Source organism: Catellatospora sp. NPDC049133, from assembly GCF_040648455.1.
GTDB lineage: Bacteria > Actinomycetota > Actinomycetes > Mycobacteriales > Micromonosporaceae > Catellatospora > Catellatospora aurea.
The window spans coordinates 1-54,369 of sequence record NZ_JBEZDT010000042.1; the positions used below are offsets into that span (position 1 = coordinate 1).

A 54,369-nucleotide genomic window follows, 5' to 3' on the forward strand; every position below is an offset into this window, starting at 1 on the left:
CCTTCCGTAAGTTCTCCCCGGGCGGCAACCCCCTCGGGGAGTACTGGGTCGGTCTGCGCTACGTCGAGATGTTCCTCAACGACCCGACGTTCTGGCGCCGACCGGATCGGCCGGTCGGCGATCATCCCCGGTTCGCGCCACTGAGGCTCGCAGCACGGGCGCGCCAGCGCGACCCGGTTCGAGGTGGGCGACTTTCCCGCGAGCTTAGACTTGGCGGGTGCCGATCATCCTGTCCCTGCTGGAAACGGTGCGCTGGGACGGCGAGCCGGTGCTGGGCGAGCGACCGCAGGCGCTTCTCGCCGCGCTCGCCGCCGCCGGTCGGACGGTCGGCTCAAGCCGGCTCGTCGACCTCATCTGGGACGAGGACGTCCCCGCCAACCCGCTCAAGGCGCTGCAGGTGCTGGTCTCGCGGACCCGGACGGCACACGGGCCGGACTCGGTGGTCCGCGACGGCGACGGCTACCGCCTGGGCATCGACCGGGCGCAGGTGGACAGCCAACTGCTCGCCGACCGGCTCGCCGCGGCCCGGTCGGTGTTCGAGTCCGACCCGGCCCGCGCGGCCGGCCTGGCCGCCGAAGCCGTCGCGCTCGGCCCCGTCGCCGCCGGAGACGGGCACGGCCCGCTCGCCTCCTTGCGGTACGAGGCCGAACGCGACCTCGACCAGGCCCGGCTGCTGTCGGCCCGGGCCAAGGTCCGGCTCGGTGAGTACGCCGACGCGCTGCCGACCCTGACCGAGGCGTGGGCCGCCCATCCGGCCGATGAAGGCCTGCTCGCGGATCTGCTGCGCGGCGAGGCGGCGGTACGCGGCGCCGGTGCCGCGCTGAGCCGGTACGAGACCTACCGCGCCGACCTGCGTGACCGGATCGGCGCCGACCCCGGCCCGGACCTGCGCCGGGTCCACCGTGAGCTGCTCGTCCAGGACAGCCCGGTCCGGGCGGGCCTGCGTTACGAGGCGACCGCGCTGCTCGGCCGCGCGGGCGACATCCGCCGGCTGCAGGCGCTGCTGGCCGCGTACCGGGTGGTGTCCATCGTCGGGCCGGGCGGACTGGGCAAGACCAGGCTGGCGCACGTGCTCGGCCGCGAGCACCCGGCCCCGGTGGTGCACTTCGTCGAACTCGTCGGCGTCACCGCACCCGACGACCTCGTCGGCGAGATCGGGTCGGCGCTGGGCGTACGGGACTCCGTCAGTGGCCGGCGCACCCTCACCCCGGAGCAGCGGGCCGACGTCCGCGCCCGCATCGCGGGTTACCTCGACCAGGCCCCGAGCCTGCTGATCCTCGACAACTGCGAGCACATCGTCGCCGCTGTCGCCGACTTCGTCGCCTACCTCACCGCCACCACCCGGGAACCGCGGGTGCTCACCACCACGCGGGCCCCGCTGGCCATCGCCGCCGAACACGTCTACCCGCTGGCTGAACTGGACACCGCCGACGCGGCCGAAATGTTCCGGCAGCGGGCCACCGCCTCGCGCCCGGACGTGCGCCTCGACGGCGCCGACGCGGTGGTGGCCGAGATCGTCGAGCGGCTTGACGGGCTACCGCTCGCGATCGAACTGGCGGCCGCGAAGGTACGCGTGATGTCCGTCGCCGACATCGCCCGCCGCCTGGAGAACCGGTTCGCGCTGCTGCGCGGCGGGGACCGCAGCGCACCCGACCGGCACCAGACCCTGCTGGCCGTCATCGACTGGTCCTGGAACCTGCTCGCCGAACGCGAGCGCCGGGCCCTGCGCTGGCTGTCGGTGTTCCACGACGGGTTCACCCTCGACGCGGCGGAGGCGATGCTCGGCGACGACGCGCTCGCCGCGGTCCAGGACCTGGCCGACCAGTCCCTGCTGACCGTCGTGGAGACCGGCCCCGGTGGGGTGCGCTACCGGATGCTGGAGACCGTGCGCGAGTTCGGCCGGATGCAGCTGGTCGACGCCGGCGAGGACGGCGCGGCCGAGCAGGCCCAGCGCGCCTGGGCGGTCGCCTTCTCCGCCCGGCACGCCCGCGCCCTGTTCAGCCCGAGGCAGTTCGACGTCGTCGACGAGACCCGCCCCGAGGAGACCAACCTCTCCGACGTGCTGCGCCGGACCTTCGCCACCCCCGACCCGGCGGCTGCGGTGCAGATCCTCGCCGCGCTGGCTGGATACTGGATCATCCTGGGCGAGCACCCCCGGCTGCTGGTCCTGATCGAAGCCGCCGCGAACGTGGTCGACGGCTGGACACCCCCGCCGGACCTCGCCGACGCCACCCGGATGGCGATCGCGATGACCCTCAACGGTTCGCTGGTCGCCAACTCGCCGCACTCCGACCGGCTGCGCGACACCCTGCGGGCGCTCGGGCCGGGCACGCGGGACCCGTGGATCTCCGCCATGGTCACCATGCTGAGCGACATCGACCCGCATTCGCCCGAAGGCTTCCTCCAGCAGCTGCGGGCGCACGCCGCGTCCGCCGACCGCGAGATCGCCGCGCTGGCGCTGCCGTGGCTGAGCCAGGCCCTGGAGAACATGGGCGACCCGGACGCGGCCATGGACGCCGCCGAACGCGGGCTGCTGCTCGCCGACGACACGATCGGCCCCTGGTCGCAGGCGATCATGCACACCATGGCGGCGCAGCTCGCGATGCAGCTCGGCCGGGCGAAGGACGCCGCGGTCCACGCCCACGCCGCGCTGCCGGTGCTGGACCGGCTCGGCGCCCGCGACGACGCCATCCAGCTGCGCTCGCTGCTCGCCCTGGTCATGATCTCCGACGGTGCCATCGACGACGCCGCCGCCCAGCTCGCCGACCTCGACGACGCGACCGAGGCCGAGGGGGCCCTGGCGGGCCGGCTCGCCTTCGATCTCGGCAAGGCCGAGCTGGCGCTGGCCCGCGGCGACGTCGAGGCCGGGCTGGCGGGCTACCGTGCGGCCGGCGTGCGAGTGCGGGAACTGCGGATCCCGGCCGTCGCACCGACCGGGCTGGAGCCGTGGGTGCTCGTGGCCGAGGCGACGAGTCTGGCCGCGCACGCGTACTACGCCCCGCCCGGCGACCCGATCGGCGCGGCGCAGTTCTCCCGGGCCGCCGAGCAGGCGTTGCAGGTGCTCGACCCGGACCATCCCTACCTGGACTATCCGGTCTGCGGGCTGGTGCTGCTGGCGCTCGGCGCGTGGGGTCTGCTCCGGGAGGCCCTGCCGGTCCCGGACGCGGTGCGGCTGATCGCGCTGGCGGACCGGTTCGCGTACAACCGGAGCATGCCCACGCTGGCCTGGGAGCGGATCTCCGTCCAGGCCGAGTCGCGGGCGCCCGGACTGCTGGCCGAGCTGGCCGCCGAGTTCGGCGACCGGCGCGGCCCCGACCTGCTCGACGAGGCACGGAGCCTGGTCGCGCGGATCGGGGCCTGAGCGCTAGAGGTGGCGCTTGTAGCTGCGTACCGACAGCGGCGCGAAGATCGCGATGACTGCCGCGCAGGCCACGAGAGCCCATCCGACGTGCGCGGTGACCTGGCCGTCGTTGGCCAGGTCGCGGGTGGCGGTGACCACGTACGAGACCGGGTTGACCTTCACGAACGCGGCGAGCCAGCCGGGCAGGGTCTCGACCGGGACCAGCGCGTTGGACATGAACGTCAGCGGGAACATGATCATCATGGAGATGCCCTGGACGCTCTGCGCGCTGCGGGCCAGCGTGCCGACCCAGGTGAACACCCAGGCAAGCGACCAGCCGGCGATCATCGTGAGCACGATCGCCAGCACCACGCCGACCGTGCCGCCGCCGGGGCGGTAGCCCATCGCGATACCGGTGAGGAAGGTCAGCGTCGAGGCGATCGCGTACCGCAGCAGGTCGGCGATCATGGGACCGGCCAGCGGCGCGATCCGGGCCATCGGCAGCGACTTGAACCGGTCGAACACCCCCTTCTCCATGTCCTCGCGCAGCTGAACGCCGGTGGCCATGCAGGCCGTCAGCGCGGTCTGCGCCAGGATGCCGGGGATCACCAGCGGCAGGTAGGCCTCCACGCTGCCGGACAGGCCGCCACCCAGCAGGTACGCGAACATCGCCGTGAACAGCAGCGGCTGGATGGTGACGTCGAAGAACTGCTCCGGGTTGCGGCGCATCTTCTTCGTCGCCCGCCACGCCATCGACATCGTCTGGCCGACCGTCTCCCGCAGGCTGTTGTGCGAGGTCGTACGCGCGGCGATGTCATCGGGCGTCAGGCGTCGCGGCATCGCCGCCACGGGCTTGGTCATCTGCAGGGTCATCGGGCCACCTCGAGCTGAAGCTTGTCCGCGGACGCGGACGGGTCGGAGCCGTCGCCGGTGTCGTGTCCGGTGAGAGCCAGGAACACCTCGTCGAGGGTCGGCGCGTCGACGCTCACCGAGGTGATGCCGATGCCCGCCTCGCGCAGGCGGATGAGCACGTCGGCGGCCCGGTCCGCGGCGTCGAGCGCCACGTTCATCCGCCCCGACTCCGGGCTGAGCACCGGGTCCTCGCCCAGCAGCCGCCGCACGACGTCCGCGGCGGCAGGCTGGTCGGCGGGGTCGGTCAGCCGCAGCCGCAGGGTCGAGTTGCCCACGGACGCCTTCAGCTCGTCGGGGGTGCCCTCGGCGACCTTGCGGCCCCGGTCGATGACCGCGATCCGGTCGGCGAGCTGGTCGGCCTCGTCCAGGTACTGCGTGGTCAGCAGGACCGTGCAGCCCCCGGCGACCAGTTCGCGGATGGTGTCCCACATCTGTCCCCGGGTACGCGGGTCCAGGCCGGTGGTCGGCTCGTCCAGGAAGATCAGCGGCGGCCGGGTGATCAGGCTGGCGGCCAGGTCGAGTCGCCGCCGCATACCACCGCTGAACTGGGAGATCGGCTTGTTCGCCGCCTCCTGCAGGCCGAACTGCTCCAGCAGCTGAGCGGCGGTGGTGCGGGCCGTGCGGCTGGACACCCCCTGCAGGCGGCCGAACAGCCACAGGTTCTCGTTGGCGGTCAGGTTCTCGTCCACCGACGCGTACTGCCCGGTGACGCCGAGCAGCTGCCTGGTGCGGTGCGGATCGCGGCGCACGTCCACGCCGAAGATCTCCGCCCGGCCGCCGTCGATGGGCAGCAGCGTGGCCAGCATCTTGAGCATGGTGGTCTTGCCGGCGCCGTTGGGGCCCAGCACGCCGTAGATCTCACCCTGGTCGACGTGCAGGTCGACCCCGTCGACGGCGCGGAAGTCACCGAACGACTTCACCAGGCCCTCCGCGTGTACCGCGGGAATGTGCTTCATCATCGCTCCCTCGCGACCGGCGTCGGCCGGTCAGGAGACAGCATCAGCCGCGCCGGTTCCACCACGCCTTCGCCGCGGTTTCACGCCCGCACCGGTCGGTTTCGCCGCCGCCCGCACCGCTGGTCAGGGCAGGTGGACCGGTGGCGAGACGGGGGCCGGCGCCGCCCGTCGTCGGCGATCCGGACGGCGACGGGCCCCGCGTGGAATGGCCGCGAGGGCTACCCTCAGCCGATGACGCGACATCTGCTGGTGCCGGGCCGCGGCGTCCCCCTTCCGGAGCACTGGCAGCGGCGCTGGGCCGACGCGCACCCCGAATACCGGTGGGCGCCCTACCCGCCGGGGCCGCCGTTCACGCTGGATGAGCGGGTGGCGGCGCTGCACGAGGCGGTCACGGCCGACGACGAGCCCGTGGTGCTGATCGCGCACAGCGCCGGATGCATCACCACGGTGGTGTGGGCCGCCCGCCACGTAGGCCCGGTGCGCGCCGCACTGCTGGTCACACCGCCCTACCTCGACCCCGAATGGAGACCGGGCCCGGGCGAGACGAACGACTTCGTGTCCGTGGCGGTTCCCCGCGAGCGGCTGCCGTTCCGCACGGTCCTGGTGGCCAGCCGCACCGACCCGTACACGACGTTCCCGCAGTTCGAGCGGTACGCCGCCGACTGGGGCGCGGAGCTGTACGACGCGGGTGACGTCGGCCACGTCGAGACGGCCAGCGGCCACGGCCCCTGGCCGGACGGCGAGCGGCTGGTCGCCGCCCTCGGCTGAGGTTGCCCGGCATGGCGGCCCGCCGACCGGCTCGTGCCGACGGGGGAGAACGTCAGGCCGGTTCTGAGGGACCGTCGGCGGCTGCCCGGGTCGAGGTCTCGGCCGCGAACTCGGCCGCCCGGTCGGTGACCAGGTCCGGGCTGTGCACCTGCAGGTCGTGCCCCGCGTCGGCGACGACCTCGGCGCGAGCGGCCGGCATCAGCGCCTCGATGCGCGACGCCACCTGGGCAGCGTCGTACATCTGGCTGCGCTCGCCGAGCAGGGCCAGGGTGGGGACGGTGATCTGGCGCAGCTCGTCGTCGGTCAGCGGGGGCGGGACGGGCAGCCGCCGCCGGAAGCCGGTCGAGGCCAGCGCCAGTCCCATGAGGTCGTCGTCGAGCAGGGTGGCGTTGCGCAGCCAGCGTGCAGCGCGGCGGCGCAGCGGTCGGGGCGTGAGCCCGGCCAGCCCGCCCAGGACCACCCAGAGGATGAACCGTTTGGTGATCCGGCCGAACCCCGCCGGGTCCAGCAGCGTGATCGAGGCGGCCCGGCCCGGCGCGTGCAGCTCGTGCTGCAGGGCGACCCAGCCGCCGTACGAGCATCCGACGAGGTGCGCGCGCTCGACGTCCAGGCCGGCGAGCACCTCGTCGAGCCAGCGGGCCAGGTCGCGGCCGCCCGTGACGGGCGTGTCCTGCGTGGAGCAGCCGGGCTCGCCGACCGGGTCGATCGCGATGACCGGGCGTGCCTGGCCCCAGCGCGCCACATGCCGGTGCCATCCCAGCGCGTTGCCGCCCGCACCCGGGAGCAGCACGAACGGGACACCGTCGGGCCGTCCGGCGCGGTAGACGCGGGTGGTGCCGAACGAGGTGGGCACGTCGAGGCGACGGTGATCGGCGGGCCAGACCGTGTCGAAGACGCGCCCGTAGGCCGCGAGGAACCTGGCACGCGCCTTGTCCCCGGTGAACGCGCTGAGCCGTGCCTCGGTCATGGGTGTCTCCGATCGCCGCTTTTTGTGATACGACCGTATCATCAACGGGGTGTTGCATGATAGGCCGACGTGATCGACCTGACACGACCGTGCGACCGGATGGAGCGCCGTGCCCAAGCGCGTGGACCACGACCTGCGCCGCCGACAGATCGGCGAGGCCCTGCTGCGCATCGCGAGCACCCGGGGCCTGCAGGCGGCGAGCATGCGCGAGGTGGCCACCGAGGCGGGCGTATCGCTGCGCCTGGTCCAGTACTACTTCCACACCAAGCAGGAACTGCTCCTCGGCGCGCTCGCCTACCTCGGCGAGCAGCTCTCCGCCCGGGTGGAGGCGCACATCCGCGCCCTGGGCATGCCACCCACCCCGCGCAGCCTCGTCTACGGCACCCTCACCGCCATCCTGCCGACCGACGACGAGAGCCGCCGGCTGACCAGGACCTACGCCGCGTACTACACCCTGGTGCTGGCCGAGCCCGCGCTCGCCACCGAACACGGCGCGACCTATCCCGACCTGCTCGAACGATTCCTCGCCGGGCACCTGCGCACCGCCCAGCAGGCAGGCCAGGTCGATCCCGGCCTCGACGCCCCGACGGCCGCCGCCGGGCTGCTGGCGCTGACCAACGGCCTCGGCTCCAGCGTGCTCGGCGGTCAGCGCGACGGTGACGCCGCGCTCGCGATCCTCACGTACCACCTAGACCGCCTGTTCGGCGGGCCCGCTTGAGATGGGCTACGTGTACTTGCCTGCCGGACGCTGGTGCCCACCGGGGACCTCGGAGCCGTCGCGGAAGGAGACCGTGGCGTACCACGAGGTGGCCCAGACGGTGATGCAGTCCGGCTCATGGGCGACCTCGAACGGCTGGCGCGTCCAGTGCCCGTACGACGTGACCGTGAACGTCTCGCCCGGCTGCAGCCAGTAGTCCTGCCCGGACGGTTCCAGGAACAGCTCCAGCAGCGTCTTGCCGGTGTTGTGCACCAGCATCGAGATCGGGTTCCCCAAGGCCGCGATGCCCTCGGGACTGTACTCGGCGACCTTGGGCATGTTAGTCAGCAACGGTTCCATGATCTGGTCGATCGTCAGACGCTCGCCGGTGTCGCCGTTCTCGCTCATGGCGGCCATTCTGCCGCTGAGTGCGCAGTTGCGATGACCCGCTCGGCGGGCACGCGGTCCGGGACCGCAGGCATCGGCCCTCGGCCAGGTCGTGGCGGTGTTCGGTAACGTGGCCGCGTGACGATCATCTTCGTGCCGTACCACCTCGACGAACGACTGCCCGATCACGACTTCCCGCTGCCGTCCGGCCACGCCGTCCGGACGGTGGAGGAGCAACTGCCCGACGGGGACGTCTGGGCGCGCCTCGGCCACCTCTACGAGCCGGTGGCCTGGCAGGTCGCCCACTGCGCGCAGACGGGCGAGACCCCGGTGGTGGTGTCCGGGGACTGCACCGTGTCGCTGGGCACCATGGCGGGCCTGCAGCAGGCGGGCGTGGACGCAGGCATCGTCTGGTTCGACGCGCACGGCGACGTGCAGACCCTGGAGACGACCGCGTCGGGTTACGTCGGCGGCATGCCGCTGCGTTTGCTCGTCGGCTACCGGCCTGAGCTGATCTCGCAGCGGCTCGGGCTGCGACCGCTGGCCGAGGACCGGGCGCTGCTCGTCGACGCCCGCGACCTGGACCCGCCGGAGGCCGACTACCTCGCCACCGCGGCCGTACGCCGCTGCGCCGTCGAAGGGCTCGACGCCGCGACGCTGCCGCCCGGCCCGCTGGTCCTGCACCTCGACCTCGACGTCATCGACTCCGCGGAGCTGCCGGACCTGCGCTTCCCGGTGCCCGGCGGCCCCACTGCCGACGCGGTGCTCGCTGCGGCGCGCCGAGTGCTCGACACCGGCCGGGTGGCCGCGATCGACATCGCCTGCACCTGGTACCCCGGCCGCCCCGACCCGGACGGCGTCCGGACCCGACTGCTGGCGGCGCTGATCGACGGCGTGCGGTAGCCATCGCGGGCCCGGCTCAGCTCTCGGTGAGCGCCGTGGGGGCGGGTGCCGGGTCCGCCTCGGGGTGCCTGCGATGCCACGGCGTGACGACGACGATGCCCACGCAGGCGGCGAGGCCGACCCCGATCACGGTCACGGCGAGCGGGTTGGTGACCTGGTTGGCCAGCGGATACATCAGATCGGCGGCGAGCAGCACGCTGTCGGTGTCCGGATCCGGCACCATGCTCAGCACGTTGTCGACCGTGTTGGCAAGGCAGGCGTAGAGGGCCGGCACGGCGAAGAGCAGGAACAGCATCCGGTCACCGCGCGGGATCCGCGCGTGGCGGTGGGCCAGCCACGTCACCGTCGGCCAGGCCAGGATCAGCCCCAGGGCGAAGCCGGCGACGGCACCGGTGGGCACACCGTTCGGCTCGATGGGGTAGAAGTCCACGGTCACCGCCTCCTGTTGCACGCTCGCACGGCTGTCTGCCATCCGCAGCAGCAGGCCGTCGCGGGTGGCCCAGAACACGCCGCACCCACAGACCGCCGGCCTGGTGATGACGCCGGTCTGCCACCCTTCGGCCCGCAGACGTCGGAGGGCGTCGTCCAGGACGCCACGGGTCGCGTCGACCTGCTCGTAGAGGCGGTTGTGGCCCGACGGCACGGGCCGCACCCCGGGCAGATCCTCGGCCCCGAGTGTCTGGAACCGTCCGGTCGCCTTGTGGCTGTACGCGATGTCGAGCAGGCCGCCGTCGCCGTGATCGACCCGGGCGGGCGGCTGGCCGACGAGCGCGTCGGCGAGCGCGGAGACTCGCGGACCGTTGATCGCGGCCGGAGTCGCCGACGAGGAGTCCCAGGCGACGTAAGCGCCGACCCCGCCGAGCACGACCGCGGTCCACAGCGCCGCCACGCCCGCGGCGATCCTGCCGGCCGTGCCCGGGGGCACCAGGCGGAACCGGAGTCCGGACAGGATCAGGTGGGCCGCCTCGCCGAGGGTGGCCCGGACCTGTCCGGGCTTGGCTGCGTCCAGCAGCGTGGTGAGGATCTCCAGTCCGCGCTCGTCGCGGTAGAACCGGGGGTAGGCGAGCAGCAGGCGGCGGTAGGAGCGTTCGAGTTCGGACTGCTCAGGCATGCCGCACCCCGACGACGAATCCGAACGCCTCCCGCAGCCGCGCGGCGGCGACGGTCGCATCCGACCGCATCCGCTCGACCGCGGCCTCCAGCGCCGCACGGCCGTCGTCGGACAGCACGTAGTAGCGGCGCAGACGTCCGGCCACGGCCTCCTCGCGCTCCACGGCGATCAGCCCGGCCGCGGCGAGACGGTCCAGGGCGGCGTAGAGCGTGCCCGCCTTGAGCGTGACCCGCCCGCCGGACAGCTGCTCGACGGCCTGCATGACGCCGTATCCGTGCAATGGGGACCGGACCAGCGCGGTCAGGATGAAGAACGTCGGTTCCTGCATCGTCATGCCAGCAATATAGACGGCCTGTATATACAGTCAATCTGTATAAGGCATCTATGGCGATGCCGGGACGCGGCGGTTCGGCACGGTGCGCGGCAGGTCGGCGCGGTCGGGTTCGGGCAGCCAGTCCCCGGCCGGGTCGAACCGGATCGTGTGCGGACCCGGCAGCAGGGCCAGCAGCCGGGGGAGCAGCGGATGCGCGTTGTCCGCACGCCACACCACCGACCAGGGCAGATACGGCGTCGGCCGCAGCGGGACGCGTACGACGTCGGCGGGCAGCTGCCACCACGCGCCCAGCGGCGTGACCCGGTGCGGATGCCGCCGCAACTCGGCGATCGTGTGCTCGACCCCGAGGTTGAGCGCGGTCCCCGTGATCGGCACGTCCAGCGCCGCGGCGTACGCGCGCAGCAGCCCGGTCAGTTCCGGCGGCCGGTCCTCGAACGGGATCCACAGCCCGTGCCCGCGCAGCTCGGCTGCCCCGACCACGGTGGCGTCGGCGAGCGGATGCCCGGCGAGCACCCCGACCGCGATCGGCTCCAGGCACACCAGCCGCCGCCGCACCCCGTCAGGCCACGGCCGGCCGAGGTCGTGCGCCCGGCCCCAGGCCACGTCGAGGTCGCCGCTCGCGACGGCGTCCAGCGCCGAACCGAGGCTGCGCCGCATGCTCAGCTCCAGCAGCAGGTCCGGGTACGCCGACACCAGCTCGCCGAGCAGGCTCAGCGGCCGGTGCACCGGCCCCCACACGTCCACCTTCAGCGGCAGCTGCTCGCCGCGCACCGACCGGGCCGCCGCAGCGCCCAGCGCCAGCAGCTCCCGGGCGTACGGCAGGAACCTCGTCCCGGCCGCGGTCAGCTCGACCGGCCCGCGCCCGCGCGTGAACAGGGCCGCACCGAGCGTCTCCTCCAGCCGGCGGACACGTTTGGACAGCGCCTGCTGGGTGAGGTAGAGCGCGGCGGCGGCCCGTCCGAAGTGCAGCTCGTCGGCGGCGCGCACGAACGCCCGCACCTGAGCGAGATCGAGATCCACGGGGCACAGCCTGGCCCGACAACCAACGGTTGTCCAATCGGTCGGCATGGTTGTTCGACGCCGCCCACTCGGGCGGGCTTGACTGGTCGGCATGACGCTCAGAGGAAACGCGGCCGGAGTGCCGTACATCGCCCTGCCGCCCGCCGACCCGACCCCCGACACCCCGCTGGTCGTGGCCTGGCACCTGCTCGACCCGCCGCGCAGCGAGATCGCCATGGCCGCGGCCCTGCCGCTGTCCGGACTGAACGCCTGGCGGGTGTACCTGGGCCTGCCGATGACCGGCGACCGGATGCTGCCCGGCGGCCCCGACGAGCTGATGAAGCTCGTCATGGAGGACGCGGTGCTGAACCTGTTCGAGCCGCTGACCCGGCAGGCGGTGGCGGAGTTCCCGCCCGCGCTGGCCGAGTTGCGCTCGCTGCTGGACACGCGCGGTCCGCTCAGCCTGCTGGGCGGCTCCATCGGCTCGATGACGGCCCTGCGGCTGCTGACCGAGACGGCCGTGGAGGTGGACCGGGTGGCGCTGGTCAGCCCCGCGGTCCAGTTGTCGGCGCTGGTGGACGCGAACTCCCGGATGTTCGGCATGCCCTACCGATGGACCGACGAGAGCCGTGCCGCGGCCGACCGGCTCGACTTCGTCGCCCGCGCCGCGGAGATCGAGCGCCCGGTGCTGATGGTGGTCGGCGACGAGGACGACCGGGACGGCTTCCGCGACCCGGCGCAGCGGTTGTGGGCGGCACTTCCGGAAGGCTCGTCGCTGGTCGCGATCCCCGGCATGGGCCACGCCCTGGCCGAGGAGCCCGGCATCGAGGCCGCCCCGCAGACCGCGCACGCCGCCCAGGTCGACGCCATCGTCACGGACTGGCTGTCCCGCTAGCTCGTCGGGGCCGACGGGAACGGGTGGACATTGGCGGCGTGGCCGGAGTCCGGTGCTCACCACCGGCGCGGCCGCGCCGCCTCGTTCAGCGCGGCAGACGTGGTGTCGAAGCACCCGGGTAGTCCACTGACGCTCATGGTTGCCGAGCATCATCCGTGAAATCGATTTCGTCAACCTCGGTGAGCCTGGGCAGGGGTGGGATCGGCGGGTCCGCCCACAGATACCGGCCTACCGGATGCGGCCGCCGGTAGAACAGCCGCAGCCGCCCGGCGATCCGGAGGGTCTCCTCGTCCGCCGGCGGCCCGCTGCGGACGGAGTCGATCGCGTCGGCGAGCGCGTCCAGTTCCTGGGGCGTGAACTCGATCCGGTCGAAGCCGCCCAGGGTCAGCGAGACCCGCTGACCCGTCGCGTCGTCGTGGGCGACCAGTGACACCTGTTCGTCAGCCGGATAATCGATCTTGCCGACGACCGTCGCCGCGGCGAGGTCCACCGAGCGGGTGCGCACAGCCCCGCGCACGGTCAGCACTGAGCCCTGCAGCCATGTGCCGCCACGCAGGATCGCCACCAGGCCGTAGAGTCCCAGGCAGGCCATTGCCAGGTACTGCGCGGCATCGAACCAGGCCTCGCCGATGTTCACGGTCGGCGCCGCGGCGACGTACTTGGCGTACCGCCACAGGAGAGCCACACCGCCCACCAGCAGAGCCCACCAGAAAAGTACCGTCCCCCGGTGCCGCTGCCGCGTCCACGGGCCCAGCGGCGTCCGCGTCGGTTCAGGCGTGTCCATCGCCGCAGCGTAAGTGCAGCAGACAAGGCAGCGGCGGCGTCACTTCGCCGGTGGCAGGGCGCTCTCCACCCACTGCAGCAGGGGTCCCGGCGGGATCGCGCCGAGCTGCCGCGCCGTCACCTCGCCGCCCTTGAGCATGAGCAGCAGCGGAATCGACTGGGCCCGGTAGCGCATTGCCGTCTCCGGCGAGTCGTCCACATTGACCTTGACGACCTTCAGCCGTCCCGCGTACTCCAGTGCGGCCCGCTCCACGCCGGGCGCGACCATGCGGCACGGCCCGCACCACGGCGCCCACAGGTCCAGCAGCACCGGCAGCGACGACTGCACCACCACGGCGTCGAAGTCGTCGTCGGTGGCGTCGGTCAGCCACGGCAGCATGCCGCGGCAGCTGCCGCACCGGGCCAGTCCCGCCGCGGCGGCCCGCAGCCGGTTGCGCTTGCCGCAGTGCGGGCAGGTGACCAGGTCGGCCCTGGTGTCCTGCTGCGGTGCCTGTGCCATCGTCAAACTCCCGTTCCCGCGCCCGCCTCCGCCATCTGCGGAGCCGGTGCCGCGTCGAAGGTTACCGCCAATTCGCCGTCGCGCACCCCCACGTGGATCACGGCGTCCTCGCGGAGGTCACCGGCGATGATCGCACGCCCGATCCGGGTCTCGACTTCGTGGGCGATGTACCGGCGCAGCGGCCGCGCCCCGTACACCGGGTCGAAGCCGTGTTCGGCGATGAGTTTGCGGGCCTCCTCAGTCAGGTCCAGGGTGATCCGGCGCTCGCCGAGCCGCTGGCGCAGGTCCTCGAACTGCAGGTCGACGATCTTCTCGATCTGCGGCAGCGTCAGCCGGTGGAACAGCACGATGTCGTCGACCCGGTTGAGGAACTCGGGCCGGAAGTGCCCGCGCAGCTCGCCGAGCACCTTCGCGCGGGCCTGCTCGGAGATGTCCGCATCGGACCCTTCGAGCAGGTACTCCGCGCCGATGTTGGAGGTCATGATGATGACGGTGTTGCGGAAGTCGACGGTGCGGCCCTGCGAGTCGGTGATCCGGCCGTCGTCGAGGACCTGCAGCAGGGTGTTGAACACGTCGGTGTGCGCCTTCTCGATCTCGTCGAACAGCACCACCGAGTACGGCTTGCGCCGCACCGCCTCGGTGAGCTGCCCGCCCTCCTCGTAGCCGACGTACCCGGGCGGCGCGCCGACCAGCCGGCTGACGGTGTGCCGTTCCTGGTACTCGCTCATGTCCAGGCGCACGATGTTGTCCTCGGAGTCGAACAGCGCCGCCGCCAGGGTCTTGGCCAGCTCGGTCTTGCCGACGCCGGTGGGGCCCAGGAAGATGAACGACCCGATCGGGCGGCGCGGGTCCTTGATGCCGGAGCGGGCACGGATGATCGCGTCGGCGACGACCTGCACGGCCTCGTCCTGGCCGATGACGCGCTCGTGCAGGATCTCGTCGAGGCGCAGCAGCTTCTGCCGCTCGCCCTCCTGCAGCCGCGACACCGGGATGCCGGTCCACGCGGACACGATCTCGGCGATCTCGTCCTCGGTCACGGTCTCGCGCAGCAGGCCGGGCTGGCCCTGCTGCCGGTCGGCGAGCTTCTGCTCCTCGGCTTCGAGGCGCCGTTCGAGGTCGGCGATGCGCCCGTAGCGCAGCTCGGCGGCCCGGTTGAGGTCGTAGGCGCGTTCGGCCTCCTCGACCTCGTGCCGCAGCCGTTCCAGTTCCTCGCGCACGTCCTGGACGCGGCGGATGGCCTGGCGTTCGCTCTCCCACTGGGCGTGCTTGGCGTCGGCTTCGGCGCGCAGGTCGGCCAGCTCGCGTCGGAGCTGGTCGAGCCGCGCCAGGCCGGCCGGGTCGGTCTCCTTGGCCAGGGCCGCCTCCTCGATCTCCAGGCGCATGACCCGGCGGGTGATCTCGTCGAGCTCCGCGGGCATCGAGTCGATCTCGGTACGCAGCCGCGCGCACGCCTCGTCCACCAGGTCGATCGCCTTGTCCGGCAGGAATCGGTCGGTGATGTACCGGTGCGACAGCGTCGCCGCCGCGACCAGCGCTGAGTCCTGGATCTTCACGCCGTGGAACACCTCCAGGCGCTCGCGCAGCCCGCGCAGGATCGAGATGGTGTCCTCGACCGACGGCTCGTCCACCAGCACCTGCTGGAAGCGCCGGGCCAGCGCGGCGTCCTTCTCGATGTGCTTGCGGTACTCGTCGACGGTCGTCGCGCCGATCATGTGCAGCTCGCCGCGGGCCAGCATCGGCTTGAGCATGTTGCCCGCGTCCATCGCGCCCTCCGCACCGCCGCCCGCCCCGACGACGGTGTGCAGCTCGTCGACGAACAGCAGGATGCGGCCCTCGGCCGCGCGGACCTCGTTGAGCACGGCCTTGAGCCGCTCCTCGAACTCGCCCCGGTACTTGGCCCCGGCGATCAGCGCGCCCATGTCCAGGGCGAACACGGTCTTGTCGCGCAGCCCCTCGGGCACGTCGCCGCGCACGATGCGCTGCGCCAGGCCCTCCACGATCGCGGTCTTGCCGACACCCGGGTCGCCGATCAGCACCGGGTTGTTCTTCGTCTTGCGGGACAGGATCTGGATCACGCGGCGGATCTCGGCGTCGCGGCCGATGACCGGGTCCAGGCGGTTCGCGCGGGCGTCGGCGACCAGGTCCTGCCCGTACTTCTCCAGCGCCTCGTAGGTGACCTCCGGCATCGCCGAGGTGACCCGCTGGTTGCCGCGGATCTGGGTCAGCGCCGCCAGGAACGCCTCCCGGGTGACGCCGTTCTCCTTGAGCCGCCGCCCCGCGGCCGTCGCCGAACCCTCGTCGGCCAGCGCCAGCAGCAGGTGCTCGGTGGACACGTACTCGTCCTTGAGCCGCTTGGCCTCCCGCTCGGCGGTGTCGAGCAGCCGGGACAGCCGCTGGGTGACGAACACCTGGCCGGGCTGCGCGCCCGGCCCGCTGACCTTCGGCCGCCGCTGCAGGTCCTGCTCGACCTCGCCGCGCAACCGCGCCGGGTCCGCGCCGGTCTGGGTGATCAGCCGCGGCACGATCCCGTCGGGCTGGTCCAGCAGCGCCAGCAGCAGGTGCTCGCCGTCCACCTCGGTCTGGCCCAGCCGCAGCGCGATGGTCTGCGCGTCATGCAGCGCCTCCTGCGACTTCTGCGTCAGCTTGTTCATGTCCACGGCGCTCGCTCCTTCGCAGTGCGGTCTGCAGCTCGTCGACGCGGTCGAGCAGGTCCATGACCAGGCCGATCGCGGTGTAGTTCAGGGACAGGTCGGCGTGCAGCCGCTGCACCCGCGCCACCCGGTGCAGCTCGGTGGGCCGGAACCACAGGCCGCCGGCCGCGTCACGGTCGGCGTCGACCAGGCCCAGCGCGACATACCGCTGCACCAGCACCGGGTGCAGGCCGGCCTGGCGGGCGAACCGGTCCAGGCTGAGCCGGGTCGGGACGGCGAGCGCGTACACCTTCACCGGGAGCTCCTCGGGTCGAACGTGGACGCCTCGGCGAGCTGCTCGTACAGCTCGCGTTCGCGGTCGCTCAGGCTGCGCGGCACGACGATGCGCACCTCGGCGTACAGGTCGCCGTGCTCACCGCGGTGGTGCGGCATGCCCTGCCCGCGCAGGCGCAGCCGCTTGCCGCTGGACGTGCCCGGCGGCACCGTCACCTTGGTCTCCCCGCCCGGTGTCACCAGCGGCACGGTCGCGCCGAGCGCCGCCTCGGACGGGCTCACCGGCAGCGCCACGTGGATGTGGCGGCCGTCGACCCGGTAGCGGTGGTGCGGCTCCAGGCGCACCACCAGGTACAGGTCACCGGCCGGGGCGTTGCCGCGGCCCTGCCCGCCCTGCCCGGCCAGCCGGATGCGCTGGCCGTCGGTGACCCCGGCCGGTATGTTCACGTCGTAGCTGCGCGGCCCCTGCGCGCCGGACAGTGTGATGGTGCGCTTGCCGCCCTGGTAGGCCTCCTCGACGGACAGGGGCAGCTCGGCCTCCTGGTCCGCGCCCGGGATCGGGCCCGCGCCCCGGCCCGCGCGCCCGCCGCCGCGGAACATGCCGCCGAGCAGGTCCTCCAGGTCGACGTCGCCGCCCTCGTACGACCACGAGAACGGCTCACCGCCGTCCCCGCTCCGGAACCCGCCGCCCGGGAAGCCGCCCCCGGGGAAACCGCCCCGGCCCGCGCCGCGGCCCCGGAAACCTCCCGCGCCCGCGCCGGCCATCTCCTCGTACCCCTCGGGGACCTTGCGGAAGTCCTCGCCGAAGCGGTCGTAGCGGGCGCGCTGCTTCGGGTCGTGCAGCACGTGGTACGCCTCGTTGATCTCCTTGAACTTCTCCTCGGCGTCCGGGTCCTTGTTGACGTCCGGGTGGTACTTGCGGGCCAGCTTGCGAAACGCCTGCTGGATCTCGTCCGCGGACGCGCCGCGGGCGACACCGAGCACGTCGTAGAAGTCACGGGCCACGGCTCACCCCTGGGTGTTGCCGGCGACGACGACCGTGGCCGGGCGCAGCTGCCGGTCCACCTGGCCGTAGCCGGGCCGGATCACCTGCAGCACGGTCCCGTCGGGCTCGCCGGTGTTCGGGACGACGCTGACCGCCTCGTGCCACACCGGGTCGAACGGCACGCCGGTGTCCTCCCGGCGCGGGAAGCCGAGCGTGGACAGCGTGTTCACCGCCTGGTCACGGACCGCCCGGACGCCGTCGACGACCGCGGCCGGGTCGCTGTCGGCGTGCGCCAGGGCCAGGTCCAGGTTGTCGACGACGGGCAGGAACACCGCGGCGGTGCGGGCCCGCTCGGCCTCGCGCTCGGCGGCGAGCTGGCGCTCGTACCGTTTGCGCATGTTGTCGAGGTCGGCCAGCGCCCGCCGCAACCGGCCCTCCAGTTCTGCGGCCGTCGGCCCGGCGGCAGGCGCCTCGACGTCCGGGGCCTCGGCGGACGGCTCCCCGGCGTGGCCGTCGTGCACCGCGAACTCGTCGGGTTCCACGGCCACCGGGCCCGGCGGGTCGAGGCCGTGCCGGGGCACGTGCTCGTGCACAGCCTCTGCCTCCGGTTCGGTGTCGGCCTGCGGGCCGGTGCCGCTGTGCGGGTGGTGTGCCATCGCGGCGCTCAGCTCGGCGAGAACTCGGCGTCGATGACGTCGTCGTCGCCCTGGCCCTGGCCGGTGCGTGCGCCCGCGGCCGGGCCGGCCGGTCCGCCCTGTCCGGCGTCGCCGCCGGGCGGCGGCCCGCTGGGCCGGGCCATCAGGCCCTGCGCGAGCTGCTGCAGGTCGCCGATCAGCGAACGCAGCCGGTCGATCGGCGCCTCTTCCTTGATGGCCTGGCGGGCGTCACCGACCAGCAGCTCCGCGCGGGCCTTCTCGTGCGCGGGCGCGGACTCGCCCAGCTCACCCAGGCGCTGCTCGACCTGGTACGTCAGCGATTCGAGCTCGTTGCGGGTGTCGATGATCTGGCGGGTGCGGGTGTCCTCGTCGCGGTGGGCCTCGGCGTCGGCGACCATGCGCTCGACGTCGGAACGGTCGAGGTTGCCGCTGTCGGTGATGGTGATGGCCTGCTCGGCGTTGGTCTCCTTGTCCTTGGCGGACACGTTGAGGATGCCGTTGGCGTCGACGTCGAAGGTGACGTCGATCTGCGGCACGTTGCGCGGCGCGGGCCGGATGTTCTCCAGCCGGAACTTGCCCAGCGTGCGGTTGTCGGCGGCCAGCTCGCGCTCGCCCTGCAGGACGTGGATGTCCACGGCGGGCTGGTTGTCCTCGGCCGTGGAGAACGTCTCGGAGCGCCGCGCGGGGATCGTGGTGTTGCGCTCGATGACCTTGGTCATCCGCCCGCCCAGGGTCTCCAGGCCCAGCGACAGCGGGATCACGTCGAGCAGCAGCACGTCGGGTCCCTCACCGGTGAGCACGCCCGCCTGGATCGCCGCGCCCATCGCCACGACCTCGTCGGGGTTGACGCTCATGTTCGGGTCCTTGCCGCCGGTCAGCCTGCGTACCAGTGCCTGGACGGCCGGGATGCGGGTGGACCCGCCGACAAGAATGACCTCGTCGAGGTCGTTGGCGGTGACCTTCGCGTCGCCCATGGCCTGCTCGACCGGGCCCAGGCAGCGCTGCACCAGGTCCTTGGTCAGGTCCTCGAACTTCGACCGGGTGATCGTCGTGGTCAGGTGCTTCGGCCCGGACGCGTCGGCAGTGACGAACGGCAGGCTGACCTGCGTCTGGGTGACCGACGACAGCTCGACCTTGGCCTTCTCTGCGGCCTCGAACAGCCGTTGCAAGGCCTGCGGGTCGCTGCGCAGGTCGATGCCGTTCTCGTTCTTGAACTCGTCGGCCAGGTGGTCGACCAGCCGCCGGTCGAAGTCGTCGCCGCCGAGATGCGAGTCGCCGGCGGTGGCGCGAACCTCGACGACACCGTCGCCGACGTCGAGGATGCTCACGTCGAAGGTGCCGCCGCCCAGGTCGAACACCAAAACCGTCTCGTGGCCCTTCTTGTCCAGGCCGTACGCCAGCGCGGCCGCGGTCGGCTCGTTGATGATGCGCAGCACGTCGAGCCCGGCGATGCGCCCGGCGTCCTTGGTCGCGGTGCGCTGGGCGTCGTTGAAGTACGCGGGCACCGTGATGACGGCCTGGGTGACCTTCTCACCGAGGAACTTCGACGCGTCGTCGACGAGTTTGCGCAGCACCTGGGCACTGATCTCCTCGGGGGAGTACATCTTGCCCTTGACGTCGAAGCGCACGAGGCCGTCGGGGCCGGGCACGACGTCGAACGCGACCGCCTTGGCCTCCTGGCTGATCTCGTCGAAGTGCCGCCCGATGAACCGTTTCGCGGAGTAGATGGTGCCTTTCGGGTTCAGGATCGCCTGTCTGCGGGCCAGCTGCCCGACGAGGCGCTCACCCGCGTCGGTGAACGCGACCACGGACGGCGTCGTGCGCGCGCCCTCCGCGTTCTGGATCACGGTCGGCTGGCCGCCCTCGAACACCGCGATCACCGAGTTCGTGGTTCCCAGGTCGATACCCACTGCCTTGGCCATGGCACAGCTCCACATCCGCTGTCTGCCGGCGCGTGCCCTTTCGCGCGGTACGTGGGCCGCCTACCTGCGGACACGCCGCGTGCACGCCCGGTATTTGCACATAAATCGGACTCACATAATCTAGCGGACCAAGGTGTACGAGGTTGGCGTTACCGCCCGACCAGACCGGTCGAACGTATGTTCGGGGCGCTCGTGCGCTCCATGGTCATCCGACTTGCCGGGCACCTGTGCGTATCTTGAACGCCGTCACCCCCGGTTGCCTGGCAAGTCCGATGATCGAGGGCGCTAGCTGTCGATGTCGCGTGCGCCGGATGCCCGGAGCAGCCACTCAAGCGAGCCCGACGCGAACGGGTGGCCCTCGACCTCGACATCGACCCAGCCTCCAGTGGGCCCGTCCAATCCGGCGTCCCACCACTGCCAGCCCCGAGACTCGCCCTCCCCGTCCGGGTCGAACCAGTGCAGCCACCCGGACAGCTCCCACGCGGCCGCGACCGCGTGCTCGCGCTGCGCGTCGGCCGTCATCGCGCCCCACCGGGCCGCGTCCTCCCGCACGGCCGCCGCGTCCCGCTCCGGGGCGCACGCCGCCACGAAGCGCTCGGGCAGCCGGTCGCGCCACATCGCCAGGTCCGGCCAGACCGGGCCGGCGTCCAGGACGGTCGCGAGCACGTCGCGGGCCAGCGCGATCACCGAACGGGGGTCGCCGGCGGTGAAGGTGAACCGCTGCAGGAACTCCTTGCTCACCTCGCCGGGCAGCGGGCCTTCCAGCACCCGGCGCAGTTCCGCCTGCGGATCCATCCGTGCCGCCCTCCGTCGCTCGCGGCTCGACCCTAGTCGAGACGGGCGTCGGATTCCCGATCGAACGACGTCGCCGCGCGCGGCGGGCCTGGCCCCCGTTGCCCGCCAGGTGCTGGTTACCATTCCGGCGTGCGTGACATCGCGGTGTTCAGCGGTAGTGCCCATCCCGAACTCGCGGCCGAGATCTGCGCCCACCTCGGAGTGCCGTTGCACCCGGTGCGGGTGTCGCGGTTCGCCAACGACTGCCTCGAGGTCCAGCTCGGCGCGAACTGCCGCGACCGGGACGTCTACCTGGTGCAGCCGCTGGTGCCGCCGGTGCAGGAGCACCTGGTCGAGCTGCTGCTGATGCTCGACGCGGCCCGGGGCGCGTCGGCGGGGCGGATCACCGTGGTGATGCCGCACTACGCGTACGCCCGCTCGGACAAGAAGGACGCCCCGCGCATCTCCATCGGTGGGCGGCTGGTCGCCGACCTGCTGCGCACCGCGGGCGCGGACCGTGTGCTGGCGATGACGCTGCACTCGCCGCAGATGCACGGCTTCTTCAGCATGCCCGTCGACCACCTGCACGCGCTGCGCGAGCTGGCGACCTACTTCCAGCAGTACGACCTGGCCGACACGGTCGTCGTCTCACCCGACCTCGGCAACGCCAAGGAGGCGGCCGCGTTCGCCCGGCTGCTCGGCACGCCCGTGGCGGCGGGTGCCAAGCAGCGGTTCAGCGACGACCGGGTGCAGATCAGCGCGGTCATCGGCGACGTGGCGGACAAGCACGTGATCGTGCTCGACGACGAGATCGCCAAGGGCAGCACCGTGATCGAGCTGATGGAGCACCTGCGCGGCCTCGACGTGCGCTCCATCCGGCTGGCCTGCACCCACGGCCTGTTCACCGACAACGCCCTCAAGCGCCTCAGCGAGCAGGACGGCGTCCTGGAGATCGTCTGCACCAACACCGTGCCGATCGCGGCCGACAAGCGCGTGCCGAAACTCAAGGTGCTCTCGGTCGCCCCGGCGCTGGCCGAGGCGGTGCGCCGCATCCACAACGGCGAGTCGGTCAGCGCCCTGTTCGCCTGACCTCGCCGGCACCCGGCCGGCTCAGGCGGGCCAGCCCGGCACGTGCGGCAGGGCCAGTTCGGCGAGCCGGACCAGGGTGGCCTGGTCGGCGGCGGGCTGGTCGGTGGTGATGACTTCGATGGTGGCGTGCCCGCCGGTGTCCTCCCTGCGCCAGGCCACGGCCAGCGTCGCGACATGGAGCCGGGATCGGCTGACCTCGAAGTACGCCGGGCGGCCGAGCACCGTCAGCGGCACCGCGCCCGGGCTGATCGCCAGCATGCCCGCGATCCTGAGGGTGGGGCCGGTCTCGATCCGGAGCACGGCATGCTCCAAGGTCACGTGGCACAGCAGGTAGTCCGGTTCGCTGCCGTACGACGTGCCGGTGCCCCGCGCGTGCGGCGGGTCCTCCAGGACCGACAGCACCTCCGGCCGGTCGATGGCGGGGCACAGCTCCCGCCGGACACGCAGATGCCCGGGATCGCTCGGCTCGGCGAACGACGGACGGGCGGTCACCGAGGCCGATGGCACCTGCCGCCCGGGCCAGGTCTGGTAGACGCCGTACGCGACCAGGATGCTGGTGACCAGCACCCCGACCATGCCGAAGATCCGTTGTGCGCGCATGGGCACGGATCGTACGAGCACAGCGCCTGCCGCGCAGCCCGCTTCGCTCAGACCGGCAGCGACAGCACGTGCTGGAGCAGGGCGACCAGCACCGCACGGGACGAGGTGCGGTCGCGGGCGTCGCACAGCAGCACGGGCGTTCCCGGGTCGAGGTTCAGCGCCAGCTGCACGTCCGCCGGGGTGAAGCGATCGCCGCCGTCGAAACAGTTCACCGCCACCACGAACGGCGTCTCCCGCTCCTCGAAGTAGTCGATGCAGGCGAAGCTCTCCTTCAGCCGGCGGGTGTCGGCCAGCACCACCGCGCCGATCGCGCCGGCGGCCAGCTCGTCCCACAGGAACGAGAACCGGTCCTGCCCCGGCGTGCCGAACAGGTACAGCACCAGGTCGCGGCTGATGGTGATGCGCCCGAAGTCCATCGCCACGGTGGTGTGGGTCTTGGCCTCCACCCCGGACAGGTCGTCGACGCCGATCCCGGCGTCGGTGAGCATCTCCTCGGTGCGCAGCGGCCGGATCTCGCTGACCGCGCCGACCATCGTGGTCTTGCCGACCCCGAAGTGCCCCGCGATCAGGATCTTGACCGCGGTCGGCAGCACGACCGGCACCGCGTCAGAGCGTACTGAGTCCATGGATGACCGCCTCGATCACAGGTCGGCTCGCCACACCGCGGGCCGGGGTTGGGGAACGGGTGACGATGAGCCGCTGCGCCAGCAGGTCGCCGAGCAGCACCATGACCGTGCCGGCGGGCAGGTCCAGCTCGGCGGCGAGTTCGGCGACGGACACGGGCTCCTGGCTGTGCCGGATGATCTGCGCGGACTCCGGGTGCAGACCGTCGTCGCGTTCGGGCGGCCGGGTGGCCAGCACGATCGAGATGAGGTCGAACGCGCCGCGCACCGGGGTGGTACGGCCGGACGTCATCGCGTACGGCCGGACCACGGGCACGGCGTCGGGCCACTGCTCGTGTGGCGCCTCCATCAGGTCACCCCTGCGCCGCGGCGGGCTGGCGCACGGGCGTGGTGATGTACTGGCCCACCCGGACCACCAGCATCTCCATCTCGTACGCGGCCACACCCACGTCGATGTCGCTGCCGCACACCACGGCCAGGCACGCGCCGTTGCCCGCCGACGTGACGAACAGGTACCCCGTCCCGAACTCGATCATGGTGCGGCGCACCACGCTGTCGCCGAAGTGCCGCCCCGCGCCCCGCGCGAGGCTGCTCAGCCCGGCCGCGGCCGCCGCCAGATGCTCGGCGTCGGCCTTGGCCAGCCCCGCCGAGGTGGCGATGAGCAGCCCGTCCGTGGACAGGATGATGGCGTACCTGGCCTCGACGACCCGGTGGACGAGGTCGTCCACGAGCCAGGCGAGGTCGACGGTCGCTGCGGTCTTCTCCGTCACGATGGGAGTCCTTCCGGATGTGCTGCGGTCGGGGACGGTCCGGTCAGTTCGGCTTGCTCGCGGCCCTGCCGCGCCCCGTCGGCGTACGCCGCCAGGAACCGGCCGACCTCCCGCGGCTCGCGGCCGTTCGGGTAGGCCGGGCCGTCGTTGCGGGCCTGTTCGGCCTCGGCCAGGTCACGCGGGCGCGGCACGACCCGCTTGGGCCGTTTCTCCCGCCAGGGCAACCCGGCGGGGGTCAGCTTGTCCTCGCCGGCGGCCTGCGCTCCGGCCGCCGCCGGACGCGTCCCGGCGGCCGGCCCGGCCGCGCGGCGGCCGTTCGGGTTGAGCGCGGCCGCGGCCGCGACGGTGGCCAGCAGCCGCTCGCGGGGCCGGTCGCCGACCTCGGGAGCGGTCCGGGCGATCAGCTCGGCCGGGATCACCACGGCCGCGGTGATGCCGTCGTGGGCCGAACGGCGCAGCTGCACAGCGACCTGGTGGCGCCGCGCCAGCCGGCCGACCACGTAGAACCCCAGCCGCGCCGCCCCGGCGAGCTGGAACTCCGGCGGTTCGGCCAGCTGCCGGTTCGCGTCCTGCAGGTCCAGGTCGGTCATGCCCAGGCCGCGGTCGCTGATCTCCACCAGGTATCCGCCGGGCACGGCCCGGCCGATCACGTCGACGTCGGTGCTCGGCGGGGAGAACGTCACCGCGTTCTCCATCAGCTCCGCCAGCAGGTGGATGACGTCACCCGCGGCGTGACCCGCGAGCGCGGCCGGCTCCGCGGCTCGCAGCCGCACCCGCGGGTAGTCCTCGACCTCGGCCAGCGCGCCCCGCAGCACGTCCACCAGGGGCACCGCCGTGCGGTAGGTGCGGCTGGCCGGCACACCGGACAGCACCACCAGGTTCTCCGCGTTGCGCCGCATCCGGGTGGCCAGGTGGTCGATCTGGAACAGCTTGGCCAGCTCCTCGTCCGTGGCGGCCTGCCGCTCCATGAGGTCGATCAGGTTCAGCTGGCGGTGCACCAGCGTCTGGATGCGGTGCGCCAGGCTCAGGAACACGTCGCGTACGCCGCGGCGCAGCTCGGCCTGGTCGACGGTGGCCTGGATCGCGGTCTGCTGCACCACGTCGAACGCCCGGCCCACCTGCCCGATGTCGTCGTCGCCGAAGGCCAGCGGCGGCGCGGCCCTGCCCACGTCGACGTCCTCGCCGACCCGCAGTCGCTCCACCACCCGTGGCAGCCGCACGTGCGCCAGATCCAGCGCCGCCGCGCGCAGCTGCGCCAGCTGTGCCTGCAAAGAGCGCAGCGACCTGATCGTGAACCGGATCGACAGCACCACGGCGATGAGCCCGAGCCCGGCGGCCAGCACCAGCTGCACGATGATGCCGACCGCCGCCGGGCGGAACCGGACCACCGTCGCGTCGGCCAGGTCGAGCACCAGCGTGCGCACCGCGTCGATCGCGCCGGTGACCGCGGCCCGCCACGCCGTCGCGTCGGCCAGCGGAGCCGCGCCCGGCGGGGCCCGCATCACCTCGTTCTCCAGCGTCTGCAGCGCCAGCATCGCGGGACTGTTCAGCAGCCGCGTGTACTGCCCCTTGTCCGGCTGCGGCAGCCGCTCGGCGACCTGCGTCGACAGGTACTTCTGCGCCCCGACCAGCTCCGTGAACGCCGCCCGGTCCGCCTCGGTGAAGCGGTTCTCGCCGATGACGCCGGACAGCACCGCGTCCTCCCGAGAGATCATCTCCTGGGAGTGGGTCAGCAGCACCAGCGTCGAGGTGTGGAAGATGACCTCCGAGTCGTCCCAGGCCGTGTACGTGCCGTACACGTCGAAGCCGAGCTGCGCCAGGCCGGTGAAGTAGGCGCTGGCCCGTACCCGGTCCAGGCCGCCCCGGTCCAGCTCGTCACGCCGCTCGGGCAGGCCTTCGAGCGCGGCGAGCAGGTCGGCCAGCCGGGCGTCGCTGGCCTCGCTGGTCGACCACTGCGCGATCGTGCCCTCCAGCGCGGTGCGCAGCCGGCGCTCGGCCTGGTCGGTGCCGATCCGCGCGGCGGCCAGCGCGTCGCGGTCACCGGCGGTGCCCGACGCGGCGAACGTGACCGACTCGCGGCGCTCGGCCTGGATAGCCGCGATGAGCGCCTCGGTCGGCTTGGCGACCTGCTGCTCCAGCGCGGCCAGCCAGACCAGGCTGAGCCCCTGCCCCACGGTGACGTACGCGGCGAACGCCCACAGCGCCACCAGCGACGCGAGAACGGCGAAGATCTTGTTGCGCAGGCCTGGGTTGCGGGGTGGTCGGGGGTCGGATTCGTTCATGGCACCCGCTCGGGAGAGGACGCTGTGGGGGTGGCGGTGGTGCTCGCGTCCCGCGGTGAACGGGGCGCGACGGGGTGTTCACGTGAAGTCGCGACCCGTTGTAGCAACGCCGTTTGCGCCTCGATCGCACTCCGGGTGCGATGCGCCGGAAGCTCGGCCGTGAGGCTGATTCACTCTCGCCCGATCCGGGGGCGCACACGGCCGGACGGCCGCCCCGGTGTCACGGGGCGGCCGTCCGGTGGTGCTGTCACCAGCCGGTTCTACCGGCTCCGTACGGGTAGAGCGGGTTGCCGTACGTCGTCGGCACCGTCTGCCCGGCGTCGATCCGGGCCCGGATCTCGTTGCGCTGGGCCGTCGTCGCGCCCAGGTCGTACGGCAGGTCCCAGGCCTCGGTGGCGTCGGCGAGCACGTCGCTGCCGCCGGGACGCAGCACGTCGGTCAGCGCCCGGGGCAGCTGCCACGGCAGCCTGCCGCTCGGCGCGTAGTCGCCGAACAGCAGCGACGCCAGCGCCGGGCCCATCTCCTCACCGCCGCGGTAGGTGACCACGGTCGCCCCGGCCAGCCCGTCCCACTCGGTGATGACGTAGGGCCTCGGCATCACCAGCACGACCACGACCGGGATGTTCTGGTTGCGGAAGTTCTGGATGACCGCGAGCTGGTCGGCGGGCAGGTACGGCTGCTCCTTCACCCAGTTCGTGCCGTGGGTGTAGGAGCCCTCACCGACGGCGACGACCGCCACCTTCGGCGCGGGACCGGTGTCCTGGTACACGTTCACCCCGGCCGTCGCGGCCCTGGCCCGGATTGCGTCGATGATGTTCTTCGACCCGTACTCCTGGTGGAAGTAGCTGGTCCAGATGCAGCAGGCGAGCGCGTCGGTGGCCCGAGGACCGGCGACCACGATGTTGTCGCCCGCGTTGAGCCGCAGCGGCAGCACGCCGTTGTTCTTCAGCAGCGTCATCGCCTCCCGCGAGGCCTGGTTGGCCAGCGCGGTGTAGGACGGCTGGTGCATCCGGTACGGCCCGTTGACCGGGTCCCCGTACGGCGCCTCGAACACGCCGAGCTGGAACTTCAGCCGCAGGATGCGCCGCACCGCGTCGTCGATGCGCGCCGCCGGGACCCCGGCGGTGAACGTGGCGATGGAGTAGCCGGGTGCGCCCGGGTCGGCCCCGCCCATCACGTCCGAACCGGCCTTGGCCGCGCCGACCCAGGAGCCCGAGGGCAGCCAGTCGGTCGTGATCAGACCGGTGAAGCCGAGGTTGTTGCGCAGGTACGCCAGGATCGGCGCGCTGTCACCGGCTCCCGGGCCGCCCGGGTCGAGGAACGAGCTGCCCGCGTACCCCGGCATGATGTTGACCGCGCCGGCCTCCATCGCCGCCCGGAACGGGATCATGTGGTACTTGATCGTGACCGCGTCGTACACGATCAGCGCCTCGCCGCCCGCGCCCTCGCCCGGCCAGTGCTTGACGGTGGCCAGCACCGACGCCGGGTTCAGCTCCGGGCCGCCCTGCAGCCCGGCCACCAGGGCCCGCACCTGCGCGGCGGCGACGTCGGCGTTCTCGCCGTTGCCCTCCTGGATGCGCGGGTAGAGCACCTTCGTGCCGACCTCGGCCAGCGGCCCGAGCACGCCCCGGGTGCCGACCTCCAGCTGCTCGCGCCGCTGCATGTCGCCCAGCTGGTACGCCAGCGGGTAGTTCCTGGTCGCGGCCAGCGCGCTCTGCGTCGGGTAGGTGGTCTTGTAGCCGTGGATGGTGTCACCGGCCGACACGAACGGGATGCCCAGCCGGGTCGCCGCCGACGAGGTCAGGAAGTTGTGCAGGTCCGGCCCTTCCGCCGGGCCGAAGTGCCAGCCCGACCTGTTGAAGGTCTGGGCGTTGTAGAACATCTGGTACGCCTTCTCCTCCAGCGTCATGCGCCCGAGGAGGTCGTTGACCCGCGTCTCGACCGGCTGCCGCCAGTCCTCGTACGGCTCGATCGTGCCGTTCTTGTTCAGGTCGCGGCTGCCGTTGAGCACGTTGACGCCGTCGGCGACGTTCTCCAGCACCGGCAGGTAGACGCTGAACCGGCGGATGTTCGACACCTGGATCGTGCCGCCGGAACCGTTGACCGCGACGACGTACCACTTGTAGGTCCACCGGTCCGGTAGGTCCCAGGTGGGGGTGTAGGTGGTGCCGGTGGGCTCGGCGACCTTGGTGTACAGGTCGATCAGGTTGCCGGGCTGGGTGAAGTCGTAGTCGGTGCGGCTGATGTTGATCCAGACCTGGTAGCGGGCCGCGCCGCCGACCGCGTTCCAGCTCAGGGCCGGGCGGCGGGTGGTGGTGACCATGGCCGCGTCGGCGGGGCCGGTCAGTGCGAACTGGCCGGTGGTCGCCGGCGGACGGGTCGGGCCGGACAGCAGCGGCGGAGTGGTGGCCGACGTGTTCAGGGTGCCGAACACCTGCAGCTCCCACAGCGAGTAGCCGTAGCCGGTGGCCCGTGCGGTGCCGTAGAGGCGCAGGTAGCGGCCGCTGCCGCTGATGTTCAGAGTCTCGGTGCCGCCGTTGCCGGTGGTGGTCGAGTGGATCGTGGTCCAGGTGGCCGCGTCGTTGGACGTCTCCATCCGGTAGCCGCGGGCGAACGCCGACTCCCAGTGGAGCACGACCCGCGAGATCGTCGCCGTGCCGCCGAAGTCGATCCGGATCCACTGCGGGTCGCTGAACTGGCTGGACCAGCGGGTGGTGGTGCGGCCGTCGAGCGCGGCGGCGGGGGCGTTGCCGCCCTCGTACGACGACGCCTCGACCTTCTTGAACTCCGAGATCGGGGCGCCGCCCGGGTTGGGCGGGGGACTGGGGCTGGTGCTCGGGCTCGGGCTGGGCTGGCCGCCGATGGTGCCGAACACCTGGAACTCCCACAGCGAGTAGCCGTAGCCGTTGGCGCGGACCGTGCCGTACACGCGCACGTAGCGGCCGGTGCCGGTGACCGCGAGCGTCTGCGTGCCGCCGGTGCCGGTGGTGGTCGAGTAGATGTTCGTCCAGGTGCTGCCGTCGGGCGACACCTGGATCTGGAAGGTGGTCGCGTACGCCGCCTCCCAGGCGAGCCGCACCTGGTCGATCGCGGCGGTCGCGCCCAGGTCGACGCGAATCCACTGCGGGTCGCTGAACTGGCTGGACCAGCGGGTGCCGGGATCGCCGTCGACGGCCGCGGCGGCGGGCGTGCCCGCGCCCTCGATCGAGGAGGCGAGCACCGGTTTGCCTTGGGAGATCAGCGGACCGGCGGCCTGGGCGGGCACACCGGTCAGGGACTGTGCGAGCAGTGCGAGCGCGACGGCGACGGCCGCCGCCAGGCCCGCGCGGCTGCGCCACGGCAGCCGGAGGGTGGGTCTGAGCGACATGGGCTGCTCCTGATGGAGACGGGACGGGACAGGCCCTGCCGGGTGTGGGGGACGGCCACGGGTCGGCGGGGCCTGCTGGAGAGCGCTCTCCCGTCAGAGTCATCGAAACAACCCGATTAGTCAAGCGTCGCCGCTCAGCGCACGCGCGGATCCTCCAGCGCGCGGGCCGCCGCCGCCAGCACCCCGTCCGCGCACAGCCGCGGCGCGCCGATCAGCAGGATCTCGCGATCCACCCACTCGACCCGCTCGATACCGGGCCGTTCCATGATCGAGTTGTCGAGCTGCAGCGGCGCGTCGTCGTCGTACAGGCTGCGCGCCTCGTCGCCGGCCCACAGGTTCCAGTGCAGCGGGCCCTCGTCGTGGCCCCCCAGCCACCGCTCGCTCATCGGCTTCACCGACAGATCACCTGTGGCGAGCAGTTCCCGTACGGTCGTCGACGGCGGATCGGGGTACCTGCTGGCGATGACGACGTCGAGGAGGTCCTCGATGTGCTCCACACAGTCGCAGGCCGGTGGCTGCGGCGGGGTCCAGCCCGCGCCGGAGGTCAGATCGGACACCGCGGCATCATAGAGGCCCGCTGCGTCACCAGGCCTTGACCAGGGTCGCCGCCGACAGGTCCGCCGCGACGCGGGTGAGCGACTCGGCCTTCTCCCGCGTCGGCGCGATGGTGCAGAGCACACTGATCACGTCTTCGCGTGCCAGCAGGGCGGTGCACCGGGCACCCCGTACCTCGTCGCCCCTGCCGCTCTTGTCGCCGCGCAGTTCCTCGCAGAGCAGGTGTGCCGCGTCGACGCCCGCGACCGGTGCCAGGTCGGGCACCTTGATCAGGACGTGCCTTCCGTCGCGTGCCATGAAGGACTCGCACGTCGCTTTGTCGCGCAGTTCCGTCACGGCGACCGCGGCGTCGGCCACGGTCGTGTTGAACGAGCCGACGCCTTGCAGCACCCGCGTCTCGCCGTCACGCCACATCGCGGCCGCGTTGCTGCTCAAGTGATGAAACGCTGCCACCCGGTGCCCGCAGAGCTCCGGCTCGATGACGAACTCCTTCGGTTCGCCCGCGGCGGGCAGGTCGCCGACCCGGTCCGCGGTCAGCAGGGCGGCCGCGACGCGGTCGTCGGCCCCCGGACGGAGCTTCCAGCTGGGCTCGACCCAGGGGATAGGCTCGGCGGTCCCCGGACCTGGCTGCGTAGGCGACTCGGCAGGCGTGCAGCCTGCCAGCGTCGACAACGCCATGGCCGACAGGGCGAGCAGCCCTCGCCCGTGGATGCCGACCGTCGGCGTGCGCCGCGTCGTTCTCATATGGACCCCCCGTGTGTCGGCGGTGATCTTAACCGGGTCGGTCAGGGTCGTGGGGGGGATCTCGACCGACCCGGTGCGGGATCAGGCGGCGACGGCCGCGCGTCTGCGGGCGAGGTATTCGCCGATGCCGACGTGCAGGGCGAGGTTGAGCACCGCCGGGAACGCGACGAGGAACTCGAACACCCCTGGTGACGCGTGCTCGGTGAACTGGGCGGTGAGGATGCTCCACGGCGCGCCGCCGAGCAGGACCGGGATGCTCAGCAGCACGGTGGTGAGGCCGCCGGGCTGCCCCGAGCCGACCATCACGAACACCGCGACCAGCGGGATAACCAAAAGGGCGTGTACGAGTACGGCCAAACGTCGTACCGAGACAGTCATTCGGAGGAGGGTAGCGGGGTCCCGGCCGGTGCGAAACCCCTCCTACCCACAGCAATCAGGACATCACTCCTCGGCGAGCAGGCGCAGCACCGGAATCCGGTGCTGCGCCAGCGCGGGCGCGAGCGCGGCCAGCCCCGTCGCCAGCACGCCCGCCCCGGCGGCGACCGCCGCCGTGGCGACGAGCGCCGGTGGCACGGACCCGGCGAACCAGGCCGTTCCCGCCAGCCCGGCCGCCGCGCCGAGCACGGCCCCGACGAGTCCGATCCCGAGCCCCTCGTACGCCACGAGCCGTGCCATCGCCGCCGCGGACCAGCCCGTCGCCCGCAGCGCGGCCAGTTCGGCGGCGCAGTCGCGCACGTTGACGAACAGCACGTCGGCGACCGCGGCCAGGCCCAGCAGCAGGACCGCGATCACCGCGATCCGGTCGACGCCGCGTGCCCGCACCGACACCGCGTCGCCGAGCAGGGTGCCGGTGACCGAGCCGTCGGCCACGACCTCCACCACCGGGTTCTGCTGCCGGGCGGGATCGTTCGAGATCGCGATGCCGTTCGGGGTGAAGTAGTGGTAGCGCGGCGGCGTCGGGATCCGGGTGGTGCCGCCGTCGGTGATCCGGGTGCGGGTGATGCGGTGGACGCTGCGGTCGTCGCGCGGCACGATCGCCGAGGTGTCCAGGTCCACCACGGCCGGGGCGAAGCTGATGCCGATCATCGCGATCGGGGCGGCCACCTCGACGCCGCGTACCCCGCGGATCGTCGCGACCTGGTCCAGGGAGATCCCGCCGAAGTGGTCGGACAGGAAGCTCGGGCGGATCAGCCCGGCCGCGTTCTCCTGCTCCAGCCGGGAGCCCTTCGGGCGGACCAGGATGTCGTACGCGCCCCGGTATTTCCCCGACCTGCTGCGTGACCTGCAGCCGGGCAGTGTCGACGGTTCCGGTGAGGACGGTGAAACCGGTGGTCGCCACCAGCACTCCGGTCAGCAGCGCGACCGAGCGGGCAGCGCGGCGGCGCAGCTGCGCCAGGATGATCCGCAACATGGAGGCTTCCTGACCCATGCATTGTGACAATGCAACCCGATCGGGTGACCGGCCGCGCCCGGATTGTCGGGCCTGGCCCATAGGGTGAGGCCGTATCAACCGAACGATGGGGGTCTTTCCATGTCCGAATCCGCCAAGACCGTCACCGGGGAGCGCGCCGACCTGCTGCAGACGCTCGGCAAGCACCGCTACTTCCTGCGCTACACCGCGCAGGGCCTCAGCGACGAGCAAGCCGCCGCCACCCCGACCGCCAGCGCGCTCAGCGTCGGCGGGCTGATCAAGCACGTCACCGCGACCGAGAAGCAGTGGATGAACTTCGCGGTCGGCGGCGCGTCCGGCATGGGCGCGGGCGACGGCGGCGAGGTCGACTGGGCCGACGGGTTCAAGATGACCGCCGGTGAGACCGTCGAGGGCCTGCTCAAGTCATACGAGGAGGTGGCCCGGCACACCGACGAGCTGCTCACCACCCTCGACCTCGACACCGCCCACCCGCTGCCGGAAGCGCCCTGGTTCGAGCCCGGCGCGGCCTGGTCGGTGCGCCGCGTGGCACTGCACCTGATCGCCGAGACCTCCCAGCACGCCGGGCACGCCGACATCATCCGCGAGACCATCGACGGCCAGCGCACCATGGGCTGACCCGTGGCACGGGCGTGGCCCGTGTGCCGGGCGTGACCGGGCTTAGCCCGCCCTTGCCCGGCGGTTAATCTGCCTGAAATCCCAGGTCGGCAGCGTGGAGAGTTCACCTGCCGAAAGGAGGGCACGATGACCACGCCACACGACCGGGCCGCCGACGTCGCGCAGCGGGCCGGGCCGGTGATCGCCGGATACGAGACCGGGAACGCCGGCCTGGCCGCGCTCGGCCTGGCCGCCCAACAGGCCGCCGCACACGACACGGGGCTGCGGGTGCTTGTCACGCGGCGGATACCCGTGTGGACCAGCCACCTGGCGATGGGTGTCTGCCCGCCCGCCGCCTTCGACGACGCGGACCCCACCGAACCGGCTCGCGTGGCCGTCGCGCAGCTGCGCCACGACCATCCGGGCACCGACGTCACCCTGCACGGCACCGGTCGCTCGCTGCCGCGGGCACTGCTGCTCGAAGCGCCGACCGCGACGATGCTGGTGACCGGCCGAGACACGACCGGTCCCGGTGCGACAGCGCGGCTCGCGGGCAGGGCCGGCTGCCCGGTGCTCAGCGTGCCCGGCAGGACCGCCGCGCCTGAAGCGCCCGTGCTGCTCGTGGGCGCCGATGCGCCCGGCGATGCCGCCGAGTTCGCGATGGCCGAGGCGTCGGCCCGTGGCGTGCCCGTGCTCGCCTGCGACGTCGGCCCGGCCACAAGCGGGTTCGCCGACGCGGTCGTGCGGGCCGCGGACCGCCACCCGGCGGTCGAGATACGCCACCAGGGCCGGGGTGGTCTGAACAGCGCCCCGGCGGGCCTCGCCGTGGTGCGCACACCGGCCCGGCGGCGCGACGCGGCCTGGCCGCTGCTGACCGGCCTGCTGCGCGACGCGCCGTACCCGATCGCGGCCGTTCCCGATCACAGCTGACCTGCCGACGAACCCGGCGTACGCGGCAGCGCGGCGGCGTACGCTCGGGTGGTCTGCGCTTTCGGGGGAGAGCATGGCCACTTATGACGCGGCAAGGACCGGGCTGATCATCACGGACCCGTACAACGACTTCATCAGCGAGGGCGGCAAACGGTGGCCGCAGCTCAAGGAGGTCGCCGAGGCGGTCGGCCTGATCGAGAACATGCGGCAGCTCATGTCCGCGGCACGGGCCGCCGGGATCCAGATCTTCTACTCCCGGCACCGGCGCTGGCGGCCCGGCGACTACGAGCAATGGCAGAACGCCACGCCGTACCTGCTGCGCGCGGCCGGCATCCAGCTGTTCGCGAAGGGCACCTGGGGCGGGCAGTGGCACCCCGACTTCGAACCGCAGACCGGGGACGTCATCCTGCACGAGCACTGGGCGCAGAGCGGCTTCGCCAACACCGACCTGGACGTGCAGCTCAAGCAGCACGGCGTCAGCAAGCTGATCCTGATCGGCCTGATCGCCAACACGTGCGTGGAGTCCACGGCCCGGTTCGGCATGGAGGCCGGCTACCACATCACGCTGGTCCGCGACGCGACGGCGGCGTTCAGCTTCGAGGCGATGCATGCCGCACACGAGGTCAACGGCCCCACCGTCGCCAACGAGATCACCGACACCGCGAGCCTGGTCAAGGCACTGGCCGGTTAGCCCTGCGGCGTCCAGAGCCAGGCCCGCGCGCTCAGCTCGGCCTTGCTGCCGTCCGGCCAGCGGGCGCCACCGAACACGAGCATCCGGTTGCCCGCCGCGACGACCGTGCTGTCGGTGACCTCGGCCTGCGGCAGTGGCGGGATCGCGCCCCACTTCCCGGTGGCGGCGTTCAGGACCGGGCCGGGCCGCTCCGCGTACACCGCTGACACCGCTCCGAAGGCGCTGCCGTGCCCGCCGCCCGTCCCCGCGCCGGGAGCGTCCGGCAGCGGTGACCAGGTTCCGGCGTCCGGATCGAGCACACCGCCGTAAGGGTACGTGCGGCCCCAGTTGCCGACCTGGCCGCCGTCCGCGCCGCCGAGCGCCGGTGCGATCAGCTTGCCGCCCTCGGCCAGCCACGGGCCGGTGCCCAGCAGCGAGGAGTCGGGCAGCCGCCGCCACCTGCCGCTCGCCGGGTCGAACGCTGCCGCGCGGGTCACCGAAGGCCCGTCCGCGCCCGGGTTCGGCACGATCTTGTGGTCGAACAGCACCAGTTCACGGCCGGTCCACGCCATCGCCCGGTCGAAGCCCGCGCCGAGCGGGTCGGCGGGCAGCTCGGTCCAGGTGCGCTCGTCCGGCCGGTAGACGTAGTCAGGGCCCGGTTCCGTCTCCTCGCTGCCCCGCACCGCGAACAGCAGGTCACCGGCCGGCACCAGGGTCAGCCCGGACGCGGCGGGCAGCGAACCGCGCGACCACCGGTCGGCCGCGATGTCGTACACCAGCATCGCGATCCCGTCGCCGACGGTGTGTCCCTGCACGTACGCGACGCCGCCGACGACGGCGCCCTGCATCCAGAGCAGCGCCACCGGCGGCTCGGCCAGCACCCGCCAGCGGCCGGTGTCCGGGTTCACTGCCGCCGCGGCCAGCAGCGGGCTGCGGTCGCCCGCGCAGTCCGCGCCAGGTGGGCAGGGCTCGTCGATGCCGCCGATCAGCAGCGCCTCCTGGCCGGTCCACAGCCCGAGGGCCAGGGCGCGTGGGCTCAGCGGCGAGCCAGGCAGCTCCCGCCAGCCGGCCCCTGTGCCCGCGCGCTGCCCGACCGGCGACTGCGGTGCGCTCTCGGGCGACCCGACCGGCGACGGCAGGGCCGGACTGGCCGAACAGGAGGCCAGGACCAGGACGGCGGCCAGGGTGAGTGCGGAACGGGCAAGGGTCATGGGCGGTTGGACCGTCCGATCCGGCCGATGGTTCCCGCCGGGGTGGGACCCGGCCGCTGGACGGCGCTGGCTATCGTGCGGGTCCATGACGACCTCCGAGATCCCCGTGCTGCGCTGCCCGCTGTGCAAGGGTAACGACTTCCAGCAGGAGCTGGGACGCCTGGACAGCCGGTGGGGCTTCACCTCGCACCGGATGACGCTGCTGATCTGCAAGAACTGCCGCTACATCCTGCACTTCTACGACAAGAACTCGATCTTCGACTTCGACTGACCGGTCACGGGCCGGGCAAGGTCAGCGCCGGCGCGGCCGGTGGCGTAGCCTCGCGCGGATGGATGTGCAGTCGACGGAGCCCGAGCCGACCCGGCAGGGGCGGCACCTCATCGTGTGGTTCCAGTATTCGGTCGTCGTGATCCTCCTGCTCGGGGCGGGGTCGCTGCTGCTCGCGGCGGCGGCCGGCACCGGCGACTGGGCCGGTCTGGCCGACCCGGGCCTGGAGCGCTACGGCGACCCGAAGGACTGGAACCCGCCGCTGGGCCCGGATTCGGCCTGGAACCCGCTGGCATGGCTGATCGAGATCTGCCGGTGGATCGTGATGACGTCGCTGATCGTCGTGCTCGGCTTCATCGGCGCACTGGTCGGGTTCTTCCAGTTCGCCGGGCAGCGGGGGAGCCTGACCCGGGGCGCGGCGGCGCGGCTGCTCACCGGCACGGTGCTGTCCGCGGCGACGGCCCTGGTCATGCTGACGCCGTACGGCGCGCAGCTGCGCGGCTGGCTGCTGGACTAGATACAGCCGATGCGTGAACCGCTTCAGGTGCGCCACAGCGCATCGACCGCCGAAGTCGAGATCCAGTTCACCGACGCGGCGGCGTTCGACGCGCTCGTGGCGCTGCTGAGAGCGGGCACGGGACACGTGTACACCGCGACCGCCGCGCAAGCCGCGCCGTATGAGCGACTGCTCGCCGGCGTGCTCGTCGTGACCCGTCCGGGCCGCCCGGCCGAGTTCACGGTGCGCGGCGACCGGCTCGCGATCGGTGGCGACGCCCGGCACCTGACGACGATGGCGGATGCGCTCGCCGGGGTCGGGGAGCTCCCGCCGGGCCGCCACGAGCACGTCGAGCACTATCCGGACCACCCTTACCTGGGCCCGGACTCGCTGCCGGTGGTCGTCGCGCGTGCCGCGACCGGGTCGTCCTGATGACGGCGCTGCCTGTCCGCTGACAGTGTGGCGTTATTCGCCGCCGGCACGACCGGGCAGGTGACGGTCCCGCCCGGTGGTGCACACCACGGGCGGGACCGTCACCGCCGCCTCGCGCCCCCGTTCACGTCGCGAGGAGGCCGGAAAGGCCGGCCGGGTAGAGCGGCGCGGTGTCGTCGAAGCCGCTCAGCGGCCGCCACATCACGGGCGTTTCGGCGTCGTCGAGGATCTGCCCGACGTGGTCGCGCTCGTACAGCGTCGGGTCGGCGAGGTCGCACGCGAACACGAACACGATCTCGTGGCCGTACCGGTCGAACGCGTGGAACAGGTTCTCCAGCACGCCGAGCAGCCGTACGCCGGTCAGCTCGACGGCCAGCTCCTCCCGCATCTCCCGGTGCAGCGCCTGCTCGGCGGTCTCGCCGAACTCGATGCCGCCGCCGAGCGGACGGTAGAAGGTGCGCCCGTCGGTGTGGTCATGGCCTCGGAAGACGAGCAGGTCGTCGCCGCGTCGGGGCACGGCGAGGGCGAGATTCCTGATGACGGTCATGTCGGGAACCTAGACCGCCGAGCGCCGTGCGGTCAGTTCCATTACCGCGTCGGCGGCGTTGCCCGAACCGTCCACGGTGGCATAGACGTCGCGGATGCGCCCTGCCGCAGCCCGGTAGGACGGGTCGGCCAGCACACGTGCGGCGACACGGGCCAGCCGCGGGGTGCCGGCCAGGTGCGGTGACAGCGCCTCGGCCGCGCCGCGGGCCTGGACCAGCGCGACGTTGAGGTCCTGCTCGGCGTGCAGGGGGATGCCGAGCAGCGGTGTGCCGCAGGCCATGGCGGTCTGCACGCTGCCCTGACCGCCCGCGGTGACGGCGAGGTCGACGCGGGGCATCACCAGGTGGCTGGGCAGCACGCCGCCGACGCAGGTCCGCTCGTCGGCGAGGTCGCCGAGGTCGTGCACGGTGCCGGCGACGAGCAGCCGCACCCCGAGCGGCCGCAGGGCCTGCACGACGCGCCGTACGAAGCGCGGCGAGGTCGAGGTGACCGCGACGTACACGGTCGGGCCGGGCTGGTCGAGGAACTCCGCCACGTGCTCGGGCAGCGGCACGTCGAGGTGGGCGAACAGCGGCCCGCTGTAGCGCAGCCGGGTCGCCGGCCGCAGCCGGCGTCCGCGGGGCCGCCACGCCTCCAGCTCGGCGGCGGGCACCCCGAACACCTCCGGGACCTCGGGCACCAGGGCCAGATCGCCCAGCACCAGCGCGCCGAGGCTGGGCACGCCTTCGACGCCGAGGCGAGCCGCGACGCGGTTGAAGCCGTCGCAGTAGAACCGGGTGCGGGGCAGGATTCGGTTGGCGATCAGCCGGCCGGCCCAGCCGGGCAGGCGCCGGGTGGCCCGCCAGGTCGGCGCGGGCACCAGGCCGTGTTCGAACGCGGGCGGCACCCAGCAGCAGGCGTGTTCGGTGACCAGCGCGGCGCCGGCCAGGCGGGTGGACAGCATCGTGGTCAGCGTGTATCCGGTGACGACCGTGCGCACCCGGTGCTCGCGCCAGTACGCCCCTTCGGCGCGCACGTACGTCTCCAGCTCGTGGTCGGGGTAGATGCTCTGCCTCGGGTCGCCGAGCCCGGTGGCGTCCGCGACGACCTCGGCCGAGCGGGCCGGGCTCATGTGCGGTCCGACGATGTCGTAGTCGATGCCCGCCTCGCGCAGCAGCGTCTCGTAGGTGCCGCCGTGGGTGGCCATGCGCACGCTCGCGCCGCGCCGCGCCAGCGCCCGGTGGATCTCGATCATCCGGGAGGTCTCGGAGAGGTAGCCGCAGTGCGGCATCAGCACGATCTGGTGTTCCTCGGCCATAGTTGGGTAATATATTGCGCATGTCCACACGCGACAAGTCCCCGTTCCTCGACGACGACCTCACCGCGCCCGTGCGCGCCTTCCGCACCACTCTCTACCTGGCCCAACGGCTGCGATACCTGATGGACGAGCGGCTGCGCGCCGACGGGCTGACCACCCAGCAGGCCGCACTGCTGACCCTGGTCGGCGCGCTCGGCACGCCCTCACTGAAACAGGCCGCCGCAGGTTTGGGCAGCACCCACCAGAACGTCGCCCAGCTCGTCCAGGCCCTGCAACGCAAAGGCCTGCTGGAGGTACGCGACGACCCGGCCGACGGCCGCCGCAGACTGCTCGCGGTCACCGAGGCCAGCCGGGCCTACTGGGCCGCCCGCGACGACGGCGACCACGCCGCGGTCGCCGGCTGGTTCGCGGCCCTGTCACCGGCCGAACTCGACACCTTCGCCGCGCTCACCGACCGCCTCGTCCACGCCCTCGACCAGCGCCGCCTACCGTGATCCCGCGTTCGCGGCGTGCACGGCCAGCTGCACCCGGTTGGCGCTGCCGGTCTTGGTCATCAGGTTCGCCACGTGCGTCTTGACCGTCGTCACCCCCAGGTGCAGGCGCGCCGCGATCTCCGGGTTGGACAGGCCCTGACCGACCAGGGCCAGCACCTCGCGCTCGCGTTCGGTGACACCCGGCAGGTCGGGTGCCACGACCGGCGCCTGCCGACGGCGCACCGCCTGCTCGACCAGGCGGCGCAGCACCGCCGGGCTGAACGGGCTGTCACCCGCCGCCGCACGCCGCACCCCGTCCAGCAGCTCGTCCGGGCTCGCATCCTTGACCAGGAACCCGCACGCTCCGGCCGCCAGCGCCGGATACAGGTGCTCGTCGTCGTCGAACGTCGTCAGCACCAGCACCCGCGCCGACGGCCGCCGGGCCAGGATGCGCGCCGTCGCCGCGGTGCCGTCGACGCCCGGCATCCGCAGGTCCATCAGCACCACGTCGGGATGCAGCTGCTCGGCCAGCCGCACCGCGGCAGCGCCGTCCGCCGCCTCGCCCACGACCTGCATGTCCGGCACCGACTCGCACAGCATCCGCAGCCCCGCCCGCACCAGCTGCTGGTCGTCCACGAGCAGCACCCGGATCACGCGGCCGCCCCCGACGCCGGCAGCGACGCGCGCAGCAGCCAACCCGCGTCCGCCGGACCGGCCTGCAACCTGCCGCCGAGCACCTCGACCCGCTCCCGCAGGCCCACCAGCCCGTGCCCGCCACCGGCCTGCCCCGGCGCCACCGTGCCGCCGAAGTCGCGCAACTCGAACGCGACCAGTTCGCCGCCGAGCCGGATGGACAGCCGCGCCCGCGCCGCCGTTCCCGCGTGCCGGGCCACGTTCGCCAGACCTTCCTGGGTCAGGCGCAGCAGTGCCAGCGCCGTCCGCGCGTCCAGCCGGACCACCTCCGGGTCGATGTCGGCCTGCACGTTCAGGCCGATGCCGGCGCTGCGCTCCACCGCGGCCCGCAGCGCGACCGGCAGACCCTCCGGATCCACGAACAGCACCTGTTGCGCCGTACCCGGATCGCGCAGAACCGTGACCAGCTTGCGCAGGTCGGCCAGCGCGCTCGAACCGGTCGCGTGCACGTCGTCGAGCACCCGGCGAACCCGCGGATCGTCCAGCGGCAGCACATCGCGGGCGACCGCCACCCGCAGCACGATCGAGGCGACGTGATGCGCCACCAGATCGTGCAGCTCGCGGGCGATGCTGGTGCGCTCGTCGGCGCGCACCCGGGTCTGCTCCTGCGCGGCACGGGCGGCGGCCTGGCGGTTCAGCTCGCCCAGCGCCCGCACGTGCATACCCAGCAGCAGTGGCGCGGCCACCGCGGCGGCCGCGCCGTACGCGACGATCTGCGGGCCGTCGAGGAACTCGCCGAGATCGGAAGCGATGTGACCGGCCAGTCCGAGCCCGAGGCCGGTCCACACCCGCCAGCCGCCACAGCGCGCGCCCAGCTCGAAAACCGCCCAGGCCAGACCTATCGTCGGCACGGTGTCGTTGTCGCCACCGACGACGGAGCCAAGGCCCAGCACGAGGGACACCCAGACGACCGAGGCGAACGGCCACCGCACACCGACATACGCGAACGCCAGCACGCCGATCGCGAGAATCAGGTCGACGGTGCTCACCGAACGGCCCTCAGGCGTCAGCGTCAGGTAGCCGACGCCGCTGAGAACCACGAGGGTGAGGCGGACCGCCGTGTACCGCTCCTCGAACAGCCGCCCCACCCACAGCATGGCTGCCATCCTAACCGGACACCGGCCGCGGCGACCGCCACGCGAAGACCGCTCCGAACACCGCGGCCGCGAGCAGACCGCCCGCCGCCGCCAGCGTCAGCGCGTCCGGCGCGAACAGCGGCTGGCCGCGCAGCGCCTGCCAGGTCACCAGCACGAGCAGACCGGCATAGGCGAGCGCGAACACGACCACCAGCCGGGCACGCCGCCCCACATCCGCGACCAGCGCCGCCAACACCATCGCGAACAGCAGCAACGCCTGCAGCCCGTGCATGCCGACGAAGTGCCCGATCCGCAGGTCGCCGCCCGTGGTGCTCCAGCCCGTCAGCGGCATACCCGGGCCGCCGTCGCTGACCCCGACCGCATGTGCGCCCATCAGCGTGCCCACGCCCTGCTCGTCGAGTGCGAGCTGCTCGGCCGTCGGCACCACCATCGTGAACCCCTGCAGCGGCCCGAGCAGCAGCAGGACCATGCCCAGCCGGACGGCCCAGGTGCTCGCCCGGTCCGGCATGCCGTCGCGCCACAGCAGCACCGTCAGCACGACGGTCGCCATCCACAGCACCATGATGGTCGGGCCCATGATCTGCCACAGCGCCTCGTCCAGCGCAGTGGCCTCGTTGTAGTGGCTGGCCCGGCCGCGCGCGGCCTGGAACACGATGATTCCGACCTCCAGCACGCCCGTGACCACGATGACGTACGCCGCCCAGCGGGCGACCCGACGGCCCCGCCGCAGGTGGCCGATGAGCCAGGCCAGGGTCAGCCCGTACACCGTGAACGAGACGGCGAACTTGGCCGGTTTCAGCCACACCGGTTGGCCGCCGATGGTGCGGCCGTCGACGACCAGGCCGACGACGGCAACCACGAGCAGCGCCGTCATCAGGGCGGCCAGCCAGGTGAGGGCACGGCTGCCGTGCAGCGCCGTACGCAGGCCGGAGGTGGTGCGCGAGAGAGGGTTCATACCCCCGACGCTCGCGGAAACGGCGTCGCCGCGACTCCTGCCGCGAGGCCGCACCGCCCTCCTGCCACCGGCCGCCCCTCCTCCGACAGCAGGAGGCCCGACCGGTCGCAGCCACCCGCAGCCGGGGGTCCGTCAGGCGGTCGGCGAGGGCTGGGCGGGGACGGTCAGTTTCGCGGTGAGCTGGGTGAGCGTGCCCGCCAGCTGTCCGACCTGGCCGGTCAGCTCGTCGACCCGGGCGCGCAGTGCCGCCGCCTCGGCCACGGCCGCGTCGCGCTGCACCGTCAGCACGGTCACGTCGGTCTGCCGCTGCTGCGCCAGGATCTCCGCCGCGGATCGGGCGGCCTCCGTCGTCGCGGCCGCCGTCCGTGCCGCGGCCAGCTCCGACTGCAGCGCCGTCACCTGCTGCGCCTGCTCCTGCCGTACCGCAGCGGTCTCGGCCTGGGCAGCCGCGGCCTGCTGCTGCGCTCGGACCAGTTCGGCCTTCGACGCCTCGGCTTCCCGCCCGGCCTCCTCCGCGGCCGCGCGGGCCAGGTCGAACGCGGCCTGCACCTGGTCGGCGGCCGCCCGGGTGGCGTCGCGGTCGCGGTAGGCCTCGGCACGCAGCGCCTCCGCGGCGGAGTGCTCGCGCCGGGCGGTGTCACGCTCAGCGAACGCCGCAGCCGTGACGCGAGCGGACTCGGCGGCGGCCGCCGCAGCCTGTTCGGCGAGTTCACGCTGCTCGGTGACCCGTGCCTCGGCTGCTGCCACCGCAGCCTCGGCGGCCTCGCGGGCCTCGCGGACGCTGGTCTCGGCGTGATCGGCGGCCTCGCGCACGGCGAGTTCGGCGTCGGCTTTGGCACGGGTGGCGGCCTCGGTCGCCTCGCGGGCGGCGCGTACGGCGAGTTCGGCGTCGCGGCGGGCCTCGTCGCGTTCGGTGTGCGCACCCGCGACCTGCTGCGCGGCCTCGGCGCGGACCTCGGCGAGCCGGCGCTCCACACCGGTGGGGGACAGCTCCGCCTCGAGCGCCTCGACGAGCGTCTCGGCGACCTGTTCGAGCTTCTCGACGACCTCGTACGCCTTGGCGACCTGCCCGGCGAGGCCGGGGGAGTTGCGGTGGCGCAGCCGGCTGTTACGGGCGGCGGCCTGGCAGGCGCCGTCGTTGTCACGGCAGTAGCGGAACGGCCGCCCGGCGGCGGCACGTTGCGTGACCGGCTTGCCGCAGTACGCGCAGGGCCGGGTCGTCTCTTCGGGGTGCGGTGTGGACATCAACTGCGCAGCGTAGCCGCTGGCGGTCGAACACGGCAGGGGACCAGCCTCCTAGGATGCGCAGCGCGTGTGGGGGCGGCACCACCGGCCGCGCGCCCCTACGCTGAACCGCATTCGGACAGCGGGGGAGATCCATGAGCATCCGGTACGGCGACGTGCTCGCCGACCTGCGACAGGCTTACGACGGCGGCGCCGCCGAGCGCGACACCCACGACAAGGAGCCCTGGAAGGTCGCCGAGCGGGCCGCGTTCGCCGACCGGCTGCACGCCGAGCAGCGGCGCACCCTGCTCGAACTCGGAGCGGGAACCGGTCAGGACAGCCGGCACTTCATGGACGCCGGATTCGAGGTCGTCGCCGTGGACCTGTCACCCGAGATGGTGGCCCGGTGCCGTGCCAAGGGCGTGGACGCCCGGGTGGCCGACTTCCTCGACCTGGGCCTGCCGGACGCGTCCGTCGATGCCGTGTACGCGCTGAACTGCCTGCTGCACGTGCCCGACACCGATCTGCCCGCCGTGCTGGACAACATCCGCCGCGTCCTGGTGCCCGGCGGTCTGTTCTTCCTGGGCGTCTGGGGCGGGCTGCACCACGAGGGCGTGCTGGTGGCCGACCGGCACGAGCCGCAGCGCTTCTTCGCCTGGCGCACCGACGACGCCCTGCTGGCCTTCGCGCGGACGTCCTTCGAGGTCGAGGATTTCCACACGGTCGCCGTCGGCGAGTACACGTTCCAGTCGCTGACACTGCGCCGCCCCTGGTGACCGCTGTCCGTCGTCGACCGCGGCTCACGACGTCGGGCTTCGCCCGACCGACACGCGGGACGTGGGCGATTTGCCCTTGTTTCAGGTGGTCCTGGACTGGCGACCGTAGCGGAGCCGGGGACCTGCCCGCGCGATCCGGCCGTGTCCCGCCTGGTGGCGGCGGTGATGACGCTGGGTGAGCTCGCCGGTCGGGCTGGTAGCCTTCGGCCGTGCCCGGGACCATTCTGTTCGACCTTTTCCACACGCTGCTCGACGGCGCGGACGCGCAGCGGGACCGGGTCGTGGCCAGGATGGGCGAGATCGTCGGCGTGGATCCGACCGCGATGGTCTACGCGTATCACGACTCCTGGCGCGAGCGGCTGGTGCGCTGGTCGGCGGAGGAGACGGTACGCCGGCTGGCCCGGCGGCTCGGCGGCAAGCCGTCGGCGGACCAGGTGCGGCGCGCGGCCGCGCTGCGGCTGGAACTGGCCTCGTGGCTGCTGAACTCGGCCCCGTCGGGCACCCTGGTGACGCTGGACGGGCTGCGGGCGGCAGGATGGCGGCTGGGCCTGGTCAGCAATGCGACGGCGGAGGTCGCCGAGGCGTGGCCGAGCAGCGGGCTGTCGCGCCGGTTCGACGTGGCGGTGTTCTCGTGCGTGGCCGGGGTCGCCAAGCCGGAGCCTGGCATCTACCTGGCGGCCGTGGACAAGCTCGGGGTCGCGCCGCAGGACTGCGTGTTCGTCGGCGACGGCGCGGACGACGAACTGGCGGGTGCGGCGGCGGTCGGCCTGTCGGTGGTGCGTACGGCGGAGTTCGTGGACCGGTCGAGGGTGTGGGCGGGGCCGGTGGTGGGTTCGCTGGCCGAGCTGTCGGAGTCACTGGTCGGTCTGGGTGTGCGGCAGCGCGGGGCGAGCGCAGCGTAGGCACGTCGGCCGTCAGCTCGTGCCAGGACTGTGCGAGGGTGCCGGTGCGGGGTGCAGCGCGGGTGGCGGGGGCCGGCGATGGGCGACGGCGAAGGACAGCAGGCCCATGGCGAGCGCGACGAACACGGCGATGCCGTACAGGTGCGACAACGGGGTGCCTGCGTTGACGAGCGGGCCCGCGCCGAACGCGGCGATGCCGTAGCCGAGCTGGTAGGCGGCGATGACCCCACCGGCGACGGCGGTGGTGAAGCCGGTGAGTTCGCCCTGGCCGAAGCTGATGGTGAGCGGCAGCAGGGCGGAGCAGCAGAGCCCGGCGGCGCCGAACGCGAGCACGCCCTGGACGTCGTGGCCGCGCGGCAGGCTCGCGATGATGGCGAAGACCCCGGCCAAGGCGAACGGCAGCAGGTGGAAGGTGGCGCGGGCGGGCAGCCACCGGGTGATCGCGGCGAACAGCAGCCTCCCGAGGGTGACCATGGCCCAGAACGCGGTGAGCGCGAGCGCGGCGGTCGTGGCGCCGGCCCCGACGCTGCTGGTCATGTCGAGCTGGGCCCAGTTGCCGTTGATGGTCTCGCAGATGCCGTACAGCAGCGCGAAGGCTGCGTAGAGCCAGAACCGGGCCGGGATGCGCCCGCGAGCGGCGGTGGCGGCGGCGCGCGCGCCGGTGTGCATGGGCAGCCGGAGGCTGACCGCGATCAGGCCGACGAGCAGCAGGGTGGACAGCACCGGCAGGCCCCACCAGAAGCCGAGCCCGACGAACAGGGCGACGAACACGGGCGCGAGCGCGGTGCCGAGTCCGAGCAGCGCGTTGAGGATCAGCACGGCCCGGTCCACGGCCCCGGGGTGGAACGCGGCGGCCAGGGAGTTGAGCGCGGGTACGGCCAGGCCGAATCCCGCGCCGAGGAACGCGGTGGCGGCCAGCAGCAGCGGGTAGGCGAGATTCTGCTGGTGCATGACGGCTGCGCTGGCAAGTAGCAGCACCATGGAGACCAGGGAGCAGGCCAGCCCGGCCAGGTAGACGGCGTGGGTGCCGTGGCGGCGGGCCAGGCCCGCGCCGGCAAGCGCGGCGGCGATGGCGGCGACGACCTGCGGGGCGAACATCACGCCGTACTGGGCGCTGGACAGGCCGTAATGGGCCGGGTCGGTGAGGATGGTGCTGGCGGCGGGGATGGTGACCAGGACGATGCCCTGGACGACCCCCGCGACGTCGACGACGGTGGTCTGGGTGCGGGTGGCCATCAGGATTCGCGCCGGTTGACGAGGGTCTGCAGGGTCGACAGCTGGGGCCGGAGTTTGCGCAGCCGGTCGTCGGCGCGGACCTGGACGCGGCCGCGGCCGTAGGCGTCGCGGTGCCCCCAGCGGCCGGGCACGTCGAGCAGCGCGAGATGGCCGATGCCGACGGGCAGGGCGGGGTCGACGACGAGGTGCTCGTCGACGGCCTGCAGACCGAGCATGGTGCCGAGCAGCAGCAGCGGAGTGCCGGTGGACCAGGCTTGCGGGCTGCACGCGGTGGGATACGGGACGGGGTACTTGGTGACGGCGCGGTCGTAGCCGCAGAAGGCCTCGGGCAGGCGGCCGTTGAAGAACTCGGCGGCGTCGAGGATGCCGGCGGCGACGCGGGCGGCTTCGTTCTTGTAGCCGTAGCGGCGCAGCCCCCAGGCGATGAACGAGTTGTCGAACGGCCAGACGGTGCCGACGTGGTAGCCGACGGGGTTGTAGCGTTCCTCGCCCTCGGCCAGGGTGCGGATGCCCCAGCCGGAGTAGAGGCGGGGTCCGAGCAGGTGCTCGACGATGTGGTGGGCGCGGCGGCGTTCGACGATGCCGGACCAGAGCAGGTGGCCGATGTTGGAGGACAGGGTGTCGACCTGGCTGCCGTCGGCGTCGAGGGCGAGCGCGTAGTACTTGCGGTCCTCGATCCAGAAGTCGCGGTTGAAGCGGCGTTTGAGGTCGGCGGCCTGCTCGTCGAGGGCGTCGGCGAGGGTGGGGTCGTGCCAGACGGTGCGGGCCAGGCGGGCGGCGCGTTTCTTGGCGTCGTAGGCGTAGCCCTGCAGTTCGCAGGTGGCGCGGGGGAAGCCGGGCAGGCGGCCGTCGGAGTAGGAGATGGAGTCCCAGGAGTCCTTCCAGCACTGGTTCTCCAGGCCGGTGTCGCGGTTGCGGGTCTGGTACCAGACGTAGCCGTCGCCGCGCAGGTCGGCGTACTGATCGATCCAGTTGAGGGCGGCGCGGGCCTCGAATTCCAGGTCGCGGACGAGTTTGGTGTCGCCGCTCCAGCGCTCGTACTCGTCGAGCAGGATGAGGAACAGCGCGGTGCTGTCGGCGGAGCCGTAGTAGGGGGAGTGGGGCCGCTCCTCGAAGGCGGTGAGCTCGCCGTACCGCATCTCGTGGAGGATCTTGCCGGGGTCTTCGTCGCGGAAGTCGTCGATACGGCTGCCCTGGCGGGCGCCGAGTTCGGCCAGTGTCGTGGCGGCCAGCGACGGCGCGTAGGGCAGGGCCTGCAGACTGGTGAGGATGCTGTCGCGGCCGAACATGGTCATGAACCAGGGCAGGCCCGCGGCGGGCAGGGTGCGTTCGCCGGAGGTCATGGGCGCGAAGCGCAGGGCGGCCAGGTCGGTGAGGCTGCGCCGGTACGTGTGCTTGAGCGGCTCCCAGTCGCATTCGAGTTTCGGCGCTCCGGCGATCCACTCGTCGAGGTCCTCCTCCATGTCCTTGCGGGTGTGCCCGGTCTCGGTGCGGGCGGTGACGCGCTGGTTGGCGGCCCAGCCCCACAGTGAGCAGCGCACGTGCAGGTCGGTGGTCCAGCTGCTGTGCCCGCCGAGGTGCACGGTGTAGGTGATGCCGTGTTCGTCGATGGCGGCGGCGGGGGCGTCGGTGGGCTGGCCGTGGGCGTCGACGTGGGTGGAGACGGCGGTGTTGATGAGGGTCTCTCGGCGGTAGGTCTGGCGTTCGTAGCCGAGCAGCAGCAGGTTGCCGTCGATGCGGGTGTAGTACTTGCCCTTCTTCTTGAGGTGGTCCTTGACCTCGAACAGGTCGGCGAAGTCGGCGGCGGCGTCCAGGCGCAGGCTCAGCGTGACGGGGGTGGCGCTGTGGTTGAGGATGGTGAGTTCCTCGCGGAAGCCGTCGACGACCTCGCGGCGGCGGATGACCGACAGGGTCGCGTCGACGTAGACGGTGCCGGTGCCGGGCACGAGGAAGAACCGGGTCTCGAAGTAGTGCAGGTCGTCGGTCGACAGCGGGTTGAGGCGGTGCCCGTCCAGGGTGAGCACCCAGCGGGACAGGTAGCGGGTGTCCCAGGAGAACAGGCCGTTGGGTTCGGTGGGTGAGGCGTCGATGTCGCCGGCGGTGTCGCTGACGACGAACGTGTTGCCGTCGAGGGTGCTGACAGAGCCGGTGGTGGTCATTTCTGGTGCCTCCGGGTCGCCGGTGCGGGCAGCGGTGGCCGCCCGGGGAACAGCCGTTGCAGCATGACGATGAGGTGCAGCTCGCCTTCCACGTCGATCTGGCCGCGCAGCACCGCGGCCATCGTGTTGACCTGGCCGGTGACCATGCCGTCGAACAGGTTCTTGGCGACGTGCACGACGCAGTCGGCGTGTTCGCCGCCGCGGCTGACCTCGATGTGGCCTTTGTCGATGGCGACGCGCCAGTGCTCGGCGTGGCCGTCGCCGGTCAGGTCGAAGCGGATGGTGCCGGAGGTGGCGCGCAGCAGCGGGTAGCGGCCGTGCTCGCCGAGGCTGTGAAAGTAGTCCGCGGTGGGGTCGGTCACCGCGGGGCTCCCGGGGCCGTGGTGGCGGGTGCGGCGTAGCTGACGCCGAGGCGGCCGGCGATGTGCTCGCCGACACGCAGGGCGTTGGCCATGGCGGTCAGGGCCGGGTTGACCGCGCCGATGCTGGGGAAGAAGCTGGTGTCGACGACGTACAGGTTGTCGAGTTCGTGGGCCTTGCAGTGCGCGTCGAGCACGCTGGTGGCCGGGTCGGTGCCGAAACGGCAGGTCCCGGCCTGGTGCGCGACGCCCGCGATCGGGATGTCGGACTTCATGTAGGCGAAGCGGTGCACGAGGTGATCCTCGTGCAGCTGCATGGTGGACAGCATCGACTTGAGCTGGTGGTAGAGCCGTTTGGCGGCGGTGGGGTTGCTCGGGGTGTAGTCGAGCGTGATGTGGCCGTCGCGGCTGACGGTCACCCGGTTGTCGGGCCGGGGCAGGTCCTCGGTGGACAGCCAGAAGTCGACGGCGTGCCGGGCGACGTCGGCCAGCGCCCAGCTCGGGGCGAGTTTGGTGGCCAGCGGCTTCTCGCCGCGGTACATGTCGGGCTCGGACTTGCCGATCATCTGGATGTTGCCCATGGGGTAGTCGAAGTCGGGGCCGCGGAAGTAGAAGTCGTTGAGGCCCAGGGTCTTCTGGAACCTGGTCTCGTTGGGTTCGCGCGACAGGGCGAGCACGGCCTGCGACAGGTGGTACATGTAGTTGCGCCCGACCTGGTCGGACGAGTTCGCCAGGCCGTGCGGGTGCAGGTCGCTGGCCGACATCAGCAGCAGCTTCGCGGAGTTGGCCGCGCCTGCCGACACCACGACGATGTCGGCGGCGTAGCGCTCCTCGTGGCCTTCGTGGTCCACGACGACCTGGGTGACGGCGGTGCCGGCGAGGTTGGTCTCCAGGCGTACGGCGTGGGCGTGGGTGAGCAGGGTGACGTTGGGCGCCTGCAGCGCGGGCCGCACGGCCAGGGTCTCGGCGTCGGACTTGGCGTGCAGCGGGCACGGGAAGCCGTCGCAGTGCTGGCAGCGCACGCAGATGCTGTAGGGCATGTTCTGCTCGTTGAGCCGCACCCCGACCGGGGCGTGGAACGGGTGGTAGCCGGCGGCCGCGAGGTCGTCGGACAGCTGCTGGATGCGCGGCTCGTGGTGCAGGGCCGGGTACGGGTAGGGCCCGGACGCGAAGGGTTCGGTGGGGTCCTCGCCGCGGTTGCCGTGCACCTCGTACAGCTGCTCGGCCATCGTGTAATACGGCTCCATCTCCTCGTAGGAGACGGGCCAGGCCGGGGAGATGCCGTCGTGGTGCTTGAGCTGCCCGAAGTCCTCGCGGCGCAGCCGGTACAGGGCCGCGCCGTAGAGCTTGGTCGCGCCGCCGACGTAGTAGTGGACCTGCGGCTGGAACCCGTTGCCGTGCTTGTCGTACCAGGTGTCCTTGGAGATGTACCGGTTGTCGATGAAGACTTCGGCGGTGTCCCAGTTCTCCGGCTCGCGGGGCAGCCAGTCGCCGCGTTCGAGCAGCAGGACGCGCTTGCCGGACGGCGCGAGGTAACGGGCCAGGGTGCCGCCGCCGGCGCCGGTACCGATGATGATCACGTCGTATGCGTCCATCAGAGTTCTCCCAACCGCTCCGCGAGAATGATCATCCCGGCGGCTCCGATGAGCGCCAGGTGTGAGAAGGCTTGGGGGAAGTTGCCCAGGTGCCTGCCGGTCTGGGCGTCGAACTCCTCGGCGTACAGGCCCAGCGGCGAGCGCACCCGCAGCAGCCGTTCCATCAGGTCCCGGGCTTTTTGCAGGTCGCCGACGATGGCCAGGGCGGACACCAGCCAGAACGAGCAGATCAGAAAGGTGCCTTCGCGGCCGGTCTGCCCGTCGTCGGTCTGGTCGGTGCGGTAGCGCAGCACGAATCCGTTGTCGGTGAGCCCGGTGGCGATGGCGTCGACGGTCGCCTTCAGGCGGGGGTCGTCGCCGGGCAGGAACCGGAACACGGCGGCGAGCAGGGTGGAGGCGTCGAGGGCGTCGGTGCCGTAGTGCTGGCGCAGGACGCCGTCGGCGGTGACGCCGTTGGCGAGGATGTCGGCGCGGATCTGCTCGGCGGTCCGCGCCCAGTCGGCGGCGCGTTCGCCGTCGCCGCGCAGCACGGCGAGCTTCGCGGCGCGGTCCAGCGCCACCCAGCACATGAGTTTGCTGGACACGTAGTGCTGCGGGTCGCCGCGGGCCTCCCAGATGCCCTGGTCGGGTTCGGTCCAGGCCTTCGTGGCACAGTCGGCCTGCGACACGACCAGCGGCCACAGCCGACGGGGCAGGCGCTGGCTGCGGCGGCTGTGCAGCAGGATCGCGTCGAGCACGGCCCCGTAGACGTCGTTCTGCCGCTGCCGGTAGGCGGCGTTGCCGACGCGCACCGGCCTGGCGCCGTTGTAGCCAGACAGCTCGTCGACGGAGGTCTCGGGCAGTTCGCGGCGGCCGTCGATGCCGTACATGATCTGCAGGGAGCCGTCCTCGGTGGGTTCCACGTCGGCGATGAACTGCATGAACTCCTCGGCCTCCCAGTCGAGGTTCAGCAGGTGCAGGGCCCGCAGCGTGAAGGTGCTGTCGCGCATCCACGTGTAGCGGTAGTCCCAGTTGCGCGACCCGCCGGGAGTCTCGGGCAGCGAGGTGGTGGCGGCGGCGACGGTCGCGCCGGTCGGCACGTAGGTGAGACCCTTGATCGCCAGCGCGGACCGTTGCAGCGGGTCGCGCCACCGGTGGTCGGGGATGCGGGCCTGGGCCAGCCACAGCCGCCAGAATTCGCACGTCTGCTCGATCGCGGCGCGGGCCTGATCGGGGTCGGTGGGGGTGAGCAGGCCGTCGGCCCAGGACAGGGCGCAGAAGGCGCGCTGTCCGGCCTGCAGGGTGTGCCGGGCGCGGACGCGGCCGCCTTCGACGCCGAGGGTCAGGTCGGTGGCCAGGCGTACGGTTAGACCCCCGCCGGTCGCGTCGGCGGTGCGGCGGCCTCCGTCGAGCAGCTGCCAGGTCGCCGGCTCGCGGCCGTAGTCGAACACGGGTTCGCAGATGAGCTGCAGGGCTACGGTGCCGGCGACGACTTCGGCGGTGCGGACCAGGATGTGGGTGGCGTCGACGTCGACCGGTGGGCGGGTGTGCGGGTTGACGGTGTCATCGGCTGCGGCGGGGCCGAGCACGAGGGCGTCGCGGACGACCAGCCAGCCGGTCTTGGTGCGCCACGCGGTCTCCAGCACGTTGGTGCCGGGCACGTAGTGGCGGGCGGTGGGGTGGTCGATGCCGTACGGGCCGAACTTGAACATGCCGCTCTCGCGGTCCAGCAGGCTGGCGAAGATGCTGGGCGAGTCGAAGCGGGGCACACACAGCCAGTCGACGGACCCGTCCGGCGCGACGAGCGCGCCGGTGTGGCAGTCGGACAGGTAGGCGTACTCCTCGATCGGCGGGAACGGCGACGGGGCGGCCGAGGAGACGACACCGGGTCCGGCATGGGCGGTCATGGCATCTTTCCGGGCGGATCCGTGTCGACGATCCACGGGCCGCGCCAGCCGTGGCCTTCGACGAGCTTGTCCGCCCCGGCCGGGCCCCAGCTGCCGGGAGCGTAGGGTTCGATCGGCGACGGCTTGTCCAGCAGCGGCTGCAGGATGCGCCAGCACTCCTCGACGCCGTCCTGGCGGGTGAACCGGTTCGCGTCGCCGAGCAGGGCGGCGTGCAGCAGCACCTCGTACGGCGTAGGTCCTTCGCCGCCCTCGGCGGCGAACTCCATGTCCAGGGTGATCGGTTCGGGGCCGTCGGCGTCGGCACGGCGGGCGTCCAGGCGCAGCCGTGCCCCGGTGGTCGGGTCGAGCTTGATGACGAACTGGTCGGGTTCGGGGATCTTCCCGGCCAGCGCGGGCAGGCCCAGGCGTGGCGGGCGCTTGAACACGACCCGGAACTCGGTCTGGGTCACCGGCAGGCACTTGCCGGTGCGGATGAAGAACGGCACCCCGGACCAGCGCCAGTTGTCGATCTCCAGTTTCAGGGCGGCGTACGTCTCGGTCGTCGAGCCGGGCTTGACGCCGTCGATGTCGGCGTAACCGTCGTACTGGCCGCGCACGTAGTTCGCTGGGTCGGCGTCGAGCACGGCGCTCCACAGCGCGTTGCTGGCGTTCTTGACCGCGTCGGGACGCCGTCCGGCCGGTGGCTCCATCGCCCCGCCGGCCAGGACCTGCATGAGGTGGTTGACGACGACGTCGCGCAGCGCGCCGACCGGGTCGTAGAAGTGGCCGCGGTCGGCCACGCCGAAGCTCTCGGCCATGGTGATCTGCACGCTGTCGACGTAGGAGCGGTTCCACACCGGTTCCAGCATCGTGTTGGCGAACCGCAGGTACACCAGCTCCTCGGTGCCCATCTTGCCGAGGAAGTGGTCGATGCGGAACAGCTGCGACTCGTCGAGGTACTCGTGCAGCTGGTCGGCCAGTTCCCGGGCCGAGGCCAGGTCGTGGCCGAACGGCTTCTCGACCACGACCCGCCCGCCCCGCACCAGCCCGGCCTCGGACAGGCCCTTGACGACGGCCGCGAACAGCGACGGCGGGATCTCCAGGTACGACACCGGGGCCTTCGCGTCACCGACCGCCGCGGCGACCCGCTGGTACAGGCCGGCGTCGGTGAAGTCGCCCGACACGTACGACAGCCGGGCCGCGAACCGCGCGAACACCGTGTCGTCGACGGGTTCGCCGGTCCCGGCGATGCACTCGCGGGCGTGGTCGCGCAGCTGCTCGACGGTCCAGTCCTGCCCGGCGACGCCGATGATCGGGCAGTCGAGCAGGCCGCGGCGGTCGAGCCGGTACAGCGACCGGAACGTCATCACCTTGGCCAGGTCGCCGGTGATGCCGAAGATGACGAACACGTCGGCGGGCGTGGGTGTGGCGGGTGCGGTCATGACGCGCTCCTGGCGGCAGATGCGGTGACGGGCGGGACGAGCAGCCGCTCCGGGCAGTGGCCGGGGTGCAGGTAGAACTCCTCGGCCCAGGTGATGAACGCGTTGGTCTCGGCCTTCGCGTCGGCCATCAGGTACGCGTGGATGCCCAGCCATGCCGCGAACGCGATCCTGCCGTGCAGCTCGTGGTGGCGCGCGCCGAGTTCGGCGATGGCCGCGTCCCGGCCGATCATCGCCATGATGCCCTTGTCGTGGTACGCGAACGCGCTGCGCGGCCGCCCGTTCGCCTCGGCGATGATGTTGAACCCGACGACCCGGCCGGCCTGCTGCGCCACCGACGCGAGCTGCGGCAGCGGCAGCCCGTCGGCGCCGGGGATGTTCGCGGCGTCACCGGCGGCGTAGACACCCGGGTGACCGTCGACGGTCAGATCGGGGCGCACGTCGATGCGCCCGCCGCGCCCGGTCGGCATGCGGCATTCGCCGACCAGCGGCGCGGCCGACACGCCACCGCCCCAGATCACCGCCCGGGTCGGCACGGTCGTGCCGTCGTCGAGGATGACATGGTCCGGGGCGACCTCGGTGGCGGTGACACCCAGCCGCAGCCGTACGCCGCGGCGTTGCAGCTGCTGGGCGGCGTAGGCCTGCGCGTCCGGGCCGAACGGGCCCAGCACGGCGTGACCGTGGTCGACGAGCACGACCCGGGACCGGATCAGCGCGAGCTTCTCGAACTGGCGGGGCAGGATCGTGCCGACGAGTTCGGCCAGCGCCCCGGCGGTCTCCACGCCGGTCGGGCCACCGCCGACGACCACGAACGTGATCTCACCCGCGCTGGCCGGACCCTCGGCGGCCGCCTCCTGGTAGACCGACCGCAGCCGCTC

The 54,369-nt window shown here is 72.4% G+C and carries 55 protein-coding genes (1 of these 55 only partly in view); 16 read left to right on the plus strand and 39 right to left on the minus strand.

Features of this window, described 5'->3' with window-relative positions:
- Positions 1-217 precede the first annotated feature (217 nt).
- Positions 218-3,361: a BTAD domain-containing putative transcriptional regulator gene (locus AB0B35_RS34905; RefSeq protein WP_361053991.1), complete on the plus strand. Its 3,144-nt coding sequence runs from the start codon at positions 218-220 to the stop codon at positions 3,359-3,361.
- A 3-nt stretch (positions 3,362-3,364) separates the two neighbouring features.
- Here the strand turns inward: AB0B35_RS34905 and AB0B35_RS34910 are convergent, their stop codons facing one another.
- Together AB0B35_RS34910 and AB0B35_RS34915 are read right to left on the minus strand one after the other, a co-directional pair.
- Positions 3,365-4,213 carry an ABC transporter permease gene (locus tag AB0B35_RS34910; RefSeq protein ID WP_361053994.1) on the minus strand — a complete coding sequence of 283 codons (849 nt, stop codon included), beginning with the start codon at positions 4,211-4,213 and terminating at the stop codon, positions 3,365-3,367.
- On the minus strand, positions 4,210-5,208 hold the full coding sequence (locus tag AB0B35_RS34915; protein ID WP_361053997.1) for an ATP-binding cassette domain-containing protein: 999 nt from the start codon (positions 5,206-5,208) through the stop codon (positions 4,210-4,212). Before AB0B35_RS34915 ends, AB0B35_RS34910 begins: the two co-directional genes overlap by 4 nt.
- A 231-nt stretch (positions 5,209-5,439) precedes the next feature.
- On the opposite strand from AB0B35_RS34915, the gene AB0B35_RS34920 reads away from it, so the two are divergent.
- Positions 5,440-5,976 (plus strand): alpha/beta hydrolase, encoded by a 537-nt coding sequence (locus tag AB0B35_RS34920; protein WP_361054000.1) that lies wholly within the window; start codon positions 5,440-5,442, stop codon positions 5,974-5,976.
- A 52-nt stretch (positions 5,977-6,028) separates the two neighbouring features.
- Here the strand turns inward: AB0B35_RS34920 and AB0B35_RS34925 are convergent, their stop codons facing one another.
- A complete protein-coding gene (locus tag AB0B35_RS34925; RefSeq protein ID WP_361054003.1) occupies positions 6,029-6,943 on the minus strand; it encodes an alpha/beta hydrolase in 915 nt (304 codons plus the stop codon).
- A 109-nt stretch (positions 6,944-7,052) separates the two neighbouring features.
- On the opposite strand from AB0B35_RS34925, the gene AB0B35_RS34930 reads away from it, so the two are divergent.
- Entirely contained in the window at positions 7,053-7,661 is a 609-nt protein-coding gene (locus AB0B35_RS34930) for a TetR family transcriptional regulator C-terminal domain-containing protein (protein WP_361054006.1), read from the plus strand.
- A gap of 6 nt (positions 7,662-7,667) precedes the next feature.
- On the opposite strand, the gene AB0B35_RS34935 is transcribed toward AB0B35_RS34930, so the two are convergent.
- A complete protein-coding gene (locus AB0B35_RS34935; RefSeq protein WP_361054009.1) occupies positions 7,668-8,048 on the minus strand; it encodes a hypothetical protein in 381 nt (126 codons plus the stop codon).
- A 117-nt stretch (positions 8,049-8,165) separates the two neighbouring features.
- Here AB0B35_RS34935 and AB0B35_RS34940 point away from each other — a divergent pair, with 117 nt between their 5' ends.
- Complete coding sequence (locus tag AB0B35_RS34940) at positions 8,166-8,930, plus strand: arginase family protein (RefSeq protein ID WP_361054012.1); 765 nt, start codon at positions 8,166-8,168, stop codon at positions 8,928-8,930.
- 16 nt (positions 8,931-8,946) lie between these two features.
- Here AB0B35_RS34940 and AB0B35_RS34945 read toward each other — a convergent pair whose 3' ends face one another.
- The 3 genes from AB0B35_RS34945 to AB0B35_RS34955 are packed head-to-tail and all read right to left on the minus strand — an operon-like array spanning position 8,947 to position 11,395.
- Positions 8,947-10,041, minus strand: a complete 1,095-nt coding sequence (locus AB0B35_RS34945) for a hypothetical protein (RefSeq protein WP_361054015.1) — start codon at positions 10,039-10,041, stop codon at positions 8,947-8,949.
- On the minus strand, positions 10,034-10,369 hold the full coding sequence (locus AB0B35_RS34950; RefSeq protein WP_361054212.1) for a PadR family transcriptional regulator: 336 nt from the start codon (positions 10,367-10,369) through the stop codon (positions 10,034-10,036). The genes AB0B35_RS34945 and AB0B35_RS34950 overlap by 8 nt, the downstream gene beginning before the upstream one ends.
- 54 nt (positions 10,370-10,423) lie before the next feature.
- A complete protein-coding gene (locus AB0B35_RS34955; protein WP_361054018.1) occupies positions 10,424-11,395 on the minus strand; it encodes a LysR family transcriptional regulator in 972 nt (323 codons plus the stop codon).
- Between the two features lie 91 nt (positions 11,396-11,486).
- Here AB0B35_RS34955 and AB0B35_RS34960 point away from each other — a divergent pair, with 91 nt between their 5' ends.
- Positions 11,487-12,269, plus strand: a complete 783-nt coding sequence (locus AB0B35_RS34960) for an alpha/beta hydrolase (protein ID WP_361054021.1) — start codon at positions 11,487-11,489, stop codon at positions 12,267-12,269.
- Between the two features lie 133 nt (positions 12,270-12,402).
- Here the strand turns inward: AB0B35_RS34960 and AB0B35_RS34965 are convergent, their stop codons facing one another.
- From AB0B35_RS34965 to AB0B35_RS35000, 8 genes are all read right to left on the minus strand, one after another.
- Positions 12,403-13,053: a hypothetical protein gene (locus AB0B35_RS34965; RefSeq protein ID WP_361054023.1), complete on the minus strand. Its 651-nt coding sequence runs from the start codon at positions 13,051-13,053 to the stop codon at positions 12,403-12,405.
- 39 nt (positions 13,054-13,092) lie between these two features.
- Positions 13,093-13,551 carry a thioredoxin gene (gene trxA / locus AB0B35_RS34970; protein ID WP_361054026.1) on the minus strand — a complete coding sequence of 153 codons (459 nt, stop codon included), beginning with the start codon at positions 13,549-13,551 and terminating at the stop codon, positions 13,093-13,095.
- Positions 13,552-13,553: 2 nt separating this feature from the next.
- Positions 13,554-16,208, minus strand: coding sequence for an ATP-dependent chaperone ClpB (clpB, locus tag AB0B35_RS34975; protein ID WP_361054028.1), 2,655 nt, complete (start codon positions 16,206-16,208; stop codon positions 13,554-13,556).
- A complete protein-coding gene (locus AB0B35_RS34980; protein WP_361054031.1) occupies positions 16,162-16,497 on the minus strand; it encodes a chaperone modulator CbpM in 336 nt (111 codons plus the stop codon). The genes clpB and AB0B35_RS34980 overlap by 47 nt, the downstream gene beginning before the upstream one ends.
- The gene (locus tag AB0B35_RS34985; protein ID WP_361054033.1) at positions 16,494-17,480 is read right to left on the minus strand and encodes a J domain-containing protein; all 987 of its coding nucleotides are present in this window, start codon (positions 17,478-17,480) and stop codon (positions 16,494-16,496) included. The genes AB0B35_RS34980 and AB0B35_RS34985 overlap by 4 nt, the downstream gene beginning before the upstream one ends.
- A gap of 3 nt (positions 17,481-17,483) precedes the next feature.
- Positions 17,484-18,116 (minus strand): nucleotide exchange factor GrpE, encoded by a 633-nt coding sequence (locus tag AB0B35_RS34990; protein ID WP_361054036.1) that lies wholly within the window; start codon positions 18,114-18,116, stop codon positions 17,484-17,486.
- Positions 18,117-18,124: 8 nt separating this feature from the next.
- Positions 18,125-20,038 carry a molecular chaperone DnaK gene (gene dnaK / locus AB0B35_RS34995; protein ID WP_361054039.1) on the minus strand — a complete coding sequence of 638 codons (1,914 nt, stop codon included), beginning with the start codon at positions 20,036-20,038 and terminating at the stop codon, positions 18,125-18,127.
- Between the two features lie 285 nt (positions 20,039-20,323).
- Positions 20,324-20,833: a hypothetical protein gene (locus tag AB0B35_RS35000; RefSeq protein WP_361054042.1), complete on the minus strand. Its 510-nt coding sequence runs from the start codon at positions 20,831-20,833 to the stop codon at positions 20,324-20,326.
- A gap of 129 nt (positions 20,834-20,962) precedes the next feature.
- Here AB0B35_RS35000 and AB0B35_RS35005 point away from each other — a divergent pair, with 129 nt between their 5' ends.
- The gene (locus tag AB0B35_RS35005) at positions 20,963-21,901 is read left to right on the plus strand and encodes a ribose-phosphate pyrophosphokinase (RefSeq protein WP_361054044.1); all 939 of its coding nucleotides are present in this window, start codon (positions 20,963-20,965) and stop codon (positions 21,899-21,901) included.
- 21 nt (positions 21,902-21,922) lie between these two features.
- On the opposite strand, the gene AB0B35_RS35010 is transcribed toward AB0B35_RS35005, so the two are convergent.
- The 10 genes from AB0B35_RS35010 to AB0B35_RS35055 all read right to left on the minus strand — a co-directional run bounded on the left by AB0B35_RS35010 (position 21,923) and on the right by AB0B35_RS35055 (position 31,946).
- On the minus strand, positions 21,923-22,501 hold the full coding sequence (locus AB0B35_RS35010; protein WP_361054047.1) for a hypothetical protein: 579 nt from the start codon (positions 22,499-22,501) through the stop codon (positions 21,923-21,925).
- A gap of 47 nt (positions 22,502-22,548) precedes the next feature.
- A complete protein-coding gene (locus AB0B35_RS35015; protein WP_360536583.1) occupies positions 22,549-23,127 on the minus strand; it encodes an ATP/GTP-binding protein in 579 nt (192 codons plus the stop codon).
- Complete coding sequence (locus tag AB0B35_RS35020; protein WP_361054050.1) at positions 23,108-23,473, minus strand: DUF742 domain-containing protein; 366 nt, start codon at positions 23,471-23,473, stop codon at positions 23,108-23,110. The genes AB0B35_RS35015 and AB0B35_RS35020 overlap by 20 nt, the downstream gene beginning before the upstream one ends.
- Positions 23,474-23,477: 4 nt before the next feature.
- Positions 23,478-23,894, minus strand: a complete 417-nt coding sequence (locus AB0B35_RS35025; protein ID WP_360536581.1) for a roadblock/LC7 domain-containing protein — start codon at positions 23,892-23,894, stop codon at positions 23,478-23,480.
- Entirely contained in the window at positions 23,891-26,176 is a 2,286-nt protein-coding gene (locus tag AB0B35_RS35030; RefSeq protein WP_361054053.1) for an ATP-binding protein, read from the minus strand. Before AB0B35_RS35030 ends, AB0B35_RS35025 begins: the two co-directional genes overlap by 4 nt.
- A gap of 247 nt (positions 26,177-26,423) precedes the next feature.
- Entirely contained in the window at positions 26,424-29,543 is a 3,120-nt protein-coding gene (locus AB0B35_RS35035; RefSeq protein WP_361054056.1) for a discoidin domain-containing protein, read from the minus strand.
- A 134-nt stretch (positions 29,544-29,677) separates the two neighbouring features.
- Complete coding sequence (locus AB0B35_RS35040; RefSeq protein WP_361054059.1) at positions 29,678-30,100, minus strand: hypothetical protein; 423 nt, start codon at positions 30,098-30,100, stop codon at positions 29,678-29,680.
- A 25-nt stretch (positions 30,101-30,125) separates the two neighbouring features.
- Positions 30,126-30,842, minus strand: coding sequence for a hypothetical protein (locus AB0B35_RS35045; RefSeq protein ID WP_361054062.1), 717 nt, complete (start codon positions 30,840-30,842; stop codon positions 30,126-30,128).
- 81 nt (positions 30,843-30,923) lie between these two features.
- Entirely contained in the window at positions 30,924-31,220 is a 297-nt protein-coding gene (locus tag AB0B35_RS35050) for a hypothetical protein (RefSeq protein ID WP_361054065.1), read from the minus strand.
- Between the two features lie 63 nt (positions 31,221-31,283).
- Positions 31,284-31,946: an FtsX-like permease family protein gene (locus AB0B35_RS35055; RefSeq protein ID WP_361054067.1), complete on the minus strand. Its 663-nt coding sequence runs from the start codon at positions 31,944-31,946 to the stop codon at positions 31,284-31,286.
- Between AB0B35_RS35055 and AB0B35_RS35060 the strand changes: the two genes are divergently transcribed.
- The 4 genes from AB0B35_RS35060 to AB0B35_RS35075 all read left to right on the plus strand — a co-directional run bounded on the left by AB0B35_RS35060 (position 31,918) and on the right by AB0B35_RS35075 (position 34,489).
- Positions 31,918-32,280: a hypothetical protein gene (locus AB0B35_RS35060; protein ID WP_361054070.1), complete on the plus strand. Its 363-nt coding sequence runs from the start codon at positions 31,918-31,920 to the stop codon at positions 32,278-32,280. The genes AB0B35_RS35055 and AB0B35_RS35060 overlap by 29 nt on opposite strands.
- 93 nt (positions 32,281-32,373) lie before the next feature.
- Positions 32,374-32,889 carry a DinB family protein gene (locus tag AB0B35_RS35065; protein ID WP_361054073.1) on the plus strand — a complete coding sequence of 172 codons (516 nt, stop codon included), beginning with the start codon at positions 32,374-32,376 and terminating at the stop codon, positions 32,887-32,889.
- Positions 32,890-33,015: 126 nt separating this feature from the next.
- Positions 33,016-33,798, plus strand: coding sequence for a hypothetical protein (locus AB0B35_RS35070; protein ID WP_361054076.1), 783 nt, complete (start codon positions 33,016-33,018; stop codon positions 33,796-33,798).
- 73 nt (positions 33,799-33,871) lie between these two features.
- Entirely contained in the window at positions 33,872-34,489 is a 618-nt protein-coding gene (locus tag AB0B35_RS35075) for an isochorismatase family cysteine hydrolase (protein WP_361054079.1), read from the plus strand.
- On the opposite strand, the gene AB0B35_RS35080 is transcribed toward AB0B35_RS35075, so the two are convergent.
- A complete protein-coding gene (locus AB0B35_RS35080; protein ID WP_361054082.1) occupies positions 34,486-35,679 on the minus strand; it encodes a hypothetical protein in 1,194 nt (397 codons plus the stop codon). The two genes, AB0B35_RS35075 and AB0B35_RS35080, sit on opposite strands and share 4 nt — an antisense overlap.
- An 85-nt stretch (positions 35,680-35,764) precedes the next feature.
- Between AB0B35_RS35080 and AB0B35_RS35085 the strand changes: the two genes are divergently transcribed.
- From AB0B35_RS35085 to AB0B35_RS35095, 3 genes are read left to right on the plus strand one after another with little or no spacing between them, the layout of a single operon-like run.
- The gene (locus tag AB0B35_RS35085) at positions 35,765-35,950 is read left to right on the plus strand and encodes a hypothetical protein (RefSeq protein ID WP_361054085.1); all 186 of its coding nucleotides are present in this window, start codon (positions 35,765-35,767) and stop codon (positions 35,948-35,950) included.
- Between the two features lie 58 nt (positions 35,951-36,008).
- Positions 36,009-36,464 (plus strand): hypothetical protein, encoded by a 456-nt coding sequence (locus AB0B35_RS35090; protein ID WP_361054088.1) that lies wholly within the window; start codon positions 36,009-36,011, stop codon positions 36,462-36,464.
- 9 nt (positions 36,465-36,473) lie between these two features.
- Positions 36,474-36,875, plus strand: a complete 402-nt coding sequence (locus AB0B35_RS35095; RefSeq protein ID WP_361054090.1) for a hypothetical protein — start codon at positions 36,474-36,476, stop codon at positions 36,873-36,875.
- Between the two features lie 124 nt (positions 36,876-36,999).
- On the opposite strand, the gene AB0B35_RS35100 is transcribed toward AB0B35_RS35095, so the two are convergent.
- On the minus strand, positions 37,000-37,422 hold the full coding sequence (locus AB0B35_RS35100; RefSeq protein ID WP_361054093.1) for an NUDIX domain-containing protein: 423 nt from the start codon (positions 37,420-37,422) through the stop codon (positions 37,000-37,002).
- Between the two features lie 9 nt (positions 37,423-37,431).
- Positions 37,432-38,718, minus strand: coding sequence for a glycosyltransferase (locus AB0B35_RS35105; protein WP_361054096.1), 1,287 nt, complete (start codon positions 38,716-38,718; stop codon positions 37,432-37,434).
- 20 nt (positions 38,719-38,738) lie between these two features.
- Here AB0B35_RS35105 and AB0B35_RS35110 point away from each other — a divergent pair, with 20 nt between their 5' ends.
- A complete protein-coding gene (locus AB0B35_RS35110; RefSeq protein WP_361054099.1) occupies positions 38,739-39,212 on the plus strand; it encodes a MarR family transcriptional regulator in 474 nt (157 codons plus the stop codon).
- Here the strand turns inward: AB0B35_RS35110 and AB0B35_RS35115 are convergent.
- The 4 genes from AB0B35_RS35115 to AB0B35_RS35130 all read right to left on the minus strand — a co-directional run bounded on the left by AB0B35_RS35115 (position 39,204) and on the right by AB0B35_RS35130 (position 43,181).
- Entirely contained in the window at positions 39,204-39,845 is a 642-nt protein-coding gene (locus tag AB0B35_RS35115) for a response regulator transcription factor (protein WP_360536549.1), read from the minus strand. The genes AB0B35_RS35110 and AB0B35_RS35115 overlap by 9 nt on opposite strands.
- Positions 39,842-40,981: a histidine kinase gene (locus AB0B35_RS35120; RefSeq protein ID WP_361054102.1), complete on the minus strand. Its 1,140-nt coding sequence runs from the start codon at positions 40,979-40,981 to the stop codon at positions 39,842-39,844. Before AB0B35_RS35120 ends, AB0B35_RS35115 begins: the two co-directional genes overlap by 4 nt.
- A gap of 10 nt (positions 40,982-40,991) precedes the next feature.
- Complete coding sequence (locus AB0B35_RS35125) at positions 40,992-41,936, minus strand: hypothetical protein (RefSeq protein WP_361054104.1); 945 nt, start codon at positions 41,934-41,936, stop codon at positions 40,992-40,994.
- A 132-nt stretch (positions 41,937-42,068) separates the two neighbouring features.
- Positions 42,069-43,181, minus strand: coding sequence for a serine/threonine protein kinase (locus AB0B35_RS35130; protein ID WP_361054107.1), 1,113 nt, complete (start codon positions 43,179-43,181; stop codon positions 42,069-42,071).
- Positions 43,182-43,315: 134 nt separating this feature from the next.
- Here AB0B35_RS35130 and AB0B35_RS35135 point away from each other — a divergent pair, with 134 nt between their 5' ends.
- Positions 43,316-43,936: a class I SAM-dependent methyltransferase gene (locus AB0B35_RS35135; protein WP_361054110.1), complete on the plus strand. Its 621-nt coding sequence runs from the start codon at positions 43,316-43,318 to the stop codon at positions 43,934-43,936.
- Between the two features lie 209 nt (positions 43,937-44,145).
- Positions 44,146-44,838, plus strand: coding sequence for an HAD-IA family hydrolase (locus AB0B35_RS35140; RefSeq protein ID WP_361054112.1), 693 nt, complete (start codon positions 44,146-44,148; stop codon positions 44,836-44,838).
- 12 nt (positions 44,839-44,850) lie between these two features.
- On the opposite strand, the gene AB0B35_RS35145 is transcribed toward AB0B35_RS35140, so the two are convergent.
- The 7 genes in view from AB0B35_RS35145 to AB0B35_RS35175 are tightly spaced (each overlapping or abutting the next) and all read right to left on the minus strand, a layout consistent with a single transcriptional unit that may run on beyond the window.
- A complete protein-coding gene (locus AB0B35_RS35145; protein ID WP_361054115.1) occupies positions 44,851-46,074 on the minus strand; it encodes an MFS transporter in 1,224 nt (407 codons plus the stop codon).
- The gene (locus tag AB0B35_RS35150; RefSeq protein WP_361054118.1) at positions 46,074-48,233 is read right to left on the minus strand and encodes a glycogen debranching N-terminal domain-containing protein; all 2,160 of its coding nucleotides are present in this window, start codon (positions 48,231-48,233) and stop codon (positions 46,074-46,076) included. Before AB0B35_RS35150 ends, AB0B35_RS35145 begins: the two co-directional genes overlap by 1 nt.
- Positions 48,230-48,595, minus strand: coding sequence for an SCP2 sterol-binding domain-containing protein (locus AB0B35_RS35155; protein ID WP_360536533.1), 366 nt, complete (start codon positions 48,593-48,595; stop codon positions 48,230-48,232). The genes AB0B35_RS35150 and AB0B35_RS35155 overlap by 4 nt, the downstream gene beginning before the upstream one ends.
- Positions 48,592-50,187: a GMC family oxidoreductase gene (locus AB0B35_RS35160; RefSeq protein ID WP_360536531.1), complete on the minus strand. Its 1,596-nt coding sequence runs from the start codon at positions 50,185-50,187 to the stop codon at positions 48,592-48,594. The genes AB0B35_RS35155 and AB0B35_RS35160 overlap by 4 nt, the downstream gene beginning before the upstream one ends.
- The gene (locus AB0B35_RS35165; protein ID WP_361054121.1) at positions 50,187-52,073 is read right to left on the minus strand and encodes a glycoside hydrolase family 15 protein; all 1,887 of its coding nucleotides are present in this window, start codon (positions 52,071-52,073) and stop codon (positions 50,187-50,189) included. The genes AB0B35_RS35160 and AB0B35_RS35165 overlap by 1 nt, the downstream gene beginning before the upstream one ends.
- Positions 52,070-53,494: a glucose-6-phosphate dehydrogenase gene (locus AB0B35_RS35170; RefSeq protein WP_361054124.1), complete on the minus strand. Its 1,425-nt coding sequence runs from the start codon at positions 53,492-53,494 to the stop codon at positions 52,070-52,072. Before AB0B35_RS35170 ends, AB0B35_RS35165 begins: the two co-directional genes overlap by 4 nt.
- On the minus strand, positions 53,491-54,369 hold the 3' portion of the coding sequence (locus AB0B35_RS35175) for an NAD(P)/FAD-dependent oxidoreductase (protein ID WP_361054127.1). The gene runs 420 nt beyond the window's last position; only the last 879 of its 1,299 coding nucleotides appear in the window; its start codon lies beyond the right edge, outside the window; its stop codon occupies positions 53,491-53,493. Before AB0B35_RS35175 ends, AB0B35_RS35170 begins: the two co-directional genes overlap by 4 nt.

Excerpts from the sequence above, each read along its gene's own strand:
- AB0B35_RS34920 (WP_361054000.1), top strand. The coding sequence starts at position 5,440 with ATGACGCGACATCTGCTGGTGCCGGGCCGCGGCGTCCCCCTTCCGGAG.
- AB0B35_RS35130 (WP_361054107.1), bottom strand. The coding sequence starts at position 43,181 with ATGTCCACACCGCACCCCGAAGAGACGACCCGGCCCTGCGCGTACTGC.
- AB0B35_RS35080 (WP_361054082.1), bottom strand. The coding sequence starts at position 35,679 with ATGACCCTTGCCCGTTCCGCACTCACCCTGGCCGCCGTCCTGGTCCTG.
- AB0B35_RS35035 (WP_361054056.1), bottom strand. The coding sequence starts at position 29,543 with ATGTCGCTCAGACCCACCCTCCGGCTGCCGTGGCGCAGCCGCGCGGGC.
- AB0B35_RS35045 (WP_361054062.1), bottom strand. The coding sequence starts at position 30,842 with ATGAGAACGACGCGGCGCACGCCGACGGTCGGCATCCACGGGCGAGGG.
- AB0B35_RS34915 (WP_361053997.1), bottom strand. The coding sequence starts at position 5,208 with ATGAAGCACATTCCCGCGGTACACGCGGAGGGCCTGGTGAAGTCGTTC.
- AB0B35_RS35085 (WP_361054085.1), top strand. The coding sequence starts at position 35,765 with ATGACGACCTCCGAGATCCCCGTGCTGCGCTGCCCGCTGTGCAAGGGT.
- AB0B35_RS35010 (WP_361054047.1), bottom strand. The coding sequence starts at position 22,501 with ATGCGCGCACAACGGATCTTCGGCATGGTCGGGGTGCTGGTCACCAGC.
- AB0B35_RS35000 (WP_361054042.1), bottom strand. The coding sequence starts at position 20,833 with ATGGATCCGCAGGCGGAACTGCGCCGGGTGCTGGAAGGCCCGCTGCCC.
- AB0B35_RS34960 (WP_361054021.1), top strand. The coding sequence starts at position 11,487 with ATGACGCTCAGAGGAAACGCGGCCGGAGTGCCGTACATCGCCCTGCCG.
- AB0B35_RS35020 (WP_361054050.1), bottom strand. The coding sequence starts at position 23,473 with ATGGAGGCGCCACACGAGCAGTGGCCCGACGCCGTGCCCGTGGTCCGG.
- AB0B35_RS35135 (WP_361054110.1), top strand. The coding sequence starts at position 43,316 with ATGAGCATCCGGTACGGCGACGTGCTCGCCGACCTGCGACAGGCTTAC.
- AB0B35_RS35015 (WP_360536583.1), bottom strand. The coding sequence starts at position 23,127 with ATGGACTCAGTACGCTCTGACGCGGTGCCGGTCGTGCTGCCGACCGCG.
- AB0B35_RS35070 (WP_361054076.1), top strand. The coding sequence starts at position 33,016 with ATGACCACGCCACACGACCGGGCCGCCGACGTCGCGCAGCGGGCCGGG.
- AB0B35_RS35065 (WP_361054073.1), top strand. The coding sequence starts at position 32,374 with ATGTCCGAATCCGCCAAGACCGTCACCGGGGAGCGCGCCGACCTGCTG.
- AB0B35_RS35060 (WP_361054070.1), top strand. The coding sequence starts at position 31,918 with ATGCCGATCATCGCGATCGGGGCGGCCACCTCGACGCCGCGTACCCCG.
- AB0B35_RS35160 (WP_360536531.1), bottom strand. The coding sequence starts at position 50,187 with ATGGACGCATACGACGTGATCATCATCGGTACCGGCGCCGGCGGCGGC.
- AB0B35_RS34910 (WP_361053994.1), bottom strand. The coding sequence starts at position 4,213 with ATGACCCTGCAGATGACCAAGCCCGTGGCGGCGATGCCGCGACGCCTG.
- AB0B35_RS35170 (WP_361054124.1), bottom strand. The coding sequence starts at position 53,494 with ATGACCGCACCCGCCACACCCACGCCCGCCGACGTGTTCGTCATCTTC.
- AB0B35_RS35050 (WP_361054065.1), bottom strand. The coding sequence starts at position 31,220 with ATGACTGTCTCGGTACGACGTTTGGCCGTACTCGTACACGCCCTTTTG.
- dnaK (WP_361054039.1), bottom strand. The coding sequence starts at position 20,038 with ATGGCCAAGGCAGTGGGTATCGACCTGGGAACCACGAACTCGGTGATC.
- AB0B35_RS35100 (WP_361054093.1), bottom strand. The coding sequence starts at position 37,422 with ATGACCGTCATCAGGAATCTCGCCCTCGCCGTGCCCCGACGCGGCGAC.
- AB0B35_RS34935 (WP_361054009.1), bottom strand. The coding sequence starts at position 8,048 with ATGAGCGAGAACGGCGACACCGGCGAGCGTCTGACGATCGACCAGATC.
- AB0B35_RS35165 (WP_361054121.1), bottom strand. The coding sequence starts at position 52,073 with ATGACCGCCCATGCCGGACCCGGTGTCGTCTCCTCGGCCGCCCCGTCG.
- AB0B35_RS35150 (WP_361054118.1), bottom strand. The coding sequence starts at position 48,233 with ATGACCACCACCGGCTCTGTCAGCACCCTCGACGGCAACACGTTCGTC.
- AB0B35_RS34965 (WP_361054023.1), bottom strand. The coding sequence starts at position 13,053 with ATGGACACGCCTGAACCGACGCGGACGCCGCTGGGCCCGTGGACGCGG.
- AB0B35_RS35120 (WP_361054102.1), bottom strand. The coding sequence starts at position 40,981 with ATGCTGTGGGTGGGGCGGCTGTTCGAGGAGCGGTACACGGCGGTCCGC.
- AB0B35_RS35095 (WP_361054090.1), top strand. The coding sequence starts at position 36,474 with ATGCGTGAACCGCTTCAGGTGCGCCACAGCGCATCGACCGCCGAAGTC.
- AB0B35_RS35030 (WP_361054053.1), bottom strand. The coding sequence starts at position 26,176 with ATGAACGAATCCGACCCCCGACCACCCCGCAACCCAGGCCTGCGCAAC.
- AB0B35_RS35125 (WP_361054104.1), bottom strand. The coding sequence starts at position 41,936 with ATGAACCCTCTCTCGCGCACCACCTCCGGCCTGCGTACGGCGCTGCAC.
- trxA (WP_361054026.1), bottom strand. The coding sequence starts at position 13,551 with ATGGCACAGGCACCGCAGCAGGACACCAGGGCCGACCTGGTCACCTGC.
- AB0B35_RS35110 (WP_361054099.1), top strand. The coding sequence starts at position 38,739 with ATGTCCACACGCGACAAGTCCCCGTTCCTCGACGACGACCTCACCGCG.
- AB0B35_RS35090 (WP_361054088.1), top strand. The coding sequence starts at position 36,009 with ATGGATGTGCAGTCGACGGAGCCCGAGCCGACCCGGCAGGGGCGGCAC.
- AB0B35_RS35105 (WP_361054096.1), bottom strand. The coding sequence starts at position 38,718 with ATGGCCGAGGAACACCAGATCGTGCTGATGCCGCACTGCGGCTACCTC.
- AB0B35_RS34925 (WP_361054003.1), bottom strand. The coding sequence starts at position 6,943 with ATGACCGAGGCACGGCTCAGCGCGTTCACCGGGGACAAGGCGCGTGCC.
- AB0B35_RS34945 (WP_361054015.1), bottom strand. The coding sequence starts at position 10,041 with ATGCCTGAGCAGTCCGAACTCGAACGCTCCTACCGCCGCCTGCTGCTC.
- AB0B35_RS35145 (WP_361054115.1), bottom strand. The coding sequence starts at position 46,074 with ATGGCCACCCGCACCCAGACCACCGTCGTCGACGTCGCGGGGGTCGTC.
- AB0B35_RS34950 (WP_361054212.1), bottom strand. The coding sequence starts at position 10,369 with ATGCAGGAACCGACGTTCTTCATCCTGACCGCGCTGGTCCGGTCCCCA.
- AB0B35_RS34990 (WP_361054036.1), bottom strand. The coding sequence starts at position 18,116 with ATGGCACACCACCCGCACAGCGGCACCGGCCCGCAGGCCGACACCGAA.
- AB0B35_RS35075 (WP_361054079.1), top strand. The coding sequence starts at position 33,872 with ATGGCCACTTATGACGCGGCAAGGACCGGGCTGATCATCACGGACCCG.